General features: G+C 66.5%; 50 protein-coding genes and 1 pseudogene (1 of these 51 cut by a window edge). 28 read left to right on the top strand and 23 right to left on the bottom strand.

Going from position 1 to position 56482, the window contains the following annotated elements:
- From RTI28_RS26285 to prpR, 5 genes are all read right to left on the bottom strand, one after another.
- A protein-coding gene (locus tag RTI28_RS26285) for an acyl-CoA dehydrogenase C-terminal domain-containing protein (protein WP_316923202.1) crosses the window boundary here: on the bottom strand, positions 1-247 show its 5' portion. 1526 nt of this gene lie to the left of the window's left edge; only the first 247 of its 1773 coding nucleotides appear in the window; the start codon lies at positions 245-247; the stop codon falls past the left edge of the window.
- 39 nt (positions 248-286) lie between these two features.
- On the bottom strand, positions 287-1912 hold the full coding sequence (locus RTI28_RS26280) for a cation acetate symporter (protein WP_316923228.1): 1626 nt from the start codon (positions 1910-1912) through the stop codon (positions 287-289).
- Positions 1913-1941: 29 nt separating this feature from the next.
- A complete protein-coding gene (locus RTI28_RS26275; protein WP_316923201.1) occupies positions 1942-2271 on the bottom strand; it encodes a DUF485 domain-containing protein in 330 nt (109 codons plus the stop codon).
- 86 nt (positions 2272-2357) lie between these two features.
- The gene (locus tag RTI28_RS26270; RefSeq protein WP_316923227.1) at positions 2358-3959 is read right to left on the bottom strand and encodes a long-chain fatty acid--CoA ligase; all 1602 of its coding nucleotides are present in this window, start codon (positions 3957-3959) and stop codon (positions 2358-2360) included.
- A gap of 248 nt (positions 3960-4207) precedes the next feature.
- Positions 4208-6163: a propionate catabolism operon regulatory protein PrpR gene (prpR, locus tag RTI28_RS26265; protein ID WP_316923200.1), complete on the bottom strand. Its 1956-nt coding sequence runs from the start codon at positions 6161-6163 to the stop codon at positions 4208-4210.
- Positions 6164-6367: 204 nt separating this feature from the next.
- Between prpR and RTI28_RS26260 the strand changes: the two genes are divergently transcribed.
- The 5 genes from RTI28_RS26260 to RTI28_RS26240 are packed head-to-tail and all read left to right on the top strand — an operon-like array spanning position 6368 to position 10492.
- Positions 6368-7429, top strand: a complete 1062-nt coding sequence (locus RTI28_RS26260; protein ID WP_316923199.1) for a phosphotransferase family protein — start codon at positions 6368-6370, stop codon at positions 7427-7429.
- Complete coding sequence (locus RTI28_RS26255) at positions 7426-7803, top strand: DUF6285 domain-containing protein (protein WP_316923198.1); 378 nt, start codon at positions 7426-7428, stop codon at positions 7801-7803. The genes RTI28_RS26260 and RTI28_RS26255 overlap by 4 nt, the downstream gene beginning before the upstream one ends.
- The gene (locus tag RTI28_RS26250) at positions 7793-8506 is read left to right on the top strand and encodes a histidine phosphatase family protein (RefSeq protein ID WP_316923197.1); all 714 of its coding nucleotides are present in this window, start codon (positions 7793-7795) and stop codon (positions 8504-8506) included. Before RTI28_RS26255 ends, RTI28_RS26250 begins: the two co-directional genes overlap by 11 nt.
- Before the next feature lie 34 nt (positions 8507-8540).
- On the top strand, positions 8541-9716 hold the full coding sequence (locus RTI28_RS26245) for an acyl-CoA dehydrogenase family protein (RefSeq protein ID WP_316923196.1): 1176 nt from the start codon (positions 8541-8543) through the stop codon (positions 9714-9716).
- Positions 9713-10492 carry a glucose 1-dehydrogenase gene (locus tag RTI28_RS26240; protein WP_316923195.1) on the top strand — a complete coding sequence of 260 codons (780 nt, stop codon included), beginning with the start codon at positions 9713-9715 and terminating at the stop codon, positions 10490-10492. Before RTI28_RS26245 ends, RTI28_RS26240 begins: the two co-directional genes overlap by 4 nt.
- Positions 10493-10543: 51 nt before the next feature.
- On the opposite strand, the gene RTI28_RS26235 is transcribed toward RTI28_RS26240, so the two are convergent.
- Positions 10544-11530 (bottom strand): NAD(P)H-quinone oxidoreductase, encoded by a 987-nt coding sequence (locus tag RTI28_RS26235; protein ID WP_316923226.1) that lies wholly within the window; start codon positions 11528-11530, stop codon positions 10544-10546.
- A 138-nt stretch (positions 11531-11668) separates the two neighbouring features.
- On the opposite strand from RTI28_RS26235, the gene RTI28_RS26230 reads away from it, so the two are divergent.
- A complete protein-coding gene (locus RTI28_RS26230) occupies positions 11669-12550 on the top strand; it encodes a LysR family transcriptional regulator (RefSeq protein ID WP_316923194.1) in 882 nt (293 codons plus the stop codon).
- Between the two features lie 47 nt (positions 12551-12597).
- Here RTI28_RS26230 and RTI28_RS26225 read toward each other — a convergent pair whose 3' ends face one another.
- A complete protein-coding gene (locus RTI28_RS26225; protein WP_316923193.1) occupies positions 12598-14775 on the bottom strand; it encodes a TonB-dependent siderophore receptor in 2178 nt (725 codons plus the stop codon).
- 224 nt (positions 14776-14999) lie between these two features.
- Between RTI28_RS26225 and feaR the strand changes: the two genes are divergently transcribed.
- The 6 genes from feaR (at position 15000) to RTI28_RS26195 (ending at position 23025) form a co-directional block, all read left to right on the top strand.
- On the top strand, positions 15000-15932 hold the full coding sequence (gene feaR / locus RTI28_RS26220; protein WP_316923192.1) for a transcriptional regulator FeaR: 933 nt from the start codon (positions 15000-15002) through the stop codon (positions 15930-15932).
- 169 nt (positions 15933-16101) lie between these two features.
- Complete coding sequence (locus RTI28_RS26215) at positions 16102-18213, top strand: PQQ-dependent dehydrogenase, methanol/ethanol family (RefSeq protein ID WP_316923191.1); 2112 nt, start codon at positions 16102-16104, stop codon at positions 18211-18213.
- A gap of 90 nt (positions 18214-18303) precedes the next feature.
- On the top strand, positions 18304-19164 hold the full coding sequence (locus RTI28_RS26210) for a transporter (protein ID WP_316923190.1): 861 nt from the start codon (positions 18304-18306) through the stop codon (positions 19162-19164).
- Between the two features lie 328 nt (positions 19165-19492).
- Entirely contained in the window at positions 19493-21511 is a 2019-nt protein-coding gene (locus tag RTI28_RS26205; RefSeq protein WP_316923189.1) for a TonB-dependent receptor, read from the top strand.
- Between the two features lie 90 nt (positions 21512-21601).
- Complete coding sequence (locus RTI28_RS26200; protein ID WP_410479045.1) at positions 21602-21976, top strand: DUF5329 family protein; 375 nt, start codon at positions 21602-21604, stop codon at positions 21974-21976.
- Between the two features lie 173 nt (positions 21977-22149).
- On the top strand, positions 22150-23025 hold the full coding sequence (locus tag RTI28_RS26195) for a LysR family transcriptional regulator (RefSeq protein ID WP_316923188.1): 876 nt from the start codon (positions 22150-22152) through the stop codon (positions 23023-23025).
- Between the two features lie 187 nt (positions 23026-23212).
- On the opposite strand, the gene RTI28_RS26190 is transcribed toward RTI28_RS26195, so the two are convergent.
- From RTI28_RS26190 to RTI28_RS26165, 6 genes are all read right to left on the bottom strand, one after another.
- The gene (locus tag RTI28_RS26190; protein ID WP_316923187.1) at positions 23213-24046 is read right to left on the bottom strand and encodes a bifunctional allantoicase/(S)-ureidoglycine aminohydrolase; all 834 of its coding nucleotides are present in this window, start codon (positions 24044-24046) and stop codon (positions 23213-23215) included.
- Between the two features lie 130 nt (positions 24047-24176).
- Positions 24177-24800 carry an START domain-containing protein gene (locus RTI28_RS26185; RefSeq protein WP_316923186.1) on the bottom strand — a complete coding sequence of 208 codons (624 nt, stop codon included), beginning with the start codon at positions 24798-24800 and terminating at the stop codon, positions 24177-24179.
- 480 nt (positions 24801-25280) lie between these two features.
- Complete coding sequence (locus RTI28_RS26180) at positions 25281-27224, bottom strand: autotransporter outer membrane beta-barrel domain-containing protein (protein WP_316923185.1); 1944 nt, start codon at positions 27222-27224, stop codon at positions 25281-25283.
- 214 nt (positions 27225-27438) lie between these two features.
- Positions 27439-31878 carry an AAA family ATPase gene (locus tag RTI28_RS26175; RefSeq protein ID WP_316923184.1) on the bottom strand — a complete coding sequence of 1480 codons (4440 nt, stop codon included), beginning with the start codon at positions 31876-31878 and terminating at the stop codon, positions 27439-27441.
- Positions 31879-31883: 5 nt separating this feature from the next.
- Positions 31884-33461 carry a hypothetical protein gene (locus RTI28_RS26170; RefSeq protein ID WP_316923183.1) on the bottom strand — a complete coding sequence of 526 codons (1578 nt, stop codon included), beginning with the start codon at positions 33459-33461 and terminating at the stop codon, positions 31884-31886.
- A complete protein-coding gene (locus RTI28_RS26165) occupies positions 33458-34348 on the bottom strand; it encodes a helix-turn-helix transcriptional regulator (RefSeq protein WP_316923182.1) in 891 nt (296 codons plus the stop codon). The genes RTI28_RS26170 and RTI28_RS26165 overlap by 4 nt, the downstream gene beginning before the upstream one ends.
- Before the next feature lie 353 nt (positions 34349-34701).
- On the opposite strand from RTI28_RS26165, the gene RTI28_RS26160 reads away from it, so the two are divergent.
- From RTI28_RS26160 to RTI28_RS26135, 6 genes are all read left to right on the top strand, one after another.
- The gene (locus tag RTI28_RS26160; RefSeq protein WP_042126056.1) at positions 34702-35307 is read left to right on the top strand and encodes an SCO family protein; all 606 of its coding nucleotides are present in this window, start codon (positions 34702-34704) and stop codon (positions 35305-35307) included.
- Positions 35307-35780, top strand: coding sequence for a copper chaperone PCu(A)C (locus RTI28_RS26155; protein ID WP_377698362.1), 474 nt, complete (start codon positions 35307-35309; stop codon positions 35778-35780). Before RTI28_RS26160 ends, RTI28_RS26155 begins: the two co-directional genes overlap by 1 nt.
- 198 nt (positions 35781-35978) lie before the next feature.
- Complete coding sequence (locus RTI28_RS26150; protein ID WP_316923181.1) at positions 35979-36152, top strand: general stress protein; 174 nt, start codon at positions 35979-35981, stop codon at positions 36150-36152.
- A 104-nt stretch (positions 36153-36256) separates the two neighbouring features.
- Positions 36257-36436 carry a hypothetical protein gene (locus tag RTI28_RS26145; RefSeq protein WP_316923180.1) on the top strand — a complete coding sequence of 60 codons (180 nt, stop codon included), beginning with the start codon at positions 36257-36259 and terminating at the stop codon, positions 36434-36436.
- A 92-nt stretch (positions 36437-36528) separates the two neighbouring features.
- Positions 36529-36654 (top strand): PSPA7_2676 family Cys-rich small protein, encoded by a 126-nt coding sequence (locus RTI28_RS26140; RefSeq protein ID WP_316923179.1) that lies wholly within the window; start codon positions 36529-36531, stop codon positions 36652-36654.
- A 3-nt stretch (positions 36655-36657) separates the two neighbouring features.
- Positions 36658-37506: a Ku protein gene (locus tag RTI28_RS26135; protein WP_316923178.1), complete on the top strand. Its 849-nt coding sequence runs from the start codon at positions 36658-36660 to the stop codon at positions 37504-37506.
- Positions 37507-37987: 481 nt separating this feature from the next.
- Here RTI28_RS26135 and RTI28_RS26130 read toward each other — a convergent pair whose 3' ends face one another.
- From RTI28_RS26130 to ligD, 5 genes are read right to left on the bottom strand one after another with little or no spacing between them, the layout of a single operon-like run.
- Positions 37988-38662, bottom strand: a complete 675-nt coding sequence (locus tag RTI28_RS26130; RefSeq protein ID WP_316923177.1) for a glycosyltransferase — start codon at positions 38660-38662, stop codon at positions 37988-37990.
- The gene (locus RTI28_RS26125; RefSeq protein ID WP_316923176.1) at positions 38659-39258 is read right to left on the bottom strand and encodes a class I SAM-dependent methyltransferase; all 600 of its coding nucleotides are present in this window, start codon (positions 39256-39258) and stop codon (positions 38659-38661) included. Before RTI28_RS26125 ends, RTI28_RS26130 begins: the two co-directional genes overlap by 4 nt.
- Complete coding sequence (locus tag RTI28_RS26120) at positions 39255-40007, bottom strand: PIG-L family deacetylase (RefSeq protein ID WP_316923175.1); 753 nt, start codon at positions 40005-40007, stop codon at positions 39255-39257. The genes RTI28_RS26125 and RTI28_RS26120 overlap by 4 nt, the downstream gene beginning before the upstream one ends.
- Positions 40004-41047, bottom strand: coding sequence for an acyl-CoA dehydrogenase (locus tag RTI28_RS26115; RefSeq protein ID WP_316923174.1), 1044 nt, complete (start codon positions 41045-41047; stop codon positions 40004-40006). The genes RTI28_RS26120 and RTI28_RS26115 overlap by 4 nt, the downstream gene beginning before the upstream one ends.
- A gap of 28 nt (positions 41048-41075) precedes the next feature.
- Complete coding sequence (ligD, locus tag RTI28_RS26110; protein ID WP_316923173.1) at positions 41076-43505, bottom strand: DNA ligase D; 2430 nt, start codon at positions 43503-43505, stop codon at positions 41076-41078.
- A 162-nt stretch (positions 43506-43667) separates the two neighbouring features.
- On the opposite strand from ligD, the gene RTI28_RS26105 reads away from it, so the two are divergent.
- From RTI28_RS26105 to RTI28_RS26095, 3 genes are all read left to right on the top strand, one after another.
- Complete coding sequence (locus RTI28_RS26105) at positions 43668-44141, top strand: phosphotransferase system, HPr-related protein (RefSeq protein ID WP_316923172.1); 474 nt, start codon at positions 43668-43670, stop codon at positions 44139-44141.
- Positions 44142-44159: 18 nt separating this feature from the next.
- Positions 44160-44393 (top strand): metallothionein, encoded by a 234-nt coding sequence (locus RTI28_RS26100; protein WP_316923171.1) that lies wholly within the window; start codon positions 44160-44162, stop codon positions 44391-44393.
- A gap of 170 nt (positions 44394-44563) precedes the next feature.
- Entirely contained in the window at positions 44564-45364 is an 801-nt protein-coding gene (locus RTI28_RS26095; protein WP_316923170.1) for a glycine-rich domain-containing protein, read from the top strand.
- Positions 45365-45374: 10 nt separating this feature from the next.
- On the opposite strand, the gene RTI28_RS26090 is transcribed toward RTI28_RS26095, so the two are convergent.
- Both RTI28_RS26090 and RTI28_RS26085 read right to left on the bottom strand, forming a co-directional pair.
- Positions 45375-45746, bottom strand: coding sequence for a Rho termination factor N-terminal domain-containing protein (locus tag RTI28_RS26090; protein WP_316923169.1), 372 nt, complete (start codon positions 45744-45746; stop codon positions 45375-45377).
- A 56-nt stretch (positions 45747-45802) separates the two neighbouring features.
- Positions 45803-46231, bottom strand: coding sequence for a hypothetical protein (locus RTI28_RS26085; RefSeq protein ID WP_316923168.1), 429 nt, complete (start codon positions 46229-46231; stop codon positions 45803-45805).
- A 188-nt stretch (positions 46232-46419) separates the two neighbouring features.
- Between RTI28_RS26085 and RTI28_RS26080 the strand changes: the two genes are divergently transcribed.
- Together RTI28_RS26080 and RTI28_RS26075 are read left to right on the top strand one after the other, a co-directional pair.
- A complete protein-coding gene (locus tag RTI28_RS26080; RefSeq protein WP_316923167.1) occupies positions 46420-46812 on the top strand; it encodes a low affinity iron permease family protein in 393 nt (130 codons plus the stop codon).
- 63 nt (positions 46813-46875) lie between these two features.
- On the top strand, positions 46876-47427 hold the full coding sequence (locus RTI28_RS26075) for an ATP-dependent Clp protease proteolytic subunit (protein WP_316923166.1): 552 nt from the start codon (positions 46876-46878) through the stop codon (positions 47425-47427).
- A 163-nt stretch (positions 47428-47590) separates the two neighbouring features.
- On the opposite strand, the pseudogene RTI28_RS26070 reads toward RTI28_RS26075, so the two are convergent.
- Positions 47591-48664: pseudogene (locus RTI28_RS26070) on the bottom strand (IS3 family transposase).
- A 331-nt stretch (positions 48665-48995) separates the two neighbouring features.
- On the opposite strand from RTI28_RS26070, the gene RTI28_RS26065 reads away from it, so the two are divergent.
- A complete protein-coding gene (locus RTI28_RS26065) occupies positions 48996-49370 on the top strand; it encodes a GFA family protein (RefSeq protein ID WP_316923165.1) in 375 nt (124 codons plus the stop codon).
- Here the strand turns inward: RTI28_RS26065 and RTI28_RS26060 are convergent, their stop codons facing one another.
- On the bottom strand, positions 49371-50234 hold the full coding sequence (locus RTI28_RS26060; RefSeq protein ID WP_316923164.1) for a phosphate/phosphite/phosphonate ABC transporter substrate-binding protein: 864 nt from the start codon (positions 50232-50234) through the stop codon (positions 49371-49373).
- Positions 50222-52549: a bifunctional diguanylate cyclase/phosphodiesterase gene (locus RTI28_RS26055; protein ID WP_316923163.1), complete on the bottom strand. Its 2328-nt coding sequence runs from the start codon at positions 52547-52549 to the stop codon at positions 50222-50224. Before RTI28_RS26055 ends, RTI28_RS26060 begins: the two co-directional genes overlap by 13 nt.
- 161 nt (positions 52550-52710) lie before the next feature.
- Between RTI28_RS26055 and RTI28_RS26050 the strand changes: the two genes are divergently transcribed.
- From RTI28_RS26050 to RTI28_RS26035, 4 genes are all read left to right on the top strand, one after another.
- Positions 52711-53529 (top strand): molybdenum cofactor biosynthesis F family protein, encoded by an 819-nt coding sequence (locus RTI28_RS26050; protein ID WP_316923162.1) that lies wholly within the window; start codon positions 52711-52713, stop codon positions 53527-53529.
- Entirely contained in the window at positions 53526-54317 is a 792-nt protein-coding gene (locus tag RTI28_RS26045; protein WP_316923161.1) for an SDR family oxidoreductase, read from the top strand. The genes RTI28_RS26050 and RTI28_RS26045 overlap by 4 nt, the downstream gene beginning before the upstream one ends.
- Complete coding sequence (locus tag RTI28_RS26040; protein WP_316923160.1) at positions 54314-55093, top strand: SDR family oxidoreductase; 780 nt, start codon at positions 54314-54316, stop codon at positions 55091-55093. Before RTI28_RS26045 ends, RTI28_RS26040 begins: the two co-directional genes overlap by 4 nt.
- A gap of 117 nt (positions 55094-55210) precedes the next feature.
- On the top strand, positions 55211-56482 hold a 1272-nt coding region (locus tag RTI28_RS26035), incomplete at its 3' end, for a hypothetical protein (RefSeq protein ID WP_316923159.1).

Genomic DNA, 56482 nt, shown 5'->3' with positions numbered 1-56482 from the left:
CCTCGCGAAAGCCCGCGGGGGTGCGCACCGTGCCGGCGTGCCACTGCGCGCCTTCCTCGTCGCCGCTGCGGTTGAGCGGGGCGATCAGGGTCGCGGTGACCTTGGCTGCTTCTTCGAGAATGGCGTCGGCGCTGTCGGCGTCGATGCTGTCCGCCAGGGCCGGCAGGCGCGCCCACAGCGCAGGGGCGGCGAAGACTTCATGGAGGACGAAGCGCATGTCGCGCAACGGGGCCTGGAATGTACTCATGGATAAAGCTCTCGATGGCGGGGGCACTGCCCCCGCGGTTCAGTGGGAAGTGGCGCTGTCCATGCCCAGCCCGGTTTCGGCGCGTACCTTCTGGTCGTCGAAGCCCTGGCGATCGCGGGCGCCCTGCGCGCTGCGGTCGAAGTGCGACACCAGCACCAGCACGAGGAAGGCCAGGGGCATGGAGAACAGGGCCGGGTGGTCGTAGGGGAAGACCGCCTGGGCGTGGCCGAGCACGGTGACCCAGACGGTCGGCGAGAGGGTCACCAGGGTCAGGGACGAGATCAGTCCCGCCAGCCCGCCGCAGATTGCCCCGCGGGTGGTCAGGCCTTTCCAGTACATGGCCATGATCAGCACCGGGAAGTTGGCCGAGGCGGCGATGCCGAAGGTCAGGCCCACGAGGAAGGCGATGTTGACCTGCTCGAAGAGGATGCCCAGGGCGATGGCCACCAGGCCCAGGCCCACCACCGCCAGGCGCGAGACTTTCATCTCCTCGGCCTCGCTGGCCTTGCCGCGCTTGAGCACGGTCACGTAGAGGTCGTGGGAGATGGCCGAGGCGCCGGCCAGGGTCAGGCCCGCGACTACCGCGAGGATGGTGGCGAAGGCCACGGCCGAGAGGAAGCCGAGGAACAGGCTGCCGCCGACGGTGTTGGCCAGGTGCAGGGCGACCATGTTGCTGCCGCCCACCAGTGCGCCGCCCAGCTGCCCGTTGACGAAGTACTGCGGGTCGGTGCCGACGATGACGATGGCGGCGAAGCCGAGGACGCACACCACAAGGAAGAAGAAACCGATGAAGGCCGAGGCGTAGAGCACCGACTTGCGCGCTTCGAGGGCGTTGGGCACGGTGAAGAAACGCATCATGATATGCGGCAGGCCGGCCAGGCCGAACACCAGGCCCAGGGCCATGGAGGCGACGTTCAGCGGGTTGGACAGCATGCTACCGGGGCCCATGATGTTCCAGCCGTTGGCGTGGGTTTCCACCGCGCGCCTGGCCAGGGTTTCCAGGCTGAAGCCGAACTCGGCGAGGGACAGGAGCATCAGCGTGGTACCGCCGACCAGCAGCAGCACGGCCTTGATGATCTGCACCCAGGTGGTCGCCAGCATGCCGCCGAAGACCACGTACACCAGCATCAGCACGCCCACCACCACCACCGCGACGGCGTAGTCAAGGCCGAACAGCAGCTTGATCAGCTGTCCGGCGCCGACCATCTGCAGCAGCAGGTAGCAGCACACCACGGTCAGCGAGCCGCAGGCGGCCAGGACGCGGATACGGCGCTGGTCGAGGCGGAACGAAACGATGTCGGCGAAGGTGTAGCGGCCGAGGTTGCGCAGGCGCTCGGCCATGAGGAAGGTGAGGATCGGCCAGCCGATGAAGAAGCCGGTGACATAGATGAAGCCGTCGTAGCCCTTGGCGAACACCAGGCTGGAGACGCCCAGCAGGGTCGACGCCGACATGTAGTCGCCGGCGATTGCCAGACCGTTCTGGAAGCCGCTGATGCCGCCGCCGGCGGTGTAGAAATCATGGGTCGAGTGGGTGCGCCGCGAGGCCCACCAGGTGATCAGCAGGGTGGCGAAGACGAACAGCATGAACATGCCGATCGCGTCCAGGTTGAGCGGCTGCCGGCCGCCCTCGGCGGCGCAGGCCAGCCCGGGCAGGACAGCGGCCATTGCCGCGAAACTGCGGATTGCGGTGCGGTTCATGCCTGGCTCTCCTCGATGATGCTGGCGCCGATGCGGTCGAAGTGATGGTTCGCGCGGTGCACGTACCAGGCGGTGAGCAGCCAGCTCGCCAGCAGCAGCAGTGCGCCCAGCGGCAGGCCGAGGCTCAGGTGGCTGCCCGGGTAGAGCGGCTGGTGGAGGAACTGCGGGTTCACGGCGGCAACGCCCATGAACAGGAAGTAGGCGGCCAGCACCAGCGCCGTCAGGCGCCAGCTGGTCCGCGAGCGGGCCTGGCTGAGGGCGACGAATCTGGGGTTCTGGCGTATGCGCTGATAGTGCTCGACGTGTGGAGCGGGCGTGCGTGTCATGAAGCCTCCGGTTGTTTTTGTTGTACGGCAGGGCACTGGCCCGCCGCAGGGCGGGCCGTTTGTCGTCATGGACAGGGAATGGCCGGTCAGGGCCAGGTGTAGGCGTTGTAGCGTTCGCGCAGGGTCTTCTTGCTGACCTTGCCGGTGGCGGTGTGGGGCAGTTGCTCCAGCACTTCGCTGGCGTCCGGCAGCCACCATTTCGGCACCTTGCCGTCGAGGAAGGCGATCAGCTGCGCATGGCTCGGCGCGGCGCCGGCGACCCTGGGCACGATCACCAGCAGCGGCCGCTCGCTCCAGCGCGGATGGGCGACACCGACCACCGCCGCTTCGGCGATATCGGGGTGGGCCATGATCGCGTTCTCGATGGCCACCGAGCAGATCCATTCGCCGCCGGACTTGATCACGTCCTTGAGGCGATCGGTGATCAGCATGTAGCCGTGAGGGTCGATGCAGGCCACGTCGCCGGTGTCGAACCAGTCCTCGCTGCTGTCCTGGCCGTAATAGCCGTTGCGCACCCACGGGCCGCGCACCTGCAGGGCGCCGGAGGCCACGCCGTCATGCGCCAGACGCTGGCCGGCTTCGTCGACGATGCGCATTTCCACGCCGAACAGCGAGCGGCCGGACTTGAGCAGTTGCGCCCCGCGTTGCGGCTCCTGCAGTTCGGCGTACCAGGGCTGGTGGCGGTTGTAGCTGCCCATGGGGCTCATTTCGGTCATGCCCCAGCCGTTCTCCAGGGCCACGCCGTGCTCGCCCATGGCCTCGATCAGGGCCAGCGGGCAGGCCGCGCCGCCGGTCACCGCGCGGCTCAGGGTGGGAATCCGCAGGTCATGGGTCTGCAGGTACTGGCTGATGTTGTTCCACAGGGTCGGGACCGCAAGGGAGAAGGTCACGCCCTCGTCGTTGATCAGCCGCACCATCGCCGCGGCATCGCCCACTCCGGGGCCGGGCAGGACCAGCTTGGCGCCGACCATCGCGGCGTTGTAGGGCATGCCCCAGGCGCTGACATGGAACATCGGCACCATCGGCATCACCACATCGATCGCGCGCAGGCCGACGTTGTCGGCCATGTTCTGCGCCATGCCGTGCAGCACGGTGCTGCGGTGGCTGGTCAGCACACCCTTGGGATCGCCGGTGGTGCCGGAGGTGTAGCACAGGCCGCAGGCCTGGCGTTCGTCGATCTCGGGCCAGGCATAGTCCGCGCTCGCCTCAGCCAGCAACGCTTCGTAGCTGAGCAGGCCGGGCAGGCTGCTGGCGGGCAGTTCGTCGGCGCCGCACAGGGCAATGAAGCGGCGCACCGAGACCAGTTGGTCCTGCAGCGCTTCCACCAGCGGGATGAACTGGGGGTCGATGAACAGCACATCATCCTCGGCATGGCGGATGATGTAGGCGATCTGCTCGGGGAACAGCTTGGGATTGATGGTGTGACAGACACGCCCGCTGCACGGCGCGGCGTAGTGCAGCTCGAAATGCCGGTGATCGTTCCAGGCCAGGGTACCGATCCGTGCGTCTGGCGGGCAGTCCAGCGCCTCCAGGACGTTGGCCAGGCGGCCGACCCGGGCAAACGCCTCGGCGTAGGTGTAGCGATGCACGCGCCCATCGGCGAACAGGGAAACGATCTCGGTATCGGCCGCGACCTGCAGGGCATGGCGCATGATCGCGCCAATGCCGAGGTCGAAGTTCATCATCATGCCTTGCACAGGCAACCTCCTGCCTTGTTCTTGTATGAGGGCATACACAGTTGCCGTTCGCTGGAGCGGCAACCCTCGTGACAGAGGGTCAGCAAGGCCTGTGCCAAAGGCGGCGATGAACTTTTTACACTAATAAAACCTTTTTAAATCAAATAGATAGATTTATGCGTCGGCGAGACGGGCGCTCGCCGGTGTTTTTTTCAGCCGGCTTCGGTTTCAAATCTGAACCGGGTTTCAGGTTCACCATTTCATTCCTGCGGTGTCGCGCCGCCTGTGCGCAGGCGCCGCCACAGGGTCGTGCGGCTGATGCCCAGGCGGCGCGCGGCCTCGTTGACGTCGCCCGCGCAGGCGGCAAGCACCTTGCGCACATGTGCCACTTCGCTGCTCTTGCCGACATGGCGCAGGTCCTCGGCGGCGTCCAGGGCCTGCTGGTCGCTGTGGGTGAACAACTCCGGGAACAGCGGGCGTAGCAGCAGTTCACCGGGATCGTCGCCGAGGCTCGGGGCGGACAGCGCGGCCCGTTCGACAAGGTTTTCCAGTTCGCGAATGTTGCCCGGCCAGGCATGGTTCTGCAGCGTCGGCATCAGCCGGTCGAGCAGCGCGCGCCCGGCTGCCGCGGCGTTCCCGGGCAGGCGTTGGAGGATCGCGTTGGCCAGCAGCGGGATATCCGTGGCGCGCTCGCGCAGCGGCGGGACCGCCAGGCGCAGGATGTTCAGGCGGTAGTAGAGGTCTTCGCGAAAGCGCCCATCGGCGATGCGCTCGCGCAGGTCGCAATGGGTCGCGGCGAGTACGCGCAGGTCCACCGGGGTCGGCTCCGATGCGCCCAGGCGCAGCACCTCGCGCTCCTGCAGCACGCGCAGCAGGCGGGTCTGCAGGCTGACGGGCATGTCGCCGATCTCGTCGAGAAACAGCGTGCCGGTGTGCGCCGCCTCGATCAGGCCGGTTTTGCCGCCCTTGCGCGAGCCGGTGAAGGCGCCGTCCTCGTAGCCGAACAGTTCGCTTTCCAGGAGGGTTTCCGGGAAGGCGGCGCAGTTGATCGCGACGAAGGGGCCGGCCTGGCGCGGACTGGCATTGTGCAGGCTCTGCCCGAGCAGCTCCTTGCCGGTACCGCTTTCTCCGGTGATCAGCACGGTGGCATCGGTTTCCGCGTAGCGCCGCGCCAACTCCAGCAGCATGCGGAATGCCGGCGTGTCGCCAAGAATCTGCTCGAAGCGGTAGCGCGCGGTGAACTGCCGCGGGCGCGCCTGGCTGCGGATACGCCGGTCGGCGCGCTGGATGACATTGGTTTCCTGGCAGGAGATCACCGCGCCATCCGGCCGGCCGTTTTCGATGATGGCGCTGATGTTGGCCGCCAGCACCCGCCCGCCGATGCGCAGGATACGGCTTTCCTCGCTTTCGCCGTTGCGCAGGGTGGCGCTGATGTCCAGTTCCGGCATGAGCTCGCCGATCGCGCGATCTCGCGCGGTGTCGGCGGGGATGTCCAGCAACTGGGCCATGCGCGGGTTCAGGGATTGCACGATGCCGTTGGCGTCCACTGCGATCACGCCGTCGCTGAGGTTGCGCAGCACGGCATTCAGGCGTTGCTGCTGGATCAGGGCGTGGGTTCGGCTGCGGGCGATCGCCAGGGTCTCGTCGAGGGCGCGGCGAATCGCATCGGCATTGAGCGCGAGCACGCCCTTGGCGCCCGCTGCCTCGGCCATTTCCACCGCGGTGGAGGAGCCGACGATGACCCGGTAGCCGTCGTCGAGCAACTGATGGACGCACTGGTGCGCTTCTTCGGCGTTGGAGTAGATGGCCTGGCGCACCTCGACGGTGAACAGCGAAGCCATGGCGTCCAGTTCGGGGTGGCCGCGTTGAAAGCTGACGATGCCTACCTTGGTCGCCTGTGCCCTGGCCAGGTCCAGGGCGCGGATCAGGTCGTACTCGCCCATGCGGATCGCCAGGCTGCTGGTGGCGATATGGCGCCGCAGGTAGTCGGCGGTGGCGCCGGAGCAGATTATCGCGTCGACGTCCTGCCGATCGTCCAGTGCCCGCCCGGTGTCGAGCAGTTGCGTGGTGGTGGCTTCGACGATTTCGATGTGCGCGCGGTCCTGATAGTCGGGGATCACCTGCTGCACGATGCGCGCCATGCGGCTGGGGCCTTCGGGCAGGCGCAGGTGGGTGATGAGGGCGACGATTCTGGGGAGATAGCGTTCTTCTGGCATGGCGTCTGGTCGGCAGGGGAGGGTTCTTTCTAGACTGAAACAATGGTTGCAGATTTGCAAAGCGTCAGTCGTCGCCGAGGCCCTTTCGTAACCTTGGATATGTAGTAACTATATGTTTTAAAAGAATAAATAATTTATTTTCAGGAGCTGGAACGGCTCTTGCTCTGCCCTGTCCAGGTCATCCACCTGTGAGCAGAATCGCCGATGTACAGCACACCATCCTCCACTGGATCCGCGCATCCGCGGATCGACCTTCCCCAGGCCCTGACGCCGCTGGCGCATTTCCTGGCGGTACACACCGCGAGCGACCGGGTTCGCATCGAGCGCTGCGAACGTCTGTCCGGCGGCGCCATCCAGGAGAACTGGCTGTTGACGGCCACCCTGGAGCGCGCCGAACAGCGCCTCGAACGGCGCTGGGTCCTGCGTACCGATTCACCGTCCTCGGTGGCGGTGAGCATGAGCCGCGAACAGGAGTTCGCCGTCCTGAGCGCCGTGCACCAGGCCGGGGTCAAGGTGCCCGAGCCGCTGTGGCTGTGCCGCGACCCGGCGCTGATCGGCCGCGATTTCTTCGTCATGCAGGCGCTGTCCGGCTCGGCCAGCGGCTACCGGCTGAGCACCGACCCCAGCCTTGAACCCCGGCGTGGCGAGCTGTGCCGCGAGCTGGGCCGCAGCCTCGCCGCGCTGCACCGGATCACCCCGGAGCACCCGGCGCTGGGCTTTCTCCCGGCGGCGCAGGCCGATCATGCACAGGCCTGCATCGACCAGTACCGCCAGTACCTGGATGCGCTGCCGGGCAGCCACCCGGTGATCGAGTGGGGCCTGCGCTGGTGCGAGGTGAACCGGCCCGAACCGGTGCCGGCGCGGCTGATCCACCGTGACTACCGCACCGGCAACTACATGGTCGACGGCGGCCAGCTGACCGGCGTGCTGGATTGGGAGTTCGCCGGCTGGGGCGATCCGCGCGAGGACCTCGGCTGGTTCACCGCGCGCTGCTGGCGCTTCGGTCGTCCAGACCGGCAGGCGGGTGGCGTGGGCGAGCTCGACGACTTCCTCGATGGCTACCAGGCGCTCGCCGGCTGGCGTCCGGATGCCGACGAACTGCGCTACTGGCAACTGATGGCCCATCTGCGCTGGGCGGTCGTCGCCCTGCAGCAGGCGCAGCGTCACCTCACCGGGCAGCAGCGTTCGCTGGAACTGGCCCTGACCGGGCGCATGGTGCCGGAGCTGGAACACGAGATCCTCAACCTGAGCGGAGGTGTGCGATGAACGCACCGGATGCACGAGAACTGCTGTCGACGTCCCGCGAGCTGTTGCTCGAGCGCTTGCTGACGGCGCTGCCGACGGACCTGCACTACGAGGCGCGGATGATCGCCAGCGCCATGGCCATCGCCCTGCGCGAGATCGACCAGGGCGATGACTGCGCGCAACTGGAGGCGCGTGAGCTGAGCCGTCTGCTGGCGGCCCACGGCCTGGCCGGGCTCACCGCCGGCGATGCCCGGGCGCTGCTGGCGCAGTTCATCCGCCAGGGACTCTACGACCACCCCAACGAGCAGCAACTCGCCTTGCTCCTGGCCCTCGACTCGATCACCCGCAGCCGCCTGGCGGTGAGCAATCCGAAGGTACTGACCCATGCCCGCTGAGCTGCCGTCGGGCCAGCGCCGACGCCGCCTGCACCTGGTGCGCCATGGCCACGTCGACTACTTCGACGAACAGGGCCGTCCGCTCGATCCGCGCACGGTGTCGCTGTCCCGGCGCGGTACCCAGCAGGTGCGTGCGCTGGGCCAGTTCGTCCGCGACCTGACCTTCGACCGCGTGCTCTGCTCCGACTACCCGCGTGCCCAGCAGACCCTCGACCTGCTGCTGGCCGGGCGCCCGGCGGTGGTGGACTTCCTGCCCGAGCTGCGCGAGATCCGCGCCGGGCGCTTGCGCGAGATCCCCGCCGGCGCCCTGCGCGGCGCGGTCACCGGCGCCTACCAGCAGGCGGCCACGGCCGATGCGCGGTTTCTTGGCGGCGAGCGCTGGGAGGACTTCCAGCAACGGGTCCTGGCGCAGTTCTTCGCCCTGCTCGCCGAGCCGTCCTGGCACAGCGCGCTGATCGTCAGCCACGACGCGGTCAACCGCATTCTCCTGGCCTGGGCGGCCGGCGTCGGCCTGCCGGGTATCGCCGCGTTCGAGCAGGACACCGCCTGCCTGAACATCATCGATGTCGCCAGCGATGCCCCGGCGACACCGGGCGGGATCATCCGCACCCTCAATTTCACGCCCTACAACCCCCACAAGGCGGGGGTCGACGGCACCGTGCTGGAAGAGCTGTTCAGCGCGATCGCCCCGGCCGCCCTTTGAGCTCCAACCGTTTGGCAACCACAGGAAAACCGTTATGAACTTCGCCCTCTCCGATGAACTGCAGGCCCTGCAGGCCAAGGTCCGCGACTTTATCGCCCGTGAAATCATCCCGCTGGAGCAGGACCCGCGACAGACCCCCCACGGCCCCACCGAGGACCTGCGCCAGGACCTGGTGGCCAAGGCCCGTGCCTGGGGCCTGCTGACGCCCCATGCGTCGCCGGAAATGGGTGGGCTGGGCCTGTCCCATATCGCCAAGGCGGTGATCTTCGAAGAGGCCGCCTATTCGCCGCTCGGGCCGACCGCGATGAACATCCACGCGCCGGACGAAGGCAATATCCACCTGATGGAAGTGGTCGCCACCGAAGCGCAGAAGGACCGCTGGCTGCGGCCGCTGGTGCAGGGGCATATCCGTTCCTGCTTCGCCATGACCGAGCCGGCGCCCGGTGCCGGCTCCGATCCCTCGATGCTCGCCACCATCGCCGTGCGCGACGGCGACGACTACGTGATCAACGGCCGCAAGTGGCTGATCACCGGGGCGGAAGGTGCCAGCTTCGCGATCATCATGGCGCGTACCGAGGACGGCAACGCGACCATGTTCCTCACCGACACCGACAAGCCCGGCTTCATCCTCGAACGCATGATGGATTCGCTGGACACCTGCTTCACCGGCGGCCATGCGGTGCTGCGCTTCGACAACCTGCGCGTGCCGGCCGCGGATGTGCTGGGTGAGGTGGGCAAGGGCTTCCGCTATGCCCAGGTGCGCCTGGCACCGGCGCGCCTGACCCACTGCATGCGCTGGCTCGGCCAGGCCCGCCGTGCCCACGATGTCGCCACCGCCTATGCCCGTCAGCGCGAGTCGTTCGGGCGCAAGCTGGGCGAGCACCAGGGCGTCGGCTTCATGCTCGCCGACAACGAGATGGACCTGCTCACCACGCGCCTGGCGATCTGGCACTGTGCCTGGATTCTCGACCAGGGCGAACGCGGCAATTTCGAATCGAGCATGGCCAAGGTGATCAGTTCCGAAGGCATCTGGCGGGTGATCGACCGCAGCGTGCAGATCCTCGGCGGCCAGGGCGTCACCAGCGAGGCCATCGTCGACCGGATCTTCCGCGACGCTCGCGGGTTCCGCATCTATGACGGTCCCAACGAGGTCCACCGCATGAGCCTGTCGCGCAAGATCCTCGCGCGCCTGGACGGAGGTGTGCAGTGAGCCGTTCGCCTGTGCAACTGTTCGACCTGCGTGGCAAATGCGTGCTGGTCACCGGCGCCTCCAGCGGCCTGGGCCGTCACTTCGCGCGGACCCTGGCGGCCGCGGGCGCCAGGGTGGCGGTCGCCGCCCGGCGCGTGGAGCGCCTCGACGAACTGGTCAACGACCTGCGCTTCGAAGGCCACGAGGCCCGCGCCTATGCCCTGGACGTCACTTCGCGGCAGTCGGTGCTCGACTGCCTGGCGGCGATCCACACCGATTTCGGCGGCATCGACATCCTGGTCAACAACGCCGGCGTCAGCGATACCAAGCGCGTGCTCGATTACAACGACCACGACTGGCAGGCGATTCTCGACACCAACCTCAGGGGTGCCTGGGTCGTCGCCCAGGAAGTGGCGCGGGGCATGGTGGAGGCGGGACGCGGCGGTAGCCTGATCAACATCACCTCGATCCTCGCTGCGCGGGTGAGTGGTGGTGTCGGCCCCTACTGCGCGGCCAAGGCGGGCTTGAGCCATCTCACCCGCTCCATGGCGCTGGAACTGGCGCGGCATCAGATTCGGGTCAATGCCATCGCCCCGGGCTATGTGCTCACCGAGATCAACGAAGGCTTCCTCGCCAGCGAAGCGGGGGAGCGCCTCCGGGCGCGGATTCCTTCCCGGCGCTTCTGCGATTGCGCCGATCTGGATGGCGCCTTGCTGCTGCTGGCGTCTGATGCGGGCAGGGGCATGACCGGCAGCGAGATCGTGGTCGATGGCGGCCATGCCTGTTCGGGACTCTGACGCAGTGCCCCGGCTACCCTGCTGCAGAGCGGGGTAGCCGGGGCGCGGGGGTTACAGCGAGGGGGTGAGGACGATCTTGCCGATGTGTCGACCCGAGTCCATCAGCTCGTGTGCCGCCCGGGCATCGCTGAGGGGGAAGGTGGCGTAGATCAGCGGCTTGATCCGGCCACTGCGGATATGCGGCCAGACCTGCGCCTCCAGCTCGGCGATGATCGCCGCCTTTTCCTCGTGGCTGCGCGAACGCAGGGTCGAGCCGATGTGGGTCAGGCGCTTGACCAGCATGGGGAAGAGGTCGACGTGACTGGCCGGGCCCTTGATCACGCCGATCTGCACGATACGGCCATTCATCGCGGCGGTTTTCAGGTTCCGGTCGACGTAGTCGCCGCCGATGATATCGACGATGACGTCGACGCCACGGCCATCGGTCTCGCGCATGACCTCGGTGACGAAGTCGTGGGTTTCGTAATCGATCGCGTGATCCGCGCCCAGCGCCCGGCTGGCGGCCTGCTGCTCGGCGTTGGCCACCGTGGTGAAGATCTTCGCGGCGCCGAAGGCCTTGGCCAGCATGGTGGCGGTGGTGCCGATGCCCGACGCGCCGCCATGGATCAGCACCGTCTCGCCAGCCTTGAACTGACCACGCTGGAACAGGTTGACCCAGACCGTCATGAAGGTTTCCGGTAGCGCCGCCGCCTCGATCATGCTCAGCCCCTGCGGCAGTTGCAGGGTGGTGCGCTGGTCGGCGACCGCATACTCGGCGTAGCCTCCGCCGGGGATCAGGGCCATGACCTGGTCGCCGACCTTGAAGCGGGTGGTCTGCGCACCGAGGGCGACGACTTCGCCGGCGACTTCCAGGCCGGGAATGTCCGACGCGCCGGCGGGCGGGTCGTACAGGCCCTTGCGTTGCAGCACGTCCGGGCCGTTGACGCCGGCGGCGTGTACCCGGATCAGCAGCTCACCGGCGTTCACGCTCGGCAGGGGGCGCTGGGTTGCGCTCAGCACTTCGGGGCCGCCTGGCTGGACGATGTCGATGGCGGTCATCAGGGAGGGAAGGGTGGGTGTCAACATGAGTGACAATCTCTACGCTATGGAGGTGTGGCCCATCCTAGGGACGCGGCGGCCAGCGGTCGTGCAGCGTTTTCTCAGGGCTGGGCTGCAGGAATGCAGCAGGAGAAAGACATGAACTGGAACGATGCACGGGTCTTCCTCGCCCTGGCCCGGCAGCAGACGCTGCGCGGTGCGGCGCGGGAAATGAACGTTGACCAGGCGACCGTCAGCCGGCGTATCGCCGCGATGGAGCACGCGCTCGGCTCGACCCTGTTCCTGCGCACCGCCAGCGGCTACCAGCTCACCGAAGTGGGCGAGAGCGTGCTGGAGATCGCCGAGCGCATGGAAGTCTCGGCCATCGAGCTGGTGCGTCGGGCACAGGGGCAGGACCGGGCGCTGTCGGGGGAGGTGCGGGTGACCACCACGGACTCGCTGGCGGTGGATTTCGTCATTCCCGCGGTGGCGCGCCTGCATGCTCGCCATCCGCAGGTGCGGATCACCCTCAACAGCTCGTCCGACCTGCTCAACCTGTCGCGGCGTGATGCCGACATCGCCATTCGCACGCTCAAGCCGGACAACCCCGACCTGGTGGTGCGTCGCCTGGCCAGCTGGCCCATGGGCCTGTTCGCCGCGCAGGCCTACCTCGACGCCCACGGCGAACCGGCGCGGGGCACGGCGTTCGCCGGCCATGACCTGGTCATGTACGAGCCATGGCTGCAGGATGCGCAGGCGAGCCTGGCGGGGGAGCCGATCGGTGCGGGACGTATCGTCATGACCGGCAATACCAGCATCCTGGTGCGCAGTGCACTCAAGGCCGGGATCGGGCTGGGGGAGATTCCGCTGTACATGGGGCAGCAGGATGGCCTGGTGCGGCTATGGCCGGAGTGCCAACGCAGCAAACCTTATGAAGTGTGGATGGTGACCCATGGCGACTTTCGCCATACCGCGAGGATTCGCGCGGTGATCGATGCGCTGGTGCAGGCGTTCGAGGAACTGTCGGGGCGTGGCGAGTAGGGCGGTGGCATGTCGAAAAGCGCATCCCTGCGCCATGCCGTGAAGCGTCAGAAGCTGTACTTGGCGGTCACCATCATGTTGCGCGGATTGCCGTAGGTGTCGCCACCGTAGAGCACCGAGCTGGAGATTGACGAGTAGTACTTGCGATCGAAGATATTGTTGGCGTTGAGCTGCAGGTCGAGGTTGCGCGTCAGCCGGTAGCCCGCCATCAGGTCGGTGACTGCGTAGCCGCCCTGCTGCAGGCGGTAGCTGCCGGCGCTGGCGGTGTCGATGTCGTTGTACATGCGGCTCTGCCAGTAGACGTTGCCGCCCACCCGGAGTTTTTCCAGCGCACCTTGCAGGTGATACACGGTGGACACCTTGAACAGGTGCTCGGGGGTGTCGGTGCTGAAGCGCTGGTTCTCGTTGCGCGGATTGGCATCGTCCTTCAGGTAGTGGGTGCGCGCGTAGGTGTAGCCCGCGCCGACCTGCCAGTTCTCGCTCAGGGCGCCTTGCAGTTCCAGCTCGATACCCTGGCTGCGCACCTCGCCGGAGGCCGCGTAGCAGTTGGTCGGGTCCACGCAGCCGGACACGTCGGTGAGCGATACCGCGCGGTTTTCCTGGTCGACGCGGAACAGCGCGAGGGTCGCGTTGAGATCGCCGTCGAAGTATTCGCCCTTGATGCCGACCTCGTAGTTCTTGCCCACCACCGGCGCGAGCGGGCTGCCGGAGGCGTCCTTGTAGCTCTGCGGATTGAAGATGTCGCTGTAGCTGACATACACCGAGTGATGCGGGTCCAGGTCGTAGATCAGGCCGGCGTAGCGGGTCACGTTGCGGGTGACCTTGTAGTCTGCTTCGGCGCTTTCCTTGTCGTCGTAGTCGTACCAGTCCAGGCGACCACCGAGGATCAGCTTGAGCGGGTCGGCCAGGCTCAGGCGGGTGGTCGCGTAGACGCCTTCCTGGTTGGTCACGGTGCGGCTGTTGCCGGTGTGCACGAAGTCCGGCTTGCCGGCATTCAGCGGCCAGTCGGTGTCGTAGGGGCTGTAGTCGTGGGTAGTCATGTCGTAGATGCGCTTGCTGGCGCCCACCACCAGTTCATGGCTGCGCCCGAAGGCCTCGAACGGACCGCTGACGAAGGCATCCATGCCGGCCTGGTTTTCATCGTGCGCCGATTGGTAGACGGTGCGACCCAGGCTCAGGTCGCTGGCCCAGCGCGACTGGTAGGAGCCGGAGAACAGCGCGTTCTGTTCGGTGTAGGAAGTATTGACCTGGAGCTTCCAGTCGTTGCCCAGGTCGTGGCGCACCTCGGCGAACAGCGTGTTGATTTCCTGGTCCTTGTTTTCCCAGGAGGTGCCCGGGTTGTACGAACGCGGCAGGTCCAGGTGATGGCCATCGAGGCCGACCATCGAGGCGCCCCAGAAGTAGTTGTTCTTGTCTTTCTGGTGGGAGAAGCCCAGCGACAGGGTGGTGTCGTCGTTCAGGTCGGCCTCGCCGATGGCGTAGAACAGGCCGTGCTGTTCCTCGCCGCCCTTGACGAAGCTGTTGGCGTCCTGCCACGAGCTCACCACCCGGCCGCGCAGGGTGCCGCTGGCGTTCAGCGGGCTGGAGGCATCGACCTCGCCGCGGTAATCGTCATGGCTGCCCGCCGCGCCGGTGAGGGTGACCTTCTGCTCGGCCAGCGGCCGCTTGCGCACCAGGTTGATCGCCGCCGACGGGTTGCCGGCACCGGTGACCAGGCCAGTGGCGCCACGGACGATCTCGACCCGGTCGAACATCGCCAGGTTCGGCTGCGCGCCCACGATCCAGCCCTGGTAGGTGCTGGGGATGCCGTCGTACATCAGGTTGTCGATGTCGAAACCGCGCGCGCTGTAGGTCTGCCGCCCCGGTCCGCTCGACTGGCTGAGAAACAGCCCGGGGGTGTACCTGACCACGTCATTGATGCTGGTCATGGCCCGGTCGTCCATGCGCTGGCGGGTGATGACGGTGGTGGCCTGCGGTGTTTCGCGCATGGTCATGGGCAGCTTGGTGGCGGTCGCCATCGCCCCGGTGGTGTAGGACGCCGTGCCTTCGGTGGTGCTGCCCAACTGCGTGTTGACCACCTCGGTCGCACCCAGCTCCACGGTTGCCGGTGGCGTGGCCTGGCTGGATTCGGCGGCCATGGCCGGGGCCTGCAGGGCCATGCAGACCGCCATCGCCAGCAGGCTGCGGGCAGGGGTGAAGCGACACGGTGGCGCGGGGAACGACATGGGATACACCTTGAGTGATAAAAAGAATGCTTATGAGAATATTTATCAAAAACCATGTCAAGGGATGTCGCGTGCTACAACACTCATGGGGAAGAGAGGGAGAGGGGATTTGAGTTTTTACGATACTTAAAATGAAAAAACAAAGTCTATTGTGTATCGTTATTCGGCTTGCTCTCGTGTGAATTAGATAATATGTTAACTAAAACAATAATCTCGGAGGCGTCATGTTCCTGTCATCGAGCGAACAGATCGGATTCGAGCGCTGGTGCCAGTCCCTGCGCAGCATCTGCGGCAACTTCAGTACCCTGCCTTCCAGCCTGACCCGGCACTTCATCGGCGAGATCCACAGCCAGACCATCGGTGCCCTGGACACCGCCCATATCCGCACCAACGCGCGCCTGATCAGCCGCGAGCTGATCGGTGTCGACAGCGACGACAGCCACTGCTTCCTCATCTACCAGCGCAGCGGCCGCCAGCGCATCCGCCAGGCCGGCATGGAAGTGGAACTGGGCCCGGAAGACATCGCCCTGGTGGATTCGGCGCGGCTGTTCGAGATCGAGCCGCTGGGCCTGGTGGAGAACGTTTCGGTGCACCTGTCGCGGGATATCGTCACCCGCCAGTTCAAGGGCGATAACCTGTTCGGCAAACTGTCGCGCAACAATGTGTCGAGTCGCATGGTGCGTTCGCTGGTGCAGTCGATCGGCATGCTCGGCGATGGCGCGGCCAATGGCGACGACGGCCAGGCGATCCAGAGTGCGCTGGTGTCGCTGGTGCTGCCGGCGATGTCCGGGCAGGCGCAGGGGCAGGCGCATCTGCTGGAGAGCAGCAGCCTGTTCGCCACGGCGCTGCGCCTGGTGGATGAGTCCCTGCAGGATGTCGACCTCGGTCCTGCTTACCTGGCGGATCAGTTGCATACCTCGGTGCGCAGTCTCTACCGGTTGTTCGAGGAACACGGTGAAAGCGTCTCGCGCTATATCCTGCGGACCCGTCTGACCAGGGTGGCCCACGACCTGTGCAGCCATACCCTGCGCAGCCAGTCGATCACCCAGATCGCCTTCAAGTGGGGCTTCGTCGACGTGGCCCATTTCAGCCGCGCCTTCAAACGCCAGTTCGAGGTGTCGCCCCGCGACTACCGGGCTCACGCCTTCCAGGTGTGAGCACTGGCGAAAAATGCCAACTGCGTTGGCGGTCACAGTCAAGCGCAGTTCCCTCGCAAAACTTCTAATAGCCCTGCGTAGTCGCGAAGCCTGCTAGTGCGCGACCCACGGGAGCCGTTCGACCGTGGGCGCCTGACAACAATAAATGTGTCGCTGGAGTCCGAAACACATGAAAACCCTCTTTCTGCTGGCGGGTCTGCCATTGCTGCTGTCGTCCCTGTCGGCCTCGGCGCTGGACAGCAGTGCCCCCGCCCAGGTCGATGCCAAGCGCCTGACCAACGCCAACCTCGAACCCGGCAACTGGATGAGCCACGGCCGGACCTACGACGAGCAGCGCTACAGCCCGCTGGACGCCGTCAACGACAAGAACGTCAGCCAGCTCGGCATGGCCTGGACCACGCGCCTGGATATCGACAGCGGTACCGAAGCCACGCCCATCGTGGTCGATGGCGTGATGTACACCACCGGCGCCTTCAGCATCGTCTACGCGATGAATGCGGCGACCGGCGAGCTGTTGTGGAAATACGACCCCCATGTGCCGCCGGAAAACCTCAGCCAGGGCTGTTGCGGCCCGGTCAACCGCGGCGTCGCAGTGTGGAACGGCAAGGTCTATGTCGGCAGTTTCGACGGCCGCCTGATCGCCCTCGACGCGGCCAGCGGCAAGGAAGTCTGGGCGGTGGACACCATCCTCGACCGCAGCAAGAGCTACTCCATCACCGGCGCGCCGCGCATCGTCAAGGGCAAGGTGCTGATCGGCAACGGCGGCGCCGAGTTCGGCGTGCGCGGCTATGTCACCGCCTACGACGCCGAGACCGGCAAGCAGGCCTGGCGCTTCTACACCGTGCCGGGCGATCCGAAACTGCCGCCGGAAAACCCGGCGATGGCCATGGCCCTGAAAACCTGGAGCGGCGACGACTGGGTGAAGTGGGGCGGTGGTGGCACGGCCTGGGACTCCATGGCCTACGACCCGGACCTCGACCTGCTGTACGTCGGCACCGGCAACGGCTCGCCGTGGAACTACCAGTTCCGCAGCCAGGGCAAGGGCGACAACCTGTTCGTCTCGTCGATCCTGGCCCTGCGCCCGGACACCGGCGAGTACGTCTGGCACTACCAGGTCACCCCGCAGGATCGCTGGGACTACACCGCGACCCAGCACATCATCCTTGCCGACATCAAGGTCGACGGCCAGGTGCGCAAGGTGCTGATGCAGGCACCGAAGAACGGCTTCTTCTATGTCCTCGACCGCAGCAACGGCAAGCTGTTGTCGGCAAAGAACTACGTGCCGGTGAACTGGGCCAGCGAGATCGATCTGCAGACCGGGCGCCCGGTGCTGACCGGCGCCGCGGACTACTCCAAGGAACCCAAGGTCGTACAGCCGAGCTTCCTCGGTGGGCATAACTGGCACCCGATGTCATACAGCCCGAACACCGGTTACGTCTACATCCCGGCCCAGCACACCCTGGCCGAACTGAAGGCAGCGAAAGAGCCGATGTTCTTCCCGAACAAGTCGGTGCTGAACTTCGGCCTGGACGTACCGGATCTGCCGGAGGATCCGAAGACCTTCAAGCAGATTCGCGACGCCTGGACCGGCGAGCTGATCGCCTGGGACCCGGTCAGGCAGGCGCCGGCCTGGAAGCAGGCCTACGCCAGCGCCGGCAACGGCGGCACCCTGGCCACCGCGGGCAACCTGGTGTTCCAGGGCACCGCGGACGGCCGGGTGGTGGCCTACAGTGCCGACAAGGGTGAAAAGCTGTGGGAACACCGGGCCAATTCCGGGGTGATGGCCGGGCCGATCACCTACACCGTGGGCCAGGACCAGTACGTAGCCTTTTCCGTCGGCTGGGGCGGCATCCTGCCGTTGCTCACCGGCTCCCTGACCAACAAGGCCAAGGTCCAGTCGGAGTCGCGGATCATTGCCTTCAAGCTGGGCGCCAAGGGCGAGCTGCCGCCGCCGCGCGAAGCGCCGGTATTCCCCAACGTGGACCTGGAACTGAGCGCCAGTCCCGAGCAACTGGTCCAGGCGCGAGGCATGTTCAATGGCCTGTGCGCGGGCTGCCATGGCCTGAACGCGGTCGCCGGCGGTGTCGTCCCGGACCTGCGTTACCTGACCAAGGAGAAGCACCAGGCCTTCCCGGCCTTCGTCAGCGGCGCGCTGATCTACCGCGGCATGCCGAATTTCTCCGACATCCTCAAGCCCGAGGACATGGAGCTGATCCGTCAGTACCTGGTCAAGCGCACCCATGATCTGCAGGCCGACCTGAAGGCCAACGCCGGCAACTGAGTCCGATCCGTCCGAAACCTCCTGGCGGCCCTTGAGAATGGGGCCGTCCGGGACGCTGCACGCCAACAAAAACAACAATGAGAGTTCACCATGAAGATCATCCGTCCCTCGGCCCTGGCGGCCGGCCTCGCCCTGTTCGGCGTTTCTCTCGCGGCCCTGGCCGATGTCAAGCCCGACCCCGGTGACTACACCGCGCTGCCCAAGGGCACCGACGTGGTCGTGCTCTACCAGCAGAACCCGCGTGGCGACAAGGTCTACTCCGGCGGCAAGAAGGTCGCCGACGACCTCGACCTGGACATGACCGTCGGCGTGCTGCGTCTGATCCACTTCACCGACTTCTTCGGCACCGGCTACACCTGGGATCCGCAGATCGTGATCCCCTTCGGCCAGCAGGATGTCGGTGCCACCCACACCAAGCATTCGGGCCTTGGCGACATCACCTTCGGCGGCACCCTGTGGACCATCGCCGACCTGGCGCGCAACGAGCACCTCGGCTGGTCGGTGTTCTTCACCGCGCCCACCGGCAGCGACAAGAACCAGGGCTTCGCCCTCAGCAACAACCGCTGGGCGGTGGATCTGCAGGCGGGCTACATCAAGGGCCTGACCGACAGGATCACCTGGGACGTGATCGCCGAGGCCGAGTTCTACCAGGACCAGCGCTCGACCGATGCGAAGAAGGACACGCTGTTCCAGCTGCACAACCACCTGCGCTACAACTTCACCCCCGAGACCTACGCTGCGATCAGCTACCGCCACAACTGGGGGGCGCGCGAGACCCTCGATGGCGAAACCCTGGCGACCAGCCGCGACAACGGCACGGTCGGCTTTACCGTGGCGACCATGGTCGGCAAGCAACTGCAGGTGCTGGGGCAGGTGATGCACGACACCTCGGTGCGCGAGGGGGTGAAGATCGACAACTCGCTGCAGTTCAGGCTGGCGTATTTCTACTGAAACGGTGTTGTCGGGACCACGTTGGACCGCACGTATAGGCTTGTAGGAGCTGGCTTGCCTGCGAAGGACCGCGCAGCGGTCCCCGATAGCAGTGAGTTCTGGGACCGCTGCGCGGTCCTTCGCAGGCAAGCCAGCTCCTACAACGCGGAACTCATCCCGATCTCCTACTTTCGAGTGACCTACCTAAGTACCCGCTACTTCTAACTCCTGCTTACTGGCCTTGTGCCCACGCGCTTGCGTAGGGTTGGGCCCTGACGAGCATCCAACCCACGCGCGCGAGCGCAGCCGGCGTGTCGGAACATCCCCGCGGGAGCAGATGGAACAGCCCATGAAGAACAACGAGCGGCAACGTGCCGCACACCGTCGCGTCACCCTTGGCGCATTGCTGTTGACCTCCACCGGCGTACTCGCCGAGACCCCTGTCGAAGTCGAACCCGTGGTGGTCAGCGCCACTCGCAGCGGCGACCAGTGGGCCCAGGCCGCGCTGGCCGCCAGCGTCGTCGATGCCGGCGACAGCCGCGGCGAACAGGCGCTGACCCTCGGCAACCTGCTGTCCGCGGTCCCGGGGGTGGTGGTGCAGAGCCGCTACAACGCCGCCCAGGGTTTGCGCCCGGCGATCCGCGGCTTTGGTTCGCGTTCCAGTTTCGGTGTGCGCGGCATTCGCGTGCTGGTGGACGGCGTGCCGCTGACCATGCCGGACGGGCAGACCGAACTGGATGGCTTCGACCTCGGCCTGGTGGAGCGGATGGAAGTGCTGCGCGGGCCGGCGGCCGTGCTCTATGGCAATGGCGCGGGTGGGGTGCTGGCGATCAATACCCGCGAGCCGAGCGAGCAGCCGTCGGTGGCGGGCGATGTCAGTTTCGGCAGCTACGGCTTCCGCCGGCAGAGCGTCGAGGCCAGTGGCACGCACGGCAATGTCGGCGCGCTGCTGGCGCTGAGCTCGACCCAGTCCGAAGGCTACCGCGAGCATGCCACCAGCGAGGCCAACAACCTCACCGGCAAACTGCGCTGGTGGGGCGAGACGGGGCGTCTGGGGTTGACCCTGCATGCGCTGGACAACCGTTCGGAAGATCCGGGCGGCCTGACCCTGGGGCAGGTGCGGGCGGATCGCAATCAGGCGCGTCCGCAAAGCCTTTCCTTCGACTCCGATGAGCGCATCACTCAGCAGCGTCTGTCGCTGGTGTGGGACGGCCAGCCGGTGGGTGAAGATACCTACCAGATCCGCAGCTATATCGGACAACGGGATTTCGAGAATCGCCTGCCACTGGCCGCCAACGGGCAGACCAGCTACGAGCGCCTGTTCGGTGGCGTCGGTGCCAACTACACGCATGTCGCCGACTGGTTCGGTCTCGGCCACAAGCTCACCGTTGGCGCGGATCTCGAGTCCCTGCGCGACGATCGTGATCGCAACAACAATATCGTCGGGGGTGAAAAGGGCGCCTTGACCTCTCGCCAGCGCGAAGAGGCGCGCAGCTTCGGCCTGTTCATCGAAAACCAGACCGAACTGACCGAGAACTGGCTGCTCAGCCTCGGCCTGCGACACGACACCGTGCGCCTGAACGTGGACGATCATTTCCTGCGTGACGGCGACGATTCCGGCAAGCGCAACCTGCGCGACCTCAACTACAGTGTCGGCCTCAGCTACCGCCTGGACCCGCACCATACGCTGTACGCCCGGGTTGCCACCTCCTTCGAGACCCCAACCGTCAGCGAGCTGGCCAACCCGAACGGCGGCGGCTTCAACAGCAGCCTCGAACCGGCCGAAGCCTTGAACCAGGAGATCGGTTTCAAGGGCGAGACGGCCCACTGGCGCTACGAAGCCGTGGTCTATCGCATCGACACCCGCGATGAGCTGGTGCCCTATGTCGATGGCCGCACCTTCTATCGCAATGCCGGCTCGACCCGTCGCGATGGCCTGGAGCTGAGTGCCCGCTGGCAGCCCGACGAACACTGGCAACTGACCACGGCCTACAGCCTCAACGACTACACCTACCGCAGTTTCGACAATGCCGACGGCAATCGCCTGCCGGGCATCCCGGTGCAGAGCCTGTTCGGCGAGCTGAGCTACAGCCGCGACAACTGGTACGCGCGCGTCAACACCTCGGTCTTCGACCGCCAGTACGCCGACAGCGGCAATACCGCGCGGGTCGGCGGCTATGCCCTGGTCAATCTGCGCCTGGGCATGCAGCTCAAGGGCTGGGCGGAGAATGTCGAGCCCTATGTGGGGCTGGACAACCTGACGGGCCGTCGCTACTACGACAACCTGCGGATCAATGACAGTGGTGGGCGGTACTACGAGCCGGCGCCGGGCCGTACCGGTTACGTAGGCGTGAAGGTACGCTTCTGACGGCATTCGTCCGACATCCCTGGTAATAGCCTCGCTCGGTCGGCGGCGACTGCAAGGTGATAGATTCCGACGCTTTTGGAGGACATCACCTTGCGTCAGATTACTCGTCACCTGGTGACCCCTGGGCTTGCCCTTGTCGTATGGCTGGGCGCTCCGCTGGCCTGCGCAACGGAGCGCATGGCGCAGGAAATCGAACAGCTGTTGACCTTCGTCGAAAACAGCCAGTGCCAGTTCGTGCGCAATGGCAGCGCGTATTCCGCGCAACAGGCCCGGGCGCATCTGGAGAAGAAGCAGGCCTATCTGCAGAGGAAGAAACTGCTCACCCGCACGGAAGACTTCATCGAACTGGCGGCGACCCAAAGCAGCATGAGTGGGAAGGCCTACGAGATTCGTTGTGCCGCGGGAGTCCAGTTGGCGGGTGGTTGGCTGGAGGCAGAACTGCAGCGGATTCGTCGGAACGAATAGGCTCTGGTTCAAGGACGTTCTTGCCGGGAAGCCAGGACCAGTTTCCCCGCATAGTTCGCTTCATCTTCAGGACGGGCCAGGTGTTTGTCCTAAGCAAATGTCAGACCGATACATTGCCGTCCCTCAATCGGCGTGCTAGAAAATTCGAGGTCATCCATTTTTCTAATATCGCCATGCTTCCCATTCCAAAAACCACTAGAACGCTCTTCGACCTCGACCTCCTTCGCGCCGTGGTCGTCGTCGCCGACTGCGGCAGCTTCACCACCGCCGCCTCCCGCCTGCATTCCACCCAATCCACCATCAGCCAGAAGGTTCGCCGTCTGGAAGACATGGTCGGCCATCGCCTGCTCGAGCGCGGCAACCGCGAGGTCCTGCCCACCGATGCCGGGCAGACCCTGCTGGGCTATGCCCGCCATATGCTGGCGCTGAACGACCAGATGCTGGAGGCGCTGGCCGGGGCGACGGTGGGGGTGACCGTGCGCCTGGGCGTGCCGGAGGACTTCGTCGGTGGACGTACCACCAATGCACTGTCGGCCTTCAACCGCAGGCACCCGCAGGTCAAGTTGGAAGTCACCAGTGGCCTGTGTCGCGATATCGCGCAGAGCTACGACAATGGCGAGCTGGATCTGGTCCTGCTCAAGCAGCGGCGCAATGGCCGGGAAGGGGTGGCGAGCTGGGCGGAGGAACTGGCCTGGATCGACAGTGCGAAGAATCCCGCCCTGGCACTGGACCCGATCCCGCTGGTGACCTTTCCGCCCCGTGGTCTGTACCGCGACGAGATCATCAGCGCGGTGGAAGGCCTGGGACGGCGCTGGCGGATTGCGTTCACCAGTTCCAGCCTGAGCGGGATCCAGGCGGCGGTGGCGGACGGGATGGGCATCAGCCTGCTGCCGCCGCGGGCGGTGACCGGGGATCATCGGGTGCTGGGGGAGGGGGATGGGCTGCCGGTGGTGGACAGCTACGAGATCGTGGTGGTGCACCGGGGGACGGCGGAGCCGATGGTGAAGGAACTGGGGGCGGTGCTGGCGAAGTTGCTGGATCAGGAGTGAACAGGCGACGCTGCGGGCCAATCGCGGGCAACGCCCGCTCCCACTGGCTTCTGTGCAAACCGCAGGATTCGGGTGCGCTGCGGAATCTGTAGGAGCGGGCGTTGCCTGCGATGAGGCCCGCAAGCAAAAGCAAAAAGCCCGCCTTCGACAGGCGGGCTTCTGGTTCAGGCTGCTCGCGCAGTCCGCATCAACGCTTCGGATTCAGCGTCAGATGCACGTTGCGGTTCACATCCTTGTACAGCAGGTAGCGGAACGGGCCAGGGCCACCGGAGTAGCAGGCCTGCGGGCAGAAGGCGCGCAGCCACATGAAGTCGCCGGCTTCCACTTCCACCCAATCCTGGTTCAGGCGATACACCGCCTTGCCTTCCAGTACGTACAGGCCGTGCTCCATGACGTGGGTCTCGGCGAACGGAATCACGCCGCCCGGCTGGAAGGTCACGATGTTGACGTGCATGTCGTGGCGCATGTCGGCCATGTCGACGAAGCGCGTGGTGACCCAGGCGCCATCGGTGCCCGGCATCGGGATCGGGGTGATGTCCTGTTCGTTGGTGACGAACGCTTCCGGATGCGGCAGGCCTTCGACAGCCTCGTAGTGCTTGCGGATCCAGTGGAAGGTGACGTTGGCGTTGCTGTTGTTGCGCAGGCTCCACTCGGCGGCCGGCGGGATGAAGGCATAGCCACCCGGTTTGAGGGTGTACGGCTTGCCCTGCAGGGTGATGTCGACTTCACCTTCGACGACGAACAGCACCGCCTCGGCGTTCTTGTCCAGCTCAGGACGCTCGCTGCCGCCTTCCGGCGCCACTTCGACGATGTACTGGGAGAAGGTTTCGGCGAAACCGGACAGCGGACGGGCGATGACCCACATGCGCATCTTGTCCCAGAAGGGCAGATGGCTGGTGACGATGTCGCGCATCACGCCTTTCGGGATGACGGCATAGGCTTCGGTGAACATCGCACGGTCTGTCAGCAGCTCGGTCTGAGCCGGGTGCCCGCCGTGGGGGGCGAAGTAGGATTTCGACATGGACAGTCTCGGGTGTTTGTTGTTGTGTCCCCGGGACCGCCTGGACGGCCGTGCTACCGGGGCTTGCAGCTCTACAGTATGAGCATCGCGGTGCATCCACAAATTAAATGTTGGAATTCGTGGTATTTGATTACTGAATGGGTGTCGGGGAAACCACACCCTGGCGTTCGGCCACGGCGCGCAAAGTCTTCAGGGTGATCATCGGGGCGTCGATGACGAACTGGTTGGCCAGCCAGGCGGGGATATCGCCGGCGGGATCGGCCCGCATTTCGTAGGTCACTTCGGTTTGCCGTGCGCCCTTGGGGATCATCTGCCAGGTGCCCTGCAGGCGGGTGACGCGGATCTGTCCCGGCTCGCGCGGGACCATGCCCGGTACGGCCGTGAGATGGCGGACCAGGCTGCCATCGTCCGCGCGCTCGGTCTGCACCTTGAGCACCATGTCGCGGGTGGTGGCGGGCCAGGGCAGGGCGGTGGTCAGGTAGACCCAGGTGGTGTCGCCCTCGACCTTGAGCAGGCGCATGTCGGCGCAGGCGTACAGCCATTTGCAGGCCACCCGCAGGTTTTCCTGCAGGTCGCTGAGGGTGCGGACATCGGCCTTGATCGTGGCGACACCGCGGAAGCTCTGGTATTTCGAACCGGGGACGTCGCGCAGGTAGACCTGGATACCGGCTTCTTCGTGGGCCAGGTGCCAGGGATCGGCGGCCTGGGCGGTGCTCAGGAGCAGGGTCAGGGTGAGGAGGATGAGGCGCTGCATGGCGGGCGGTCTGGCTGGGGTGGTGGTTTCAGGATAGTTGGGATTTGTGTTGGTTCTATGGGGGCCGATCGTTATGGTTTGGGGAGCCGTGTCACGGCCGCCAGGGGTTTGTCTTGAGTCTTGCAGCGCTCTGAAGATCGAGCGCCGCCCGCGCGGCGCATCGCGGATGAATCCGCTCCAACATTTGTTGCAACGTACCTATGCCTGACAGGCCATGGTTGTCCGCCTTGTCGGCACGACGCGATACCGAGCCGAACCCAACAGCTTCCCCGCGATGCATCGCCGCAAGACAAAGGCTGACAACCCAAATCCCACAGGCCATGGCACGTTGCAACCGATGTGGGAGCGGATTCATCCGCGATGCGCCGCGCGGGCGGCGCTCGATCTGGAGGGCGCTGCAAGACTCACGACAGGCACCTGGCAGCCCTGATGCGGCTCTCTGGCAAGCCCTATACACCACAGGGCCCGCATCCGCTCCAATCAGAACAGCCACTGCACCCCAAGCGAATACCCGGCCTGATTGCCCTCGGCATGGGCGAACCGGCTATTGGCCTCGGCGAATACCCCCAACTGCTCGCTCAGCCTCAACTGCGCACCCAGTTGCGCGCGCCCGAAACGCTTGTCCACGGCGCTCAGGTCCGCCACCCGCACGCGGCCATCGGCGCGGCTGGTCAGGTCGATTTCGTCCAGGCGCCCGTCAGCCAGTTCGCGCACCCAGCGTACGCTGGCGTACGGCTTGATCGCCATGCCTGCACCCAGAGCGAGATCACCGTGCAGGCGCCAGCCAAGGCTGGCCTCGAGGGTGTCGTAGTCCTGCTCCTCGAAACCGAGGGCGGTGCGCAGCGCCTCGTCCTCATCGAAGTCGTCGATACGGTAGTGAACATGATCCAGCCCCGCCACCGGCCCGGTCTTCAGCCCGCCGAGGGCGAAGTCGTAACCGCCCTCGACCCGCGCGCCCCAGAACAGCGCCGAGGTATCGCCCGTCAGGCGCTGATCCAGCAGCACCGGCCCGCCATGGGCCTGGATGAACACCGAACGCTTGGTATCGAGGCGGCTGTGCCCGGCGCTCAACTCACCCGCCAGCCAGCCCGGCCCGTCAGCATCGAGCAGGCCGAAGACCCCCACCTGCCAGGTATCCCCCTCGATCCGCCCACCATGCTCGAGCTGATCGCGACTGCGCTCGAAGCTGAGGCTGGCACCGACGGTCGCCGCCTCGCTCAGGCGATAGTCGCCGAGCAGATGCAGGCCAAGGCGCTTCGACTCGGGATTGCCCGGCGCGTCGAAACCACTGTCCGGCGACACCTCACCCTCGACCCCCACTTCGCCATCGAAGCTGCCCACCGCCCGCTCGCTGCCCAGCAGGCTCAGCCAGCGCCGATCGTGCAGGCGGGTCATGGCCTGGTGCTGGCGCTGCAACTGGTCTTCCATCTGCCGCGCCAGGGCGCCGCCGGAGGCGTTGGAGGCGAGCAGGTCGGCGTTGGTCAGCTCCAGCACCAGGCGCGTCAGCAGCCGCGAGAAGTCGCGCAGGCGCTGGTCGATGCGTTCCTGGCCGAAGGCATTGGTCAGCACGGCCTGGTTGTCCTCCCTCGGGTCGTGCCAGGTGGAGCCGCCGGGAATGGCCGGGTTGTCGGTCTGCTGGTAGCCGTCGAGATCGCCCAGCTCCCAGTTGGTCGCCTCGATGAACAGCACCGGTACGCCAAGACCGTTGAAGCTCTCGCCGTCGCTGCAGCAACCGGTGCCGGCGGGGTATTCGGCATTCAGGCCGGGGTTGCTGAACAGGTCGATCTTCAGTTCCCGGGCGATGCGCAGCAACTGGTCGCGGTAAGCGCCGAGGGCCGGGTTGTCCACGGCGTTGCTGGCGGCGTGGGCGTACATGCGGTCGCCGGTGATCAGGCTGTCGAGGTTGATCATGCCCAGCAGGTTGGCGCGCTGGCTGTCGCTGAGCGCGGCGACGTAGGCGCGCGAACCGCGCAGGCCTTCCTCCTCGGCACCGAAGCCGAGCACTTGCAGGCCGTTCTCCAGGGGCAGGCCGCCGAGGTTGCGGGCGATCTCGGTGAGCACCGCGGCGCCGGAAGCGTTGTCGTCCAGACCCTGCAGGGTGGGGCGGCCGTAGTAGGTGTCGAAGTGGGCGCCGAGCACCACGTAGTTGCTGCTGCTACCGGCGGCGGAGGCGATGACGTTCTGCGAACTGCGGTTGCCGGCCCAGGTGAAGTCCTGGCGGCGGGTCTGGTAGCCGAAGCTCAGCTGCGACTGCATCCAGTCGGCGGCGCCGGCGAAATTGGCGGTGCCGCGGTAGCGGCCGGGGTAGTCGTTGATCAGCCGGTCGAGGGTCTGTCCGGCGTAGTCTCCGTAGTCGTAGGCATCGGCCTCGGCAGAGAGCAGGGAAGATCCGATGGCGACGGCGATGGCGAGGGGTTTGAGCACGGCACTTGTCCTTGTGTGTCGGTAGGCGTGGGCATCTTGACGATGTGACGGCGTAGCGACAGCAGGAAGCGGGCCGGTTTGTGACAGATTTTTGTGAGTTGGCGGGTCAGGCACGGGAGGTTGGCGGATTCATCGTCGGCTTGTCCGAGAGGCGGCAAGAAAAATGTTCCCACAAGTGACCGATGGCGCTTGTGGGAACATCGCTTGCCTGGCCTCAGTGCAGCGGTTCGTTCCTCCTCGCCTGGCGTTCGCGCTCGACCTCCTCCAGGCGTTTGCGCAGGCTGCCGTCATCGCCTTCGAGCAGGCGCTCCTTCACCGCGTTGCTGCATGTGCCCCGGTTGTAAGGCCACAGCAGGTTCCTCATGATCTGCACGCGCACCGATTCATCCGGGTCATTGGCCAGCTTCATGTGGATTTCCTCGCTGCTGGGGAAGGCGAAGACGCCGAACAGCTTGTCCACCAGCTCCTTGCGTACCTCGCTGTCGGCATCGCTGGCCAGCACTTGCTGGGCCAGCAGGGAGAGTGGGTTCATGAACCCGGACTCCTCCAGCAACTTGGTTTTCACGCTGCGGTCGGCGTCCGCCGCCAGGCGTGCCTGGGCCGCCGGACACAGGCGATGGTTCTCCGCCAGGGCCAGGCGCACGCTGACGTTCGCGTCCCTGGCCAGGCGCGCCTGTACCTCCTCGTTCAGTTGCGTGCCGAACCAGTTGTCTTCCGCGCCCTTGGCCAGGATCTCGCGTACGCTGACCGCGGGATCTTCGGCCAGCAGCAGCTGTGCGGCAAAATCCAGCTCCGGGTACACCGCCAGCAGTTTGCGCACCTCCAGGTCGCTGTCCTGCGCCAGCAGTTGCTGGGTCTTGCGTTCCAGACGGCGGGTGACACCGTCCGGCCGTTGCAGCAGGCGGCTGCGCACGCTCTTGTCCGGATCGCCGGCCAGCAGCAGTTGCGCAGGCTTGCGCACCCAGTCATTGCCGGCGAGGGCGAGCCGCACGCTGACGGCCTTGTCCCGGGCCAGTTGCAGCTCCATGTCCGGGTCCAGCCAGCCATGTTCGCGGATCAGCGCGGCGCGCACGGACGCCTGCGGGTCGTTGAGCAGCAGGCGTTCCACCTCCTCGCTGCGGTTCGGGTTATCGGCGAGTTTCTGCCGGACCCTGACTTCCTTGTGTGTTACCAGCACGCTTTGCAGCTCGGGCGCCAGGGCCGGGTTGCCGGCCAGGCCCTCGTGCAGCTCCACGGACTGCTCGCCCTGGGCCAGCAAGAGCGTTTGCAGCGCCACCGGCAGGTTGTGATTGCGTGCCAGCAGCAGCTTGGGTTTGATCATGCTCTGCTCGTCGAGCCAGGCCACGGTGGCCGCGGCGCGCGCGGCAACGGTTGCAGCGGCGGTCGCAGCGGCCGTGACGCGGCCCGTGTTCCCGAGCAAGCCGCCGAAGATTCCCGCACCGACGGCCATGTTCGTTGCCGAGCCGACCACGGCGCCCAACGCGGCGCCGGACGCTGCTGGCCTGGCGGCCGCGGGTGCCTCCAACTGAGCGATCTGGGTCATCAGCGCTTCGCCGATTTCCGGGTTCACCGCCAGTGCCAGGCGCACCTCTTCCCCGCCGCTTTTGAACAGCCGGGCATAGTGCGCCTCACCGAGATGGCGGTTGCAGGCCAGCTCCTTGCGCACGTCGGCCTGATCCATGATCAGCTTGTCGGCGACTTCCAGCGCCAGCGCCGCATTGCGCGCCAGGGTGACCCGCACCTCGACGCTGGGGTCCTCGGCCAGGCGTGCCTGCACCGGCCCGCTCAGCGCCTCGTTGCCCGCCAGGGCACGCCGGGTGTCGCTGTCGCCGTGTTCCAGCAGGTGTCGCTGGACCGCAGCCGTGATGCAGGCATTGCCCGCCAGCGCGCACTGCACCTCCGGCAGGTCGTTGGCGAGGCGTTGCTGAACGGTTTCGGACAGCTCCTCGCGGCGCGCCAGGTATTGGCGAATGCTCGCGCTGGCGTCGTTCGCCAGATGCGCCTGGACGCTTGGCGCGGGCTTCTGCGGCCAGCTCACCAGGTACTCGCGGACGTCGTCATTGCTGTCGTGCATCAGCGCTTCACTGGTTTCCAGGCTGATGCCCGGGTTGCCGGCGAGGGCTTTACGCACGGCCTCGCTGGCGTCGGCGAGCAGCCGGGTCTGTACTTCGACGTTGAGCTGGCGGTTGCCGGCCAGGGCCTTGCGCACCTCCGGCGACTCGCTGTGGCTCAGGCCCATCTGCACCAGTGCCGAACCCAGCTGCGCGTTGCCCGCCAGTTCCACCTGCACCGCTTCGACGTCCTTGAGCAGGCACTGCAGGGTGGCGCTGGCCAGCGCCGGGTGCCTGGCGAGGGTCTGGCGCACCTCGACCCGGTGATCCTGGGCCAACAGCAATTGCGCCGCCGCGCCGAGGTTCTCGTTGCCGGCGAGGGCCTGGCGGACTTCCAGGCAATCCTTGACCAGCACCAGCTGCACGCTTTCCGGCAGCAGGGCGTCGCGGGTGCGCTCGGCCAGTTCCAGGCGCACGTCCACATCCTCGTCCTGGCTCAGGGTCAGTTGCACCGCCTCGCCGAGCTGAGCGAGCCGGGCGAGGACTTCGCGCACCTCGAAGGATTCGTCCCGGGCCAGCAGCGCCTGGGTCTCGGCATGCAGGTTGTCGTTCCTGGCCAGGTCGCAGCGCACCGCCACCAGCGGGTCCTTGCCCAGCAACTGCTGGATCTCGCCGTTGAGCGTGTCATTGCTGGCCAGATGGCCCCGCACCTCATGGTCGGCGTCGCCCAGCAGGCGCCGGTGCAGCGCTTCGTGATCGCTCATGACGGCGAGCCGGACTTTCTGCTCGATGCTCAGTTGCAGGCGCTCGAACTGCGAGGCCAGCAGGTCGTGGGGTGCATTGGCGTGCATGCAGGCCAGGTGCAGGAGTGCCAGGTCGTAGCCCGGTTGATCGGCCGCGATATTGATGCGCAGGGTCAGCAGGCCTTCCGGGCATTTCGGGTTGCTGTACACCGCGGTGCGCACGTCGAGGTCGGTGTCGCCGGCGAGTTTCTCCAGCAGGTCGTCCGGGCAGTCCTCGTGGGTCGCGACTTCCTTGCGCCGCAGGGCGTTGTGGCTGTCCGCCAGCTTGATCATTTCCGCCACGCTCAGGCCGTCGCAGGTCGAGGCGGGCTTGAGTTTCAGCTTTTCGAACAGCTCCTCGTACTTGCCGACCTGATCGCGCAGGGTCTCGCGCAGGGGCACGGTGAGCTTGATGGCCGCCTGGAGGTCGTCGAACTTCAGCGCGCGGTTTTCCAGGAACGCCGTTTCCCGGGCTTCGTTGATCGCGTTCTGGATATCGGCACCGGCGTAGTCGCGGCATTGGCGGACCAGGGCGTGGCGCTCGTCCTGTTTCAGCTCCAGGGCGTCACCCTTGAGGTGGATGTCGAGAATCGCGCCGCGTTCGCTGCCATTGGGAAAACCGACATAGAACACCTCGTCGAAGCGTCCCTTGCGCAGCAGCTCCGGTGGCAGCGCGGTGATGTTGTTGGCCGTGGCGATGACGAACACCGCGCCGGTCTTTTCCTGCATCCAGGTCAGGAAGTAGCCGAACAGCCGCGACGACACCTCCGAGCCACTGCCGCTGGTCATGCCGACGAAGGCCTTTTCCAGTTCGTCGATCCACAGGATGCACGGGCTGACCGATTCGGCCATGGTCAGCGCGCGGCGCATGTTGTGCTCGCTCTCGCCGACGTACTTGCCGAGCAGCGAACCGATGTCCAGGCGCAGCAGCGGCAACTGGAACAGCCCGGCCGCGGCCTTGGCGGTCAGCGATTTGCCGCAGCCGGGCATGCCGGCGATCAGCACCCCCTTGGGCGCCTGCACCCGCGCCGTGCGGGCTTCGCCGAGGCGGCGGAAGATCTGCGCGCGGCGTTGCAGCCATTGCTTGAGGTTTTCCAGGCCGCCGATGTCCGTGGCGTTCTCGCTGACCCGAAGCATTTCCAGCACGCCGCTCTTGGCGATGATCTGTTCCTTCTCATGCTGGATCAGCGCCAGCGCGGCATCGTTGATCTGCTCGTGCTGCTGGCGGACCATGGCCAGCGCCGAGCGGATCTCTTCCTGGCTCAGGCCGCTGCACGCGGCATGCAGGCGCTGGCGCAGGTTTTCCGGCACGGTCAGCTCGAAGCGCTGGCAGAGTTGTTCGAGCTGCTCGCTGATCTCCTCGCCACGCGGCAGCGGCAGGGGCAGCAGGGTGATCTGCGCTTCGATCTGCGGCGGGATGTGCAGGGTTTCCGAGACCAGCACCACCGCGGCCTTGCCGCTGTGATGGCGCTGGATGCGGTTGAGCAGCTGCTTCAGCCGCGCCACCGCCAGGGGCTGGTTTTCCAGGGCGCTGCGGGCGTCCTTGATGATGAACAGCTTGTGGTCCAGGTCATCGTCGAGCAGCGCCGGCAGGCTGCTGGCCAGGTCGGTGTCGGCGCCCTGGCTGCCGCGCGGCTGCTTGTTGAAGAAGTCCACCCAGCCGTAGCCGAGGTTCCATTCCTTGGGGTTCAGGCGCAGCTGTGCGGCGACGTCCTGCAGCATGCTGTCGACCCGCGCTTCTTCCCCGGAGTGGATGTACAGCCCCGGGTAGCCGGCGACCAGGTGGGATTTGATCTTGTCCTTGAGTTCGAGCAGGTTCATCGCGATCACCAGGGGAGAAAGTTGGAGGCGAAATTGCGCAGACCGCTACCGATCGATTCCACTACCCGGCCGACCCCGTCGACGACCCGCGCGGCGACCTGTACCGCGGCCCTGGCCACCGACTTGCCGGCCTCGTAGACCGTCTCGCCGATCGAGCTGCCGGCGATCCCCCCGACCACGCCGCCGACGAAGCCGCCCACGGCGCTGCCGACCGGACCGAACACCGTGCCGATCGCCGCGCCGATGCCGGCACCCTTGGTCGCGCCGGCGATCGCCATGGTGGTGGTCACCGTGGTGTTGCCGATGGCGTCGATGGCTTCTTCACCGGTGAGTTCGCCCTTGCCCAGCTTGTAGAGGATCTTGGCGTTCTGCATGCCGACACAGGCGATGTTGGTGATCAGGCCGGCCGGGGTATTGCGCAGCACGCCGCCGAGCCAGCCGTTCTTCACCGCCACCACCACCGCGCCGGAAACCGCCACTTGCGCGGCGGTCTGGGTGGAGGAGCGCAGCGAGCTTTCGAAGAATTCCCTGAGGTCTTCCTGGGCGCTGGGGTTGTCCCGGCCATTGAGGCTGTTCCAGGCGCGCCGGGCGAGGATGCGCACACCCTGCAGGCCGACGGAAAGGCAGGCGCCGACCATTGCCTGCTTGCCGATCTGTTTGGCGATATCGACGCGGTTGGTGTCCTTCCACTCGTACTGGCGCGCTTCGGCCTCGGCCTGGGCCTTTTTCTGCAGGGCCTTGGCTTCATCCTTGGACAGCGGCTGGGATTTCACCCCGTCGATCTCGATCACTTCGCTGCTGTCGGCCACCTCGGCCGCGTGACCTTCCGGCACCAGGCGCTGCTGGCCTTCGTAGTCGCCGTTGTCGAACTGGCGGTTGGTCGCGTTGGCGTCCGCGCCGTACTTGGACTGGTAGGTGCCGACCACCTTGCCGTTGCCGTCGACGATCTCGATGTCCACCGAGTTGAGGTCGCGGGAATTGACCATCCGCGCGCGGTACGGACTGCCCTTGGTGGTGGCGTCGATATTGAAGGTGTCGACGTGGTGCTGCTCGGCGATGAAGCCGTCCAGGTTCGGGTTGAGGTTGATCGCGCCGCCCTGGGTGGTGACGATCTTGCGCGCGTTATCCGTGGCCTGTTCCAGGGCGTGATCGATGCGCCCGGCGTATTCGCCGACATGTACCGAGCCGGACACCGCGGCGTTTCTCTCGATCTCGCCGGCCAGCCAGGAGGCCTTGCTGCGGCCGCTGTCCAGGTGCAGTTGCAGGGCGTCGCGGGAGTGGTTGAAGGCGTTGGTCGAGCGGATCACCTCACGGCTGGCCTGGAGCCGTTCTTCCGGGTCTTTCCACAGGGTCGGGTACTTGCTGAATTCGTCGTCCAGCCACGTCTCCAGCGGTTTATCGCCGCGGGCGTTGCACGAGGCGACGAAGGAGGCGATCACCGCGCTGGTCTTGCCGGCGTTCTGCGGGTTTTCGAACAGCGTGGTTTCGAGGCGATTGGCCTGGGTCTCGGCGATCTGCTCGAAATCGAGGCTGTCGTTCTTGTCGTGGTCGTTGCTCAGGGGCTTTTCCATATCGGCGGTCATGGGCGTGGTCCTGCGTCGTTCAGGTAGTCGGTGAGTTCGTCGCGCAGTTGCTGCTGCAACCAGGCGGGCTCGAGGATGCGTATGTGTGGAATCCAGTAGCGGATGATCGGCAGCAACTGGTTCGGGTGGTTGACCTGGCAGCGCAGCAGCAACTGGCCGTCGGCGCGTTGCTCGAGCACGCGCTGCTGCGGCAGCACGTTGCGCCGCAGGAAGTAGTAGGCGTTGCTGGCGGCCACCTGCACGGTGACGTCGAGGCAGTCCTGGCCGAACCAGATGTCGTCGTCGTTTTCGATCTGGCCCTGGATCCGCGGGTCGGGGCTGAAGCTTTCCTCGAGCAGGCGCAGCTCGCCGATGCGGCCGAGGGCGAAGCTCTTCAGGTGCCCGCCCTCGGTGGCGGCGAGGTACCAGATGCCCTTGTTGTGGATCAGCCGGTAGGGCTCGATGCGCCGCGATTTTCCGGTGTAGTTCAACTGGCAGCGGCGGTGCTGCTCGACGGCGCGGCTCAGGGTGCGGAAGTCGCTGGTGTCCGGGCGTGCGGCGGCGAAATGCCCGTCGCGCACCAGGAAGCTGGCCTGGCCGGGCTTGAGCAGTTCCAGCCAGGAGCGCCGGTCGCTGGTGGGGAACAGCCGCTCGACGCCGCTGAGGCGAGCGAAGGTCTGCAGATCGGCCGGGGACAAGTGGCTGCGGTACTGGCTGGCCAGTTGATAGACGCCATCGGCGCCGGGCTCGACCACGTCACCGAGGCGGTTGAGGTCGCGGTAGATGGTCCGCTCGCTGACACCGAAGCGTTCGGCCAGTTGCAGGCGGGTAGGGCGCTCGCCAGCCTGCAGCAGGCGCAGGATATCGGCGAGGCGCAGGGCCAGGGTGTCATGCTCGGTGGCCGCCATGGCGGGTCCTTGTCGATGGGCTTGGCGGCGACTCTAGCGAGGGCTACTGACAGGGTGTGTCAGTAGCACTGACAGCATGGGTGCTGGCCTGCCGGAAAAGTGGCGACAATAACCCGGATGGTGGCTGGTGGCCACTTTGCCGGCGGGGTAGCGCCTGTCCAAGGGGGCGGGGTAGCGGTAATCGGTTCATGCCTTGTTACGTTTTTACGACGCCTTCTGCGACACCACGCCGCACCCTTCCAGCGCCCTGCGCTGGCACCCCCCTCCCTCGCATGACAAAATGCCGCCCCACAAGAAACCACGAAATGAACAGCTTCACTGCGAAGCGTGCACCTTCCCGAAAGGATGGTTACATGAACGATCTACTGACCCGGCGTTCCGTTCTCGCCGGGCTCGGCGTGCTGGGGCTCGGCGCCCTGGCGGGCTGCGACAGTTCCCCGAAACTCGACTTCAAGTACGGCAAGGACCTGAGCAACAAGATCCTCGGCCGCTCCTTCAAACTCCAGGACGTTCACGGCGACACCTACGCGCTGTCGAGCTTCTACGGCTCGATGCCGATGGTGTTCTTCGGCTTCACCCAGTGCCCGGCGATCTGCCCGACCACCCTGGCGCGGGCGGTGCAGATCAAGAAGCTGATGGGCCGCGACGGCGATTTCCTCAAGGTGGTGTTCATCACCCTCGATCCCGAGCGCGATACCCCGCAGGTCCTGGAAGACTACGTGAAAGCCTTCGACCCGACCTTCACCGCGCTGTCCGGCACACCGGAGCAGATCGCCGCCACCGCCAAGGAGTTCGGCGTGTTCTACGAAAAGGTACCGCTGGGTGACAGCTACACGGTGTCGCATTCGTCCACCAGTTTCGTCTTCGACTCCCGCGGTCGTCTGCACCTGGGCCTGGCCCATTCGCTGACGGCGAAGGAATGCGCCGAAGACCTGTTGACCCTCATGGAGATCTGCTGATGACTTTCCTGCGCAAATCCCTGGCCATGCTGGCCCTGTGCGGCGCGGCCTTGCCGGCCCTGGCGCAAACCACCGTGGGCGAACCCTGGGTCCGGGCCACCGTGGCCAACCAGCAGGCGTCCGGGGCCTTCATGACCCTCACCGCCGATACCGACAGCAAGCTGGTCGCCGTGCAGTCGCCGGTGGCCAGGGACGTGCAGATCCACGAGATGCGCATGCAGGGCGATGTGATGAGCATGGGCCCGGTGCAGGCGGTCGACCTGCCGGCCGGCAAGACCGTGGTCCTCGATGCCAACGGCTACCACGTGATGCTGATGGGCCTCACCGGGCAATTGAAGGAAGGTCAGCAGGTCGCGCTGACCCTGGTGATCGAGGATGCCAAGGGCAACCGGGAAAACCTCGAGGTCCAGGCACCGGTGCGCGCGCTGACCAGCGGCGGGCACGAGATGCATCACGGCAAGGGCCATATGTAACGCTGTTGCGCGGGGCAGTTCGCTGCCTCGTACCCCTCCCGCGCCAGCGATCGCTTGTGCGCGAAACACCAGGCCACGGACATTTCCCGCCACCCGTCCGGGCGCCCTCGATCAAAGCGAATCCCTGCAACCTCGTGGACTCTCACTGATGTACGGCACAACGTCGTGCATCCTTCGTTTTCTATGAGGTGAAAGATCATGGCTAACAACGAGAACCGCACTGGCTCCAAGCAAGGTGGCAACCCGGGCAATTTTGCCAACGATCGGGAAAAAGCCTCCGAAGCCGGCCGCAAGGGCGGACAACAGTCGGGTGGCATGAATCAGGACCGGCAGAAAACCCAGGACACCGGCCGCAAGGGCGGTCGCTCCTGATCGGTGATACCGCGGTAAACGGCGGGGCATGATCCTTGCCCCGTCCGCCTGGCGCATCGCGGCCTGTCCACGATGCGCCGTTCGCTTTTGTGGAGGACATCGCCATGAACAAAGGCGCAGTCATGCTCCTGCTGTCCGGCCTGCTGGCGCTGGGCGGTTGCTTCGACAACTCGAACCACCCCGGCAAGGATTCCGATCCGAGCAAGCCGTCGTTGCAGATGCAGCAACCGCCTGCGGAAAGTCCGGCCTCGCAACTGGCACCGGGCAAGGACAGCGACAACTGATCGGTGCCGCGCGCATTCCCGCTAAACCTTTGCCCTCTCCTGGCGGTCCTCTGTAGCAAGCGCCCGATTTCACGGGTGCCAGGAGGTGTCCCATGACCCTGTTCTGCCTGTTGCGCGGTTGCCAGTGGCGCTCCCTGCCGGCGGTGGAGAATGCGCCGTGTCAGTGCTGCGAACGTTGTGGCGCCTTGCGCTACCACCTTGCCCAGGGTGAGGAATGAGTCATGGCCCGAGCGATCTGGAAAGGCGCGATCAGTTTCGGTCTGGTGCACATTCCCGTGGCGCTGGTTTCCGCCGTGCGCAGCCAGGGCATCGATTTCGACTGGCTCGACCAGCGCAGCATGGACCCGGTGGGCTACAAGCGGATCAACAAGGTCACCGGCAAGGACGTGAGCAAGGAGGATATCGTCAAGGGCGTGGCCTACGAGAAGGGGCGCTATGTGGTGATCAGCGAGGAGGAGATCCGCAAGGCGCGCCCCGAAGCGACCCAGACCATCGAGATCTTTTCCTTCGTCGCTGCCGAAGAGATTCCCCTGCAGCAGTTCGACACCCCTTACTACCTGGCCCCGGACAAGCGCGGCGGCAAGGTCTATGCCTTGCTCCGCGAGACGCTGCGCAGCACCGCCAAGGTGGCGCTGGCGACCGTGGTCCTGCACACCCGGCAGCACCTGGCGTTGTTGCGGCCGCTGGAGGATGCGCTGCTGCTGGTCACCCTGCGCTGGCCGGACGAAGTGCGCGGCATCGACAGCCTGGAGCTGGACAGCAGCGTGACCGAGGCGAAGACCAGCAAGGGCGAGCTGGACATGGCCAGGCGGCTGGTGCAGGACATGAGTGGCAGCTGGGCGCCGGAGGATTACCGCAACGTGTTTCGCCAGACCATCATGGACCTGGTGGAAGAGAAGGCCAGCAAGGGCCGGATCAGTGTGGTGGAGACGGGCGAGGAGGCAGGCGGCAAGGGCGCGGACATCATCGACCTGACCGAACTGCTCAAGCGCAGCCTGGGAGGCAAGGCCAAACCGGCGGCGAAGAAGAAGGCTGCACCGGCGAAGAAGACGCCGCGCAAGGCGTCCTGAGTTTCGGGCGCTTTTGAAATCGACCGCCGCCTGCGATGAGCATGGGTATCTACCTATCTTTGAAGGTTTGGCGGGGAACCATGTCAAGGCCGCCAGGTGCCTGTCTTGAGCCTTGCAGCGCCCTCCAGATCGAGCGCCGCTCGCGCGGCGCATCGCGGGCTACGCCCGCTCCCACATTTGTTGCAACGTACCTATGTCAGACAGGCCATGGTTGACCGCCTTGTTGGTTCGACTCGATACCGAGTCGAGCCCAACAGCCTCCCCGCGATGCATCGCCGAAAAAACAAAGGCTGACAACTCAAATCCAACAGGCCATGGCGCGTTGCAACAAATGTGGGAGCGGATTCATCCGCGATGCGCCGCGCGGGCGGCGCTCGATCTGGAGGGCGCTGCAAGACTCAAGACAGGCACCTGGCGGCCTCGATGCGGTCCCCCGACAAGCCTTCGAAGAGGTATAGATACCCATGCAGCGATGAGGCCTTCAGCAACCCCCTCTATCCACGCTCTGTACCAACCCCCTCAGATAATCCCCAAACCCACCCCGCGCCCGCGGATCCAGGCGGGCACTGGTTGCTACGCTGTTGCGCGCGGTCCACACGATGCTCGCCCCGCACGCCCGCAGATCCTCGACCAGGCGCACGTCCTCGTTCAGCGCCAGCGGCTGGAACCCGCCCACCCGCTGATAGGCCCGCGCGCAGATTCCCAGGTTGGCGCCATGGACATGCCGGTGCCCCTCGCGCAGCTGGTAGCGCTGCAGATAGCGCTCGCGCAAGGCCGCGTCCTGCTCCGGCAACCACTGCTCGACATGCACCGTGCCGCACACCGCGTCCACGGCGAAGGCCAGCTGGCACAGCAGCCAGTGCGCCGGTACGCAGCTGTCGGCATCGGTGCAGGCCAGCCATTGGGCGCCGCGCTCCAGCATCAGCGCGGCACCGGCACGCCGGGCCTGGCCGACGTTGCGCGCATCGACCCGCAGGGTCTCCACCGCGAAGCGCCTGGCGATGGCCGCGCTGGCATCACTGCAGCGATCCAGCACCAGCAGGATCTGCACCCGGTGCCCGGCCGCCTGCGCCATGCGCGCAGCGGCCTGCACCGCGATCAGGCAACGCGGCAGGGCTTCGGCTTCGTTGTGCGCGGGAATGATCACGGCAATCATGGGCAGGTCTCGTCCAGGTCGATCACGCTGGGCTGGCAGCTCCAGTACTCCAGCAGGAAATCCGCCTCTTCGTGACGCAGCACGCGATACAGCGGCAAGCGCTGTTCCAGCAGGGCATGCACCTGGCGCCCGGACTGCGGGCAGCCGGCGATGGGGTGCAGCCAGTGACAGGCGAGCAGGCCACCGTCCGCGGTCAGGCTGGCCACGGATTGTTCGATCACCCGCAGCCAGTCCTCGGGGCCGAGGTAGTAACCGATCTCGCCGAGCACGATCAGGTCGAAACGGCCCCCCGGCCAGTCCACCGGCAAGCGTCCCTGGGCGACCTGCACATGGGGCAGAGGCGCCAGGCGCCGCCGGGCCAGGGACACGGCGGTGGCGTCGAGGTCATGGCACACCAGCTCGGCGCAGCGTTCGGCCAGGGCCGCGCTCAGCTCGCCATTGGCACAGGCCGGCTCGAACGCGCGCGCATGAAACTGGCGCGGCAGGCTGGCCATGATCAGGTCGCGCTTGCGCTTCTCGTACCAGCGCGTGCGAAAGGCCCAGGGGTCGTCGCTGGCGGCGAACAGGCCGGCAAAGTACTGCGCGTCGATGCTCATCGAAACACCAGTTCGAAGGGCTGCATCAGGCATTCCAGGGTCGCCGCCGGCAACACCGGCGGGCGCTCGCCGTCCGCCGCCAGCTGGCTGACATGCGCGGCGGTGGCCTGCTGCTTGCGCTGCAGGACCTCGGCGTCAAGGCGCACCTTGCAGGCCCGCGGCCAGGGCAGGCGAGGGTCTTCCGCCGCGGCCCAGGACCAGGCCCACACCGGCACTTCCAGCAGCGCCACGCCTTTGCCCTGCGCCGCCCGGGCGCAGGCGCGGCCGACCGCTTCGTGATCGCTGTGGCCATCACCGCGCCAGGTGCAGAGCAGCTGATCGTCCGCCTGCAGCAACTGGCTCAGGTGATTGACCAGGAACGCCTCGTCCCGCGCCACGGCGCTGTCCTTCAGGGCCAGGCGTTGCCATGCCAGCGCCTGCACATCGAGGCCGAGGCGCTGCAGGGCATGCCGGCTTTCCAGCGGACGCTGGCGGCGCAGACGATGCTCGCTCCACTGCGCGGAGCCGGGATGACTGGCTTCGCCATCGGTGACCGAGATCAACAGCAGCTCGTGCTCGCGGCCCTGGAAGCCGGCGAGCAGGCCGCCACAGGCGAGGATCTCGTCGTCCGGGTGCGGCGCCACCACCACCAGGCGTCGCCCGGGTGGACACAACTGCCGCGCTTCGACCCAGGTCGCCCGGGCCAGATGGGCGGACTGCTGCCATTGCGCCGGCGTTGTCGCCGGTTCCGCGAAGCGTGCCTTGCTCATAGCTGCCAGGCCCCCGCCGGCCCTTGCGCCAGTCGTTGGCCCAGGGCGGCGAGATCACGCTCGGCGTGGCTCTGGCGCAGGTACACCGGCAGGTCGGCGGCGAGCCGGGCAAAGTGGCTGTTGTGGCAATAGGGGGTAGCGCCCAGGGCCCGGCCGACATGCTCGATGACCTGCTCCACCGCCTGTTCCACCTGCGCCCGGGTGCGCCGCACCAGCAACTCGGCAGCGCCACCGGGATGCTCGTCGATCCACGCCGCGCACTCGCGCAGGGCCGCGCGGGCGCCGCACAGGGCCGCGTCCACCGCGCCCAGGTGGGCGTCGGCATGCGGATCGGGACGTGGCTTGCGGCAGTGCTCGCGCAGGTAATCGGCCAGTGCCTCGGCGGCGCCGTACCAGCAGGCGGCAATCCCGCCACCGCCGTGCCAGAACCCCGGCCGCGACAGGTACTGGCCCGGCGTGCCGATCAGCTGGGCCGGCGAGCGGTCGAAGGCGATCACCACGCTGGTGGTGGTGGCCATGCCGACGGCCTGCCAGTCCTCGGCGAGGATCTGCTGGCTTGGATGGGACAGCTCGATGGCCACCAGTTGCGGCTGCTCGTCGTGGTCCCAGGCGGTGAGCAGGGCGTTGTCGATCTGCAGGGCGCCGGAGCACCAGGCCTTGCGCCCTTCGAGCAGCACCCGCTCGCCGTCCCGGGCGACGATGCGGGTGCGCGCATCCGGCGCTTCGGCGGCCCAGACGCCCCAGATCCCCTGGCCGACGCGGTGGCTGGCGCCGCACTCGGAGAGGATCGCCAGGGCATCGGTATGGCCTTCGTAGAGCTTGGCCAGGCTCAGGTCACAGCCGGCGACCCGCGCCAGGGTCTGCCAGCGCTGCAGGGTATGGCCCTGGCCGGGCAGGGGCAGCAGGTCGAGGTGGTCCTGGCGCAGCGAGTGCAGGATCGGCGGCAAGCGGGTGTCCAGATGCAGCGCCTGCGGGCGTTCGGTAAAGCTGCGCAGCAGGGTGTCGAGGCTGCCCAGATCGAAGTCTTGGATGATGCTCATGGCGTCTCCTCATGCCGTGGCCGGCCGCTCACTTGATGCCCAGGCGCCTGCGCATGCCCGCGGTGATCGACTGGCGGGTCGTGGAATAGTCGCGCCAGGGCGCGTTGCCCTCGGCCAGGCGCTCGTCGATATTGCCCAGGGTCCACTGGTTGGCGCCCTTCAATCCGGCCAGTTCTTCGGGCCATATCGGCACCGACACCGGCAGCCCTTCGCGGGCGCGCAGCGACCAGGCGCAGACGGTGGTAGCGCCCTTGCCGTTGCGCAGGTAGTCGATGAAGATCCGCCCGACCCGGTTCTTCGGCCCGGACACCGCCGACAGCCGCTCGGGGAAGAGTCCGGCCAGGTGCTCGACGATGGCGTGGCTGAAGTCCTTCACTGTGTCCCAGCCGGCTCTGCGCTGCAGCGGCACCACCACATGGATGCCCTTGCCGCCGCTGGTCTTGAGGAAGCTGCGCAGGCCTAGCTCGTCCAGCAGGGTGACGGTCAGGGTGGTCGCCTCGACCATCGCCTTCCACGGCAGTGCCGGGTCCGGGTCGAGGTCGAGGACAAGCCGATCGGGCCGTTCGAACTGGCTGTCGGTGGCGTTCCAGGTGTGCAGTTCGAGCATGTTCATCTGGACCGCGCCGAGCAGGGTGTCCTCGCGGTTGATCACCATCGCTGCCTGCCCGGCCTGCTCCTTGGCGTAGCTTTTCACCCCGGGCAGATCGAGGTGTGCGGCGTTCTTCTGGAAGAACAGCTCGCCACCCAGCCCGTCCGGCGCGCGTACCAGCGCCACCGGGCGGTCCTTGAGGTGGGGCAGGATCAGCTTGCCGACCCTGGCGTAGTACTCGGCGACGTTGAGCTTGGTGGCGCCGCTGGCGGGATCGATGAGCCGTTCGGGATGGGTCAGGCGCAGGCCGGTGTGGTTCGCGGGCATGGCACGCTCCAGGGTGATGGCGCTGGCCGGCTTGTCGCTGCGCAGGCCGTGGAACACCGCGTGGCGGACGATGCCGTCGCGGGTCATCCGGGCAAAGCTGATCTCGGCTAGCAGGCGCGGCTGCAGCCAGTGCACGCCGCGCGCCTCGGCGCCGCTGGGCGGTGCGTCCAGGGCCGGGCGGCGGATGCGCAGCGGCTGCAGGCGTTGCAGCAGGCTATCCAGGGTGTCGCGGCTGAAGCCGCTGCCGACCTTGCCGGCGTAGCGCAGCCGGGCGCCGTCGTGCAGGCCCAGGAGCAGCGCCCCGAAGGCATTGCGGCTGCCCTTGGGATCGGTATATCCGACCACCACGAATTCCTGGCGCTGCTGGCATTTGAGCTTGATCCAGTCGCTGCTGCGGCGCCCGAGGTAGAGGCTGTCCTGGCGCTTGCCGATCAGGCCTTCGAGGTCGAGCTGGCAGGCGCTGGCCAGCAGCGACTGCACCGGCTCGGCGAAGGTCGCGGAGTAACGCAGCAGCGCCGGCGGATCGGCGAGGAGCTGCTCCAGGGCAGCGCGGCGTTGCTCCAGGGGCCACTGGCGCAGGTCGTGACCGTTGAGCCAGGGCAGGTCGAACAGGTAATAGACGATCTTCTCGTCGTGCTCGTTATCGAAGGCGTTCTGCAGGGCCTGGAAGTCCGCCACGCCGTTTTCGTCGGCCACCACCATCTCGCCGTCGAGCCAGGCCGACTCAAGCTCCAGCTGTTTCAGGGCCGCGACCTGGTGCGCCAGCTTCGCCGTCCAGTCATGGCGGTTGCGGGTGAACAGGCGCACCTCGCCCTGGTCGATGCGGGCGAGGATGCGGTAGCCGTCGAACTTGATTTCGTAACTCCAGTCGCCCGGCGGCGGTGAGTCCACCAGGGTCGCCAGTTGTGGGTCGAGGCTCGGTGGCAGAGCGCTTTTCGCCGTGGTCCTGGCCGGGCGGGCGCGGCGGCTGGTGGGTTGGCGCGTGGCGGGCAGGCTGCGCTCGCTGAGCACGCTGTCCGGCGCGGCTTCGAGGATGTCGTAGTCAGCCTGGTCGCGCGCCTGGGCGTCCGCCGATTTCACCAGCATCCACTGTTCCTTCTTGCCGGCCAGGCGGGTGCGGAACAGGTTCCAGCGTCCGCCGAGCTTTTCCCCCTGCAGTTCGAAGCGCAGGTGGCCCTTGGCATAGCCCTGCCGGGCGTCGCCTTCGGGAATCCACACCCCGCGGTCCCAGACGATGACATCGCCGGCACCGTAGTGGCCCTCGGGGATATGCCCTTCGAAACCGGCATAGTCCAGCGGGTGGTCCTCGACATGCACGGCCAGGCGCTTGACCGTCGGATCCAGCGACGGGCCCTTGGGAATCGCCCAGCTTTTCAGGGTGCCGTCCAGTTCCAGGCGAAAGTCGTAGTGCAGGTGGCTGGCATCGTGTTTCTGGATGCAGAACTGCAGGGCATGGGCCTTGCCACGGCCGCGCCTGCCACTGGGCTCGGGGCTGGCGGCGAAATCGCGCTTGCGCTGGTATTCCTGCAGGGGCCTGGTCATGGCGGATGCTCGGTGGCGGCGTCTTATCAAGTGGGAGAGGGCGCGCGCGACAGGAGTTCAATCGACGTCGCGCCGGCTGCGCGACCGGGTGACGGAAAGACTGAATCATTGCCTGCGCGGGGGAGTCGACACTGCAAGAGCCCAACCGAAAGCGAGAACGCCATGATCGACAAGAGCGACAAGCCTGGGGCCAATACGCCCTACGTTCCCCGGGAAATCGACGATATCCAGGACCGCATGGGCGAGGTCCACGAACTGGATTTCAGCCAGCGCCACGATGAGCGCCAGGGCCGCGCCGGCGATGCCCGCTCGGAGCAGGAAGTGAACCGCGAGTTTCCCCCGGAGCGGGTCGAGCGCGCTGGCATGAGTGGCGGCGAAGCCCTCAGCGAAAGCCTGCACGAAGACAACGTCACCTACGACGACCTGAGCCCCGACACCCTGTTCGACCAGAGCGGCGCCCGTGATCCGTCCGAGCGGGGTGGTGACGGGCCGGCGGATCGGCAACTGCGCCGGGTGGACGCCGACGAAATCGGTGCCGGCAGCGGCCCCGACGAAGCCGAACTGGCCCGCTCGGCACCGCTGGATGGCAAGCCCTGGAATGACCGTGCGGCGCCGCCGCAAGACGACGAATCCTGACTGATGAAGGAGACGACCATGACCAACCACTGCGCCTGCCCCGGTTGTACCTGTGAAGTGGATGCCAGCGCGCTCACGCGCGATGGCAAGGCCTACTGCTGCGAAGCCTGCGCCCGCGGGCACGCCAATGGCGAAGCCTGCCGCATGAGCGCCTGCCATTGCGGCGATGAGCAGGGCAAGCAGCCGGAGGAATCGAAGGTGGACAACGCCCTGGAAGAGACCTTTCCGGCGAGCGATCCAATTTCCCCCTGACGCTTCGCTGTGCCTGCCGTGTCGCGTTGTGTGCGCGCGCTGCACGGCAGGTGTCTTGCGAAGGGAATAGAGGCTATCGCCAAGCGTTCTTGGCAACTGGCAGTTCTGTCAGGTGAGCGCGACGCCGGCTGGCGTTATGTTCTGCAGGAATGAACATCCTCGACCCAGACATGACGCGGGCCCTCATGCTGTCCGCAGGTAACATCGCCGTGGCGCTGCTCGCCGCCCTGGCCCCGGCTGCCCACGGTGCCAACCAGACCTATACCGATCCCGCTGCGACCCAGCTCCTGGAACTGCCCAGCGACGTCGCCCGGGTCACCGTCACCCTGATTGGCGGAGGGGGCGGTGGCGGGGTGGCGGGCGTGGCCGCAGCGTTTCCGATCCTCGCCAGACCCGCTGCCGGCGGGGGTGGTGGCGGTGGTGGCGCGACGCTGATCTGTACCCTCGGCGTGCTGCCCGGTTCCGCGTTGCAGGTGACTGTCGGTGCGGGCGGCGCGGCCGGCACGGCGCAGGACGGCGACGGTCACCCGGGCGGAGCCAGTCGTATCCGCATTCGCGAGCCGGGTGGCGGCCTGTCGGCGTTCAGTTTTTCCGCCGCTGGCGGCGAGGGCGGCGGGGCGGGCAGCGGCACTTTGTTCAGCCGCCTGCCGGGGCGTGGCGGCAGCGGCGGCAAAGGCTCGACCACGCCTGACTGCGTGCTCGCCGAGGGCTTCGCGGGGGGCAATGGCGGTTCCGGCGCTACTGCCGACACGCCGGGCAAGGGCGCGGCGGCCAGTGCCGCGGAGGCGGCGCGAATGCTGGGGCTGCTGCGCGAGTTCAAGGCGCAACGCGAGGACCTTGCCAGCGCCGCGGCCGCCGATGCCGCGCGTCATGCCCTGTGCCAGGGGGCGGGTCTGGGCGGCGATGGCGGCACCCATACTCGGTTCGCCAGTGGCCCCGGCCGCGCCGGGTGCGTTTCGATCGACTATTGAGTGCTGCGGCTCAGTGCTTCAGCGCCTCGATCAATTCGGCCTTGCGCATGGTCGAGCGCCCCGCGATGTTGCGCTTGCGTGCCTGGTCCATCAGCTCGGCCCGGGTCATCCCGGTCATGGGCTGGTCCGGACGCGGCACGCCCTGCCGGGTCTTCGCCGCGCGCCGCGCCGAGGCCTGTCGTGACTGCTGCTTGGCGCTCGCGCTTTTCTCGCGCCCGGAGCCGCCGGCCTTCTCGCCGCCGCCGGACTGCTTGTTGACCGTGGCCCAGGCGCGGGCTTCGGCCTCGTCCTTGGGGACGCCCTTGGCTTCGTAGCTTTCCTCGATGTGTTCGGCCTTGCGTTTCTGCGCTGCGGTGTACTTGTCTTTGCTTCCCCGTGGCATGGGTCGATCCTCCGCTGTTGATTTTCGGGCAGGTCATCGGCAAGGCCGGACGTCGATCACGGCATCCGCCAGGTTCCGCCTGCCTTCTCGCAGTCAATCCGCGCCTGGCCCTGGTGGCGGGTGTCGTAGTAGTACGTCAGCACCCGTGCATCGTCGGGAATCGCCGGTCGTGGGGCCTGCGCGGCGTTGCTGGTGGCGCGCGGGTTGGCCAGGCTTTCCTGGGTCAGCGGTGCGCTGCACTGGCCGATTTCCTGGTCGGGGCAGCGCACTACCCGGCGCTTCTGGGTATTGAGCATTTCCTTGTTCTCGCTGCTGCACGACCAGTCGATGGCATCGTCCGGCATGCCCTGCAGCGTGTAGCAGGTCTGGGTTTCCACCGTCTGCACCGAGGCGCTGGAGGAGCGTGTGGTGACCTGACAGGCATCGGCCAGGACGGTGCCGCTGGCAAGGCTGGCGAGCATCAACAACAGGGCAGGGGCGCGCATGGTCATCTCCAGGGGCGGGTGCGGTTCACCCTACTGATTGCGACTGGCGCGGTGTCGGGCGGGTTCAGGGGGATGGACGAATGGCGCCCTGCGCAGGTTGAACTTTGCCCGGCGCAGGCCCTCCACCGAATGTCGGGTCAGGCGCTCTCGGCCCGTCGTGTTCCTGGCATGCGGAAGGAAAACGCAAGATGAAGTTTTCGCGCTTCGCCCAGAAGCTGGCGAGCTGGGCCGGTCGTCCCATGACCTTCGCCAGCGCTTTCGGCCTGGTCCTGGCCTGGGGGATCAGCGGCCCGCTGTTTCACTTCAGCGATACCTGGCAACTGGTGATCAACACCTCGACCACCATCGTCACCTTCCTGATGGTGTTCCTCATCCAGAACACCCAGAACCGCGACACCGACGAACTGCATATCAAGATCGACGAGTTGCTGCGTGCCACGCGCCGGGCCCACAACGCCCTGCTCGGCCTCGACGATCTGGACGAAAAGCAACTGCACGAACTGCGCAAGCGCTATCAGCACCTGGGCGAACTCGCCGAGCAGCGGGGCGCGGACGAATCACCGCGCAACGACGATGCCTGACTCGCGCAACGACGCCGGTGTGCATGACGCCGCCGGCAACCGACCTGACAGCATGAGGTGAGCATGGCCAGCCATATCATTCATTTCACCGGACCGATCAACGCCTCCACCTGCGGCAACCTCATCAGCACCTGCTCCAAGGCCCTGCAACAGGGCGCCGAGCGCCTGCAGGTGAACATCGCCACCATGGGTGGGGAGTGCAGCTACGGCTTCAGCCTGTACAACTTCCTGCGCTCGTTGCCGGTGCAGGTGGACACCCACAACCTCGGCACGGTGGAGTCGATGGGCAACATCCTGTTCCTCGCGGGGGAGCATCGCACTGCCTGCACCTTGAGCAAGTTCCTGTTCCATCCGTTCCACTGGACGCTGCACGGTTCGGTGGATCATGCACGGATGGCCGAGTATGCGATGAGCCTGGACTACGACCTGCAGCTGTATGCGCAGATCGTCGCCGAGCGCACCCAGGGGGCGCGGGAAGTGCTGGATATTCCACGCTACCTGATGGCGCATCCGCGCATCGTCACGCCGGAGGAGGCGATTCGCTGCGGGTTGATCCAGGCGGTGAACGACTCGGTGATCGGGGCGGATGTGGTGCAGTGGAGTGTGCATGCCTGAGGGAGTGGGTTGGGGGTGTCGTTGCCCTGCCAGTGATGAGCATAGGTATCTACACATTTTTGAAGGTTTGCCGGGGAGCTGCATCAAGGCCGCCCGGTGCCTGTCTTGAGTGTTGCAGCGCCCTGAGCTGGTCAACTTTTTCCGGACACCGCAATGTGGGAGCTCAGGCTATTTGCCGCTCATACTGGTTGGGCGGTAGATAACCCAGGGTCGAATGCAGTCGATCCTGGTTGTAAAACTTCACGATATAGTCGGTAACATCCTTGATCGCTTCGTCGTGATTGGCATAGTCCTTACGCCAAGTCCTTTCCATTTTCAGGTTCAGGAAAAAGCGCTCCATTACTGCGTTGTCCCAGCAATTGGCCTTCCTGCTCATGCTGCAGCGCATCTCATTGCGCCTCAACAAGTCTTGGTAGTCAGCACTTGCGTACTGGCTGCCGCGGTCCGAATGGGCGATCAGGCCCGGCGCTGGCTGGCGCTGGGCGATCGCCAGTTGCATGGCGCTGCACACCAGCTCGGCACGCATGTGAGGCGCCATGGACCAGCCTACGATCTTGCGTGAAAACAGATCCATGACGGCCGCCAGGTACACCCATCCGCTGCGCGTTCGGATGTAAGTGATATCTGCAACCCATGACTGATTGATGCCTCCTGGCATGAACTGACGGTTGAGCAGGTTTTCAGCGATCGGCAGGTCGTGATTACTGGTGGTGGTATGAACAAACTTGCGCTTCCAGGCGCAGCGCAGGTCGTAGAGCTTCATCAAGCGACGTACCTTGAAGCGGCCAATGGACACGCCTTCCTGCCGCAAAACACCCACTAGTCGACGGCTGCCGTAGCAGTCTCCAGACGACACGAATGCAGCCTTGAGCTTGATGCCGACAGGGCAAACTGGCTTGGGTTTCGCCTGTCGCTCATGGGCCTCATAGAAGCCCGAGCGACTGATCTGAAGCACGCGACAAACGCGCGCCACCGGGAAAGCCTTACTTTGCAATTGGCGAACCAGTTGATGGATCACTTCAACTCGCGGGCAAAGAAGGCCGTAGCTTTTTTTAGTATGTCGTTGTCCATCTTCAGCTCTCGGACTTGCTGCTCAAGCTGGCGAATTCGCTGCTGTTCACTGGTCAACGGATTGCCTATCCCAGCTCCGCCCAACTGCGCTCAGGCCTTGATCAACAATCATCTTGCAGACCTGGAGTTTGAACTCGGTGGTGAATCTTCTGTACTTCTTGGTCATCGGGGGTACTCCTCAGTAGGGGGATTCTCCCTAATTGAGGTGTCCGGAGCCATTAGACCAGCACAGTTGAGCCCGACTCGATATCGAGTCGAACACACAATGCGGTCAACCATGGCCTGACAGACATAGGTACGTTGCAACAAATGTGGGAGCGGATTCATCCGCGATGCGCCGCGCGGGCGGCGCTCGATCTGGAGAGTGATGCAAGACTCAAGACAGGCACCTGGCGGCCTTGATGCGGTCCCCCGACAAGCCTTCGAAGATGTGTAGATACCTATGCTCATCGCTGCTGCTCTAAGCTACCACCCCCACCCCCACCAAGGACGACCCAATGCCCTCCACCTCCCACCACGGCGGCTGCCTCTGCGGCTGGATCCGCTACACCGCCCACGGCCCCGCCGCCAACCCGCACACCTGCTCCTGCCGCAACTGCCAGCAGCACACCGGCGCGCTCACCGCGCTCTGGGTCGAATTCCCCCGCGACCAGGTCGAGTGGACCGGCGCCGGCGGCGCGCCCGCGCTGTACCGCTCTTCGGACTACTCCAGCCGCGCCTTCTGCCCACGCTGCGGCAGTTCCCTCGGCGCGATCGACGACGCACCGACCATCGCCCTGCTGGCCGGCACCTTCGACGAACCCGGACGCGCCGAACTCAAGCCGCACAGCCACTCGTTCGAAGACGGCCAGCCGACCTGGTGGCGAAGCTGATCACGGCGTTTGCATCATGCGCACCAGCGACGCATATTCCGCGCGGCCGACCGGGGCGATGGCACTGGCATCCTGCGACGCCAGAAACCCCGCCAGCCCGTCCTGGTTCTCCAGCAGCGCCGCGCGAATCCGCGTCTTGTACTCGGCGCACAGGCCACCACGAAACACATAGGGGTCGTAGTAGATCTGCATCGAGCGCCACAGCACATCGAAGGTGTCGCGCGCGATCCGCCCGCTGTTGAGGTAGGCATCGGCGCGCACGCTGGCGACGAACGCGGCGTCCACCCGCCCTTCGAGCAAGGCGTCCAGCGACTTGTCATGGGAGCCGCTGTAGGCCACCGAGGCGAAGAAGCGCGCCAGCGGCTGGCCCACCCGGGCGGCGAACTCGACGTTCGGCACCACGCTGCCCGAGGTGCTGGCCGGATCGCTCAGGGCCACGCGCTTGCCGCGCAGCGCCTGCACATCCGCCACGCTGCCGCGCCGCGCCAGCAACAGCGCCTGATAGTGATGACCGGCCGGGGTAAAGTAGCCCTTCCTGATCGCCAGGCTGGCGAAGGGTTCGATCCGCGGGTCGCGCTGCTGCGCCAGGACGTAGGCCGCCGGCCCCAGCCAGGCGATGTCCACGCCGCCGGAAACCACCGCATCCACCACGCTCTCGTAGGACGACGCCGGGACGATCGACACCGGCACGCCGAGCTCCGCCCGCAGGCGCTCCAGCAGCGGCTGATAATCGCGGATCAGCACCTCCATGCTCTGCTTCGGAATCACCCCGATGCGCAGCGCCGCCTGCTGGCAGGCCGCGGCCAGCGGTGCGGCGAGCAGGCCGGCCAACAGCAGGCCGGTCAGCCAGGTCAGTGTTCGCATGCCGTTTCCGTCGCGTCGATGAAAGGTGGGTATTGCTCCAACTGGGCCACGCTCAGCGGACGGCTGAAGTGATAGCCCTGGGCGAAGTCGCAACCGGCCAGGCGCAGGTAGACCACCTGCTCGCGGGTCTCCACGCCCTCGGCCACCACCTCCAGGCCCAGGCGCTTGGCGAGGATGATGGTGGACAGCACGATGGGGCTGTCGTCATGGCTGTTGGACAGCTGGGCGACCAGCGCGCGGTCGATCTTCAGGCGGTTGATCGGCAGCGCCTGCAGGTGGGAGAAACCCGAGTAGCCCTGGCCGAAGTCATCGAGGCTGATGCTCAGGCCGGCGTCGCGCAGGGCCTGCAGGTGCTTGATGCCCTGGCCCTCGTCGTCGAGCACGGTGGTTTCGGTGATTTCCAGCTCCAGGCGCTGCGGCTCGACGGCGTGGAGACGTAGCTCGTCGAGCAGCCGCGCGCTGAAGTCCGGCTGGCGCAGCTGCAGGGGCGAGACGTTGACCGCAAGCCCTGCCTGGATGCCGCGCGCCTGCCAGCGCACCAGCTCCGCGCAGGCCAGGCGCAGCACCTCCCAGCCCAGGGCGACGATGAAGCCGCTGCGCTCGGCCAGGGAAATGAAGCGGTCCGGATAGAGCAGGCCGAACTGCGGATGCTGCCAGCGCACCAGGGCCTCGTAGCCCTCGACGCGCATCGAGTCGAAACGCACCTGGGGCTGGAAATGCAGGACGAACTGGCCTTCCTTCAGGGCGGGGCCGAAGGCCTGCTCCAGGGCGAACTCGCCGACATCCACCACGTTCAGCGACGGGTCGAAAAAGCGGTACTGCCCGCGCCCGGCCTGCTTGGCCGAATACATGGCGGCGTCGGCCTGGCGGATCAGTTCGTCCACCGCCACGCCGTCGCGCGGACAGATGCTCACGCCGATGCTCGGGCTGCTGTTCAGTTCGTGCTGGTCCAGCGAGTAGATCGCCGACAGCTTGTTCAGCAGCATGCGCACCCACAGGTCGATCTGCTCTTCGCTGCGCGACCCGGCCAGCAGCACGACGAACTCGTCGCCGCCGAAGCGCGCAGCCTCGTCGCCGGCCTCCAGGGCGCGCTTGATGCGCCCGGCCACGGCCTGCAGCAACAGGTCGCCGACCTTGTGGCCGAGGGAATCGTTGATCGACTTGAAGCGGTCCATGTCGATGAACAGGATCGCCATCAGCCGCCGCTTGCCGCGCTGCTCGGCGAGGACTCTGGCCGCGGTCTCCATGAACTGGCGGCGATTGTGCAGGCCGCTGAGGTGGTCGGTGGCCGCCGCGTGGCTGCTGCGCCGGTGCTCTTCCTCCAGGCGCTGGATCAGTTGCTGGTTGATCCGCTGCGCCTGCTCCAGGGCGCCGAAGGCTTCCTCGCGCTTGCCCAGCACCCGCCAGCTCCACAGCACGCCGGCGAGGATCAGCAGGGTCATGCTCAGGTTGACCCAGCGCTGACGCGCGTAGAGCAGCTGCGACGGGGCGAGGATCTCGTCCTCGCGCTGGCTCACGGCGATGCTGAACGCGCGCGGCAGATCCTTGCGGAACAGGCTCTGGTAGCGCCCGTCGCGACTGTACTGGACGAGCCGCCCGGACGCCTCGCCCTGCGCCGGCAGGTCCGGCTTGAGCGCCTCGCCCGCCACCACCACGCCGCTGTCGCCGATGCGCAGGCGCTCGTGGCCGGCGCTGTCGAGCAGGCGCATCAGGCCGCTGCTGCCCAGGTCGATATGCTGGAACAACTGCGCCAGGTAGCCGATGTCCAGTTGCACCAGGAGGATGCTGTCCGGCTGGTCGCCGGACGGCCCGCTCAGCGGCAGCAGGAACGGCAGGCGCCAGTTGATCTGCGCCGCTTCGCGGGCCGAGGCGTCGAGGGGCGCGAGGAAGGGTTTGAAGCCGTGCCGACCGATATGCTCGCGCAGGGCCAGCAGCCAGGGCTCGGGCAACTGCCGCGGCTCGTCGCTGTGGCTGGCGGAGAGCAGGCGGCCGTCGAAGCGGTACAGGCTCATGCGCTTGAGCACCGGGTCCTCGGCGAGCATGCGCACCAGGCTCCAGTGGCCCGGCCCGCTGTCGCGCAGATCGGCCTGGGCGGCGCGGCCGATGGTCTGCGCGCGGTCCACCAGCTGGCTGAGGTTCTCCGCGGCCATGCTCGCCAGGTTCAGGTGCTCCGCGGCCTTGGCGGCGAGCGCCTGCTGCTCCGAGATGGCCCGCTGCTGGACGTACGAGACCCAGACGAACAGCAGGATCGCCAGCGCCGAGGCCAGCAGGAGAAACTGCACGAGGTTGAAGGAACAAAGGAATCGGCGGATCACTGCACGTCATTCCTGCCGCTGAGTGATGGCACATTACCACCAGTGTGTGACAGTCGGATGACTGGCATGCCAGGCCCGCCTCAACCATCCGGTCGATACCGCCCTCGCCCGCCCCGCGGCACCATCACGGCTCCCAACGACAACACTGTGGAGCCACCAGCATGACCACCCAATCCGACTGGATCACCGTAGGCGCCCTGGCCGAGGGCTTCGCCCCGCAAGCCTTCATCCTGCCGCAACTGGCCGAGCTGGCCGGGCAGCAACTGACCCTGCACTTCGCCAACGGCTGGGTCATCGAACACCGTTTCGACGCCGAGCAACTGCACTGGCACGCCGCCGACGGCCACTCCAGCGGCAGCGCGCCGTACCGCGCCACCTCGGTGCGCCCGGGCATCTACCTGGTGGACTTCCTCAAGACCGAGCAGGGCCAGACCTGGTCGATCAGCCTGGTCATCGACACCCTGAGCCAGTCCTTCACCGCGGTGATCGGCAACATGCCGGCCGAGCAGGAGACCCGCCAGGGCATCTACCAGCGCGCCCTGTCCGGCAAGAACCTGACCTGCGTCGAGGCCCAGTTCCTCCACGGCAGCCTGGACAAGCCCTGGCAGGAAGGCGCCTGCCCGCACGCACCGACCGCCGAGCTGGTGGGCATCCGCAACCGCTACCGCTACAGCCCGACCGAGGAATACGAGCACATCTACCTCAACCAGAACTACTACACCTGGCAGTGCCTGAAGGGCGTCGAGCAAGGCCTGTGCGACACCGACCGCTGCCACTACTACAAGATCGCCGACGCGCTGTACCTGTTCGTCTGGCGCGAGAAGATCATCCCGACCCTGGGCCTGGTGATGATCGACCTGCGCGAGCACCGCAGCGACGGCAAGATCTTCGGCTATGCCGAAGGCAGCTTCGATGCCTTCAGCAACTTCCCGGTGTCGTCCTACTGCAACCTGATCAACACCACGGTCCACGAAGCATGAAGCGCACCGTGCTGATCACCGGTGCCGGCAGCGGCATCGGCGCGGCCTGCGTGCAACGCCTGGCCGCCCTGGGTGACAACCTGGTGCTGGTCGGCCGGCGGCGCGCGGCGCTGGAACAGGTGGCGGCCGGGAGCGACGCCCTGGTGCTGGCCGGCGATGCCGCCGACAGCGCCACCTGGGCCGGCTTCGTCGAGCAGATCCGCGCCCGCTTCGGCGGCCTCGACGCGCTGATCTGCTGCGCCGGCGGGCATGGCCTGGGCAACGCCCTGGAGACCAGCGACGAGGCCTGGGAAGCGGCCCTGCGCGGCAACCTGCACAGCGCCTTCCACAGCGCCCGGGCCTGCCTGCCGCTGCTGGTCGAGCGGCGTGGCAGCATCGTCCTGCTCGGTTCCATCGCCTCGCTGGCGGCGGGCCCCGAGGTGTGCGGCTACACCACCGCCAAGCACGCGCTGGTCGGGCTCAACCGCTCGCTGGCGCGGGACTTCGGGCCGCAGGGCGTGCGGGTCAACTGCGTCTGCCCGGGCTGGGTGCGCACACCGATGGCCGACGAGGAAATGCAGCCGTTGATGCAGCACTACGGCGAAGACCTCGACGCCGCCTATCGCCGGGTCACCGCCGACGTGCCGCTGCGCCGCCCGGCCACGGCGGACGAGATCGCCGCGCTGTGCCAGTTCCTGATCGGTCCCGAGGCGTCGATCGTCACCGGCGCGGTGATCGCCGCCGACGCTGGCTCGACCATCGTCGACGTACCGACCCTGGCCTATACCCGCCTGGAGAGTCCGCTATGAACGCCCGCTTCGATTTCAGCGGCCAGCAGGTGCTGGTCACCGGCGGCGCCCAGGGCATCGGCCAGGCCATCGTCGAGGGCTTCGCCCGCGCCGGGGCCGAGGTGCTGATCGCCGATCTCAATCGCGACACGGCCCAGGCCCTGGCCGACCAGCTCAACGCCGACGGCTGCCAGGTACGGGTCGCCGGTATCGACCTGGCCGACCGCGCGGCCGTCGTCGCCCTGCTCGCCGGCCTGCCGCGCCTCGATGTGCTGGTGCACAACGCTGCGTACTTTCCGCTGACGCCGTTCGAACGGATCGACGAGCCGCTGCTGCGGCGGACCCTGGACGTCAACCTGTCGGCGCTGTTCTGGCTGACCCAGGGCGCGCTGCCGCTGTTCCGCCGCCAGGGACGCGGCAACGTGCTGGTGACCTCCTCGGTCACCGGGCCACGGGTGGCGTACCCGGGGCTCAGCCACTACGCCGCGTCCAAGGCAGGGGTCAACGGCTTCATCCGCAGCGCGGCGCTGGAACTGGCGGGGCATGGCGTGCGAGTCAACGGCGTCGAACCGGGGATGATCCGCACCCCGGCCATGGACAACCTCGGCGACGCCAGCCTCAACGCCCGGATCGCCAGCAGCGTGCCCCTGGGCCGTCTCGGCGAACCGCGGGACATCGCCGCCGCCATGCTCTTCCTCGCCTCGGACAACGCCGCCTACATCACCGGCCAGACCCTGATCGTCGATGGCGGCGCGACACTGCCGGAGACCCTCGCCACCCTGGAGAGTAATGGCTGATTACTGGCCATTGCGATCAAGAGCGCTGGCAGCCACGAACAAGACTTGGGCCGGCCGCCAGCGCCCTAATAACCCCTCGCTACAGCACAACTGCCAACAAGAAATGGGGGAATACCAATGGACAAGCAACATCGCCTGTTACCGCTGGCCCGGGCCGTCGGCCTGAGCCTGGTCACACTGGCAGCGGCCCAGCCGGCGCTGGCCTACGAGCTGTACGCGGACGACGACACGCACCTCAACGCCGACATGCTCGCGGTCTGGGGCATGTTCAACAGCCGCAAGAACTACGACGGCACCCCGGGCGGTTCGACCTGGCGCGAAGGCTTCATCAAGTACGGCCTCAGCGGCGACCAGGGCCTGGGCGGCGCCGGCACCTTGTACGGCACCTTCAACCTGGTCAGCTCGGCGACCTGGGGTGATGGCGACGCCGCCGGCAACACCGACGGTTCCGAACGCACCACCAAGATCGAGGATGCCTTCCTCGGCTGGCGCTCCGGCGACCTGTTCCCGGCCCTGGGCAAGGATGGCGTGGACTTCTCCGCCGGACGCCAGGTGGTCAAGATCGGCAGCGGCTTCCTGATCAACGACGACGGCCCCAACCTCGGCAAGGGCCCGGCCGATGGCGCGCTGAACCGTGGCGGCGCCTACTACCTGGCGGCGCGCCACGCCTTCGACCGCACCGCGGTGCTCAAGCTCGGTGGCCAGGATGGCCTGCACGGCAGTGTGCTGTGGCTGAAATCCGACAACCGCGCCCAGGCCGAAACCGAACTGGCCGCCGGGACCCTGGACTACACCGCCGACGCCGGCACCCTGGGCTTGACCTGGGTGCATGGCCTGGACGTCACCGACCAGTGGGCCAGCGACTTCCAGAAAGAGCGCGAGAACATGGATGTCTACAGCCTGCGGGGTGAGGGCAGTGCGGGCATCGAGAACGCCAGCTTCGCCTTCGAATACGCCTGGCAGGACAAGGACGCCGGGCCGGAGAATGCCTGGTACGCCGAGGCTGGCTACACCTTCGCCGATGTCGCCTGGGCGCCCAAGGTGACCTATCGCTACACCCGTTACTCGCAGGGTTGGGACTCGTTGTTCACTGGCCTGAGCACGGGGTACGGCACCTGGTTCCAGGGCGAGGTGGCGGCCAACTATTCCGGGCCGTTCAACAGCAACACCGGGATTCACCATGTCGGCCTGAAGGCCACGCCGCTGGAGAACCTCACCGTCGGCGCGCTGTATTTCGACTTCAACACCCTGCGCACCCGCGACACCCTCAACCTGGATGCGCGGGAGCTGGATCTGTATGTGGAGTGGGCGGTGAACGAGCACCTGATCATCAGCCCGCTGGTCGGTCTTTATCCCATGTCACTAACCTGCGCTGGAAGAGTTCACGGA

It is taken from the genome of Pseudomonas sp. zfem002 (assembly GCF_032621685.1).
GTDB lineage: Bacteria > Pseudomonadota > Gammaproteobacteria > Pseudomonadales > Pseudomonadaceae > Aquipseudomonas > Aquipseudomonas japonica.
The sequence above is the reverse complement of the archived record's forward strand: the minus strand, read 5'-3'. Positions and strand labels throughout refer to the sequence as shown.

What these genes read in the sequence shown, in the direction of transcription:
- RTI28_RS26280 (WP_316923228.1), bottom strand. Translation starts at nt 1,912, where the DNA reads ATGGCCGCTGTCCTGCCCGGGCTGGCCTGCGCCGCCGAGGGCGGCCGG.
- RTI28_RS26275 (WP_316923201.1), bottom strand. Translation starts at nt 2,271, where the DNA reads ATGACACGCACGCCCGCTCCACACGTCGAGCACTATCAGCGCATACGC.
- RTI28_RS26270 (WP_316923227.1), bottom strand. Translation starts at nt 3,959, where the DNA reads ATGATGATGAACTTCGACCTCGGCATTGGCGCGATCATGCGCCATGCC.
- prpR (WP_316923200.1), bottom strand. Translation starts at nt 6,163, where the DNA reads ATGCCAGAAGAACGCTATCTCCCCAGAATCGTCGCCCTCATCACCCAC.
- RTI28_RS26260 (WP_316923199.1), top strand. Translation starts at nt 6,368, where the DNA reads ATGTACAGCACACCATCCTCCACTGGATCCGCGCATCCGCGGATCGAC.
- RTI28_RS26255 (WP_316923198.1), top strand. Translation starts at nt 7,426, where the DNA reads ATGAACGCACCGGATGCACGAGAACTGCTGTCGACGTCCCGCGAGCTG.
- RTI28_RS26250 (WP_316923197.1), top strand. Translation starts at nt 7,793, where the DNA reads ATGCCCGCTGAGCTGCCGTCGGGCCAGCGCCGACGCCGCCTGCACCTG.
- RTI28_RS26245 (WP_316923196.1), top strand. Translation starts at nt 8,541, where the DNA reads ATGAACTTCGCCCTCTCCGATGAACTGCAGGCCCTGCAGGCCAAGGTC.
- RTI28_RS26235 (WP_316923226.1), bottom strand. Translation starts at nt 11,530, where the DNA reads ATGACCGCCATCGACATCGTCCAGCCAGGCGGCCCCGAAGTGCTGAGC.
- RTI28_RS26230 (WP_316923194.1), top strand. Translation starts at nt 11,669, where the DNA reads ATGAACTGGAACGATGCACGGGTCTTCCTCGCCCTGGCCCGGCAGCAG.
- RTI28_RS26225 (WP_316923193.1), bottom strand. Translation starts at nt 14,775, where the DNA reads ATGTCGTTCCCCGCGCCACCGTGTCGCTTCACCCCTGCCCGCAGCCTG.
- feaR (WP_316923192.1), top strand. Translation starts at nt 15,000, where the DNA reads ATGTTCCTGTCATCGAGCGAACAGATCGGATTCGAGCGCTGGTGCCAG.
- RTI28_RS26215 (WP_316923191.1), top strand. Translation starts at nt 16,102, where the DNA reads ATGAAAACCCTCTTTCTGCTGGCGGGTCTGCCATTGCTGCTGTCGTCC.
- RTI28_RS26210 (WP_316923190.1), top strand. Translation starts at nt 18,304, where the DNA reads ATGAAGATCATCCGTCCCTCGGCCCTGGCGGCCGGCCTCGCCCTGTTC.
- RTI28_RS26205 (WP_316923189.1), top strand. Translation starts at nt 19,493, where the DNA reads ATGAAGAACAACGAGCGGCAACGTGCCGCACACCGTCGCGTCACCCTT.
- RTI28_RS26195 (WP_316923188.1), top strand. Translation starts at nt 22,150, where the DNA reads ATGCTTCCCATTCCAAAAACCACTAGAACGCTCTTCGACCTCGACCTC.
- RTI28_RS26190 (WP_316923187.1), bottom strand. Translation starts at nt 24,046, where the DNA reads ATGTCGAAATCCTACTTCGCCCCCCACGGCGGGCACCCGGCTCAGACC.
- RTI28_RS26185 (WP_316923186.1), bottom strand. Translation starts at nt 24,800, where the DNA reads ATGCAGCGCCTCATCCTCCTCACCCTGACCCTGCTCCTGAGCACCGCC.
- RTI28_RS26175 (WP_316923184.1), bottom strand. Translation starts at nt 31,878, where the DNA reads ATGAACCTGCTCGAACTCAAGGACAAGATCAAATCCCACCTGGTCGCC.
- RTI28_RS26170 (WP_316923183.1), bottom strand. Translation starts at nt 33,461, where the DNA reads ATGACCGCCGATATGGAAAAGCCCCTGAGCAACGACCACGACAAGAAC.
- RTI28_RS26165 (WP_316923182.1), bottom strand. Translation starts at nt 34,348, where the DNA reads ATGGCGGCCACCGAGCATGACACCCTGGCCCTGCGCCTCGCCGATATC.
- RTI28_RS26160 (WP_042126056.1), top strand. Translation starts at nt 34,702, where the DNA reads ATGAACGATCTACTGACCCGGCGTTCCGTTCTCGCCGGGCTCGGCGTG.
- RTI28_RS26155 (WP_377698362.1), top strand. Translation starts at nt 35,307, where the DNA reads ATGACTTTCCTGCGCAAATCCCTGGCCATGCTGGCCCTGTGCGGCGCG.
- RTI28_RS26150 (WP_316923181.1), top strand. Translation starts at nt 35,979, where the DNA reads ATGGCTAACAACGAGAACCGCACTGGCTCCAAGCAAGGTGGCAACCCG.
- RTI28_RS26145 (WP_316923180.1), top strand. Translation starts at nt 36,257, where the DNA reads ATGAACAAAGGCGCAGTCATGCTCCTGCTGTCCGGCCTGCTGGCGCTG.
- RTI28_RS26140 (WP_316923179.1), top strand. Translation starts at nt 36,529, where the DNA reads ATGACCCTGTTCTGCCTGTTGCGCGGTTGCCAGTGGCGCTCCCTGCCG.
- RTI28_RS26135 (WP_316923178.1), top strand. Translation starts at nt 36,658, where the DNA reads ATGGCCCGAGCGATCTGGAAAGGCGCGATCAGTTTCGGTCTGGTGCAC.
- RTI28_RS26130 (WP_316923177.1), bottom strand. Translation starts at nt 38,662, where the DNA reads ATGATTGCCGTGATCATTCCCGCGCACAACGAAGCCGAAGCCCTGCCG.
- RTI28_RS26125 (WP_316923176.1), bottom strand. Translation starts at nt 39,258, where the DNA reads ATGAGCATCGACGCGCAGTACTTTGCCGGCCTGTTCGCCGCCAGCGAC.
- RTI28_RS26120 (WP_316923175.1), bottom strand. Translation starts at nt 40,007, where the DNA reads ATGAGCAAGGCACGCTTCGCGGAACCGGCGACAACGCCGGCGCAATGG.
- RTI28_RS26115 (WP_316923174.1), bottom strand. Translation starts at nt 41,047, where the DNA reads ATGAGCATCATCCAAGACTTCGATCTGGGCAGCCTCGACACCCTGCTG.
- ligD (WP_316923173.1), bottom strand. Translation starts at nt 43,505, where the DNA reads ATGACCAGGCCCCTGCAGGAATACCAGCGCAAGCGCGATTTCGCCGCC.
- RTI28_RS26105 (WP_316923172.1), top strand. Translation starts at nt 43,668, where the DNA reads ATGATCGACAAGAGCGACAAGCCTGGGGCCAATACGCCCTACGTTCCC.
- RTI28_RS26100 (WP_316923171.1), top strand. Translation starts at nt 44,160, where the DNA reads ATGACCAACCACTGCGCCTGCCCCGGTTGTACCTGTGAAGTGGATGCC.
- RTI28_RS26095 (WP_316923170.1), top strand. Translation starts at nt 44,564, where the DNA reads ATGACGCGGGCCCTCATGCTGTCCGCAGGTAACATCGCCGTGGCGCTG.
- RTI28_RS26090 (WP_316923169.1), bottom strand. Translation starts at nt 45,746, where the DNA reads ATGCCACGGGGAAGCAAAGACAAGTACACCGCAGCGCAGAAACGCAAG.
- RTI28_RS26085 (WP_316923168.1), bottom strand. Translation starts at nt 46,231, where the DNA reads ATGCGCGCCCCTGCCCTGTTGTTGATGCTCGCCAGCCTTGCCAGCGGC.
- RTI28_RS26080 (WP_316923167.1), top strand. Translation starts at nt 46,420, where the DNA reads ATGAAGTTTTCGCGCTTCGCCCAGAAGCTGGCGAGCTGGGCCGGTCGT.
- RTI28_RS26075 (WP_316923166.1), top strand. Translation starts at nt 46,876, where the DNA reads ATGGCCAGCCATATCATTCATTTCACCGGACCGATCAACGCCTCCACC.
- RTI28_RS26065 (WP_316923165.1), top strand. Translation starts at nt 48,996, where the DNA reads ATGCCCTCCACCTCCCACCACGGCGGCTGCCTCTGCGGCTGGATCCGC.
- RTI28_RS26060 (WP_316923164.1), bottom strand. Translation starts at nt 50,234, where the DNA reads ATGCGAACACTGACCTGGCTGACCGGCCTGCTGTTGGCCGGCCTGCTC.
- RTI28_RS26050 (WP_316923162.1), top strand. Translation starts at nt 52,711, where the DNA reads ATGACCACCCAATCCGACTGGATCACCGTAGGCGCCCTGGCCGAGGGC.
- RTI28_RS26045 (WP_316923161.1), top strand. Translation starts at nt 53,526, where the DNA reads ATGAAGCGCACCGTGCTGATCACCGGTGCCGGCAGCGGCATCGGCGCG.
- RTI28_RS26040 (WP_316923160.1), top strand. Translation starts at nt 54,314, where the DNA reads ATGAACGCCCGCTTCGATTTCAGCGGCCAGCAGGTGCTGGTCACCGGC.